Source organism: Paraburkholderia bengalensis (genome assembly GCF_037126505.1).
GTDB lineage: Bacteria > Pseudomonadota > Gammaproteobacteria > Burkholderiales > Burkholderiaceae > Paraburkholderia > Paraburkholderia bengalensis.
Window position 1 is genome coordinate 1 of the sequence record NZ_JACFYJ010000034.1, and the last position, 57,671, is coordinate 57,671.

The 57,671-nt window shown below is 62.9% G+C and carries 48 protein-coding genes (1 of these 48 running past the window's edge); 18 read left to right on the top strand and 30 right to left on the bottom strand.

What is annotated here, in order from left to right; all coding sequences use genetic code 11:
- Together H3V53_RS20400 and H3V53_RS20405 are read right to left on the bottom strand one after the other, a co-directional pair.
- The coding region (locus H3V53_RS20400) for a FimL-related protein (RefSeq protein WP_336599504.1) at positions 1-1,188 on the bottom strand (1,188 nt) is incomplete at its 3' end.
- Positions 1,189-1,613: 425 nt separating this feature from the next.
- Complete coding sequence (locus tag H3V53_RS20405; protein WP_054919325.1) at positions 1,614-1,784, bottom strand: rubredoxin; 171 nt, start codon at positions 1,782-1,784, stop codon at positions 1,614-1,616.
- Between the two features lie 266 nt (positions 1,785-2,050).
- Between H3V53_RS20405 and H3V53_RS20410 the strand changes: the two genes are divergently transcribed.
- Complete coding sequence (locus tag H3V53_RS20410; protein ID WP_054919323.1) at positions 2,051-2,911, top strand: bifunctional hydroxymethylpyrimidine kinase/phosphomethylpyrimidine kinase; 861 nt, start codon at positions 2,051-2,053, stop codon at positions 2,909-2,911.
- A gap of 185 nt (positions 2,912-3,096) precedes the next feature.
- On the opposite strand, the gene groL is transcribed toward H3V53_RS20410, so the two are convergent.
- Positions 3,097-4,737 carry a chaperonin GroEL gene (groL, locus tag H3V53_RS20415; protein ID WP_054919321.1) on the bottom strand — a complete coding sequence of 547 codons (1,641 nt, stop codon included), beginning with the start codon at positions 4,735-4,737 and terminating at the stop codon, positions 3,097-3,099.
- Positions 4,738-4,783: 46 nt separating this feature from the next.
- Complete coding sequence (groES, locus tag H3V53_RS20420) at positions 4,784-5,074, bottom strand: co-chaperone GroES (RefSeq protein ID WP_054919320.1); 291 nt, start codon at positions 5,072-5,074, stop codon at positions 4,784-4,786.
- Between the two features lie 411 nt (positions 5,075-5,485).
- Between groES and H3V53_RS20425 the strand changes: the two genes are divergently transcribed.
- Positions 5,486-6,295 (top strand): GAF domain-containing protein, encoded by an 810-nt coding sequence (locus H3V53_RS20425; protein ID WP_336599505.1) that lies wholly within the window; start codon positions 5,486-5,488, stop codon positions 6,293-6,295.
- A 238-nt stretch (positions 6,296-6,533) separates the two neighbouring features.
- Entirely contained in the window at positions 6,534-6,743 is a 210-nt protein-coding gene (locus H3V53_RS20430; protein ID WP_336599506.1) for a hypothetical protein, read from the top strand.
- A 46-nt stretch (positions 6,744-6,789) separates the two neighbouring features.
- Here H3V53_RS20430 and H3V53_RS20435 read toward each other — a convergent pair whose 3' ends face one another.
- A complete protein-coding gene (locus H3V53_RS20435; protein WP_336599507.1) occupies positions 6,790-7,824 on the bottom strand; it encodes a hypothetical protein in 1,035 nt (344 codons plus the stop codon).
- A 98-nt stretch (positions 7,825-7,922) separates the two neighbouring features.
- Between H3V53_RS20435 and H3V53_RS20440 the strand changes: the two genes are divergently transcribed.
- Positions 7,923-8,231: a hypothetical protein gene (locus tag H3V53_RS20440; protein ID WP_336599508.1), complete on the top strand. Its 309-nt coding sequence runs from the start codon at positions 7,923-7,925 to the stop codon at positions 8,229-8,231.
- 224 nt (positions 8,232-8,455) lie between these two features.
- Here the strand turns inward: H3V53_RS20440 and H3V53_RS20445 are convergent, their stop codons facing one another.
- The 4 genes from H3V53_RS20445 to H3V53_RS20460 all read right to left on the bottom strand — a co-directional run bounded on the left by H3V53_RS20445 (position 8,456) and on the right by H3V53_RS20460 (position 12,453).
- Positions 8,456-8,776 (bottom strand): H-NS histone family protein, encoded by a 321-nt coding sequence (locus H3V53_RS20445; RefSeq protein WP_336599509.1) that lies wholly within the window; start codon positions 8,774-8,776, stop codon positions 8,456-8,458.
- A gap of 77 nt (positions 8,777-8,853) precedes the next feature.
- Positions 8,854-10,368, bottom strand: coding sequence for a mannose-1-phosphate guanylyltransferase/mannose-6-phosphate isomerase (locus H3V53_RS20450; RefSeq protein ID WP_419539524.1), 1,515 nt, complete (start codon positions 10,366-10,368; stop codon positions 8,854-8,856).
- A gap of 5 nt (positions 10,369-10,373) precedes the next feature.
- Positions 10,374-11,579 carry a glycosyltransferase gene (locus H3V53_RS20455; RefSeq protein ID WP_336599510.1) on the bottom strand — a complete coding sequence of 402 codons (1,206 nt, stop codon included), beginning with the start codon at positions 11,577-11,579 and terminating at the stop codon, positions 10,374-10,376.
- Positions 11,580-11,673: 94 nt separating this feature from the next.
- Positions 11,674-12,453 (bottom strand): Crp/Fnr family transcriptional regulator, encoded by a 780-nt coding sequence (locus H3V53_RS20460; RefSeq protein WP_336599511.1) that lies wholly within the window; start codon positions 12,451-12,453, stop codon positions 11,674-11,676.
- Between the two features lie 368 nt (positions 12,454-12,821).
- On the opposite strand from H3V53_RS20460, the gene H3V53_RS20465 reads away from it, so the two are divergent.
- Genes H3V53_RS20465 through H3V53_RS20485 form a run of 5 tightly spaced genes read left to right on the top strand, consistent with a single transcriptional unit; the run spans position 12,822 to position 17,628 of the window.
- Positions 12,822-13,991, top strand: coding sequence for a FecR family protein (locus H3V53_RS20465; protein ID WP_336599512.1), 1,170 nt, complete (start codon positions 12,822-12,824; stop codon positions 13,989-13,991).
- On the top strand, positions 13,979-15,847 hold the full coding sequence (locus H3V53_RS20470; RefSeq protein WP_336599513.1) for a CHASE2 domain-containing protein: 1,869 nt from the start codon (positions 13,979-13,981) through the stop codon (positions 15,845-15,847). The genes H3V53_RS20465 and H3V53_RS20470 overlap by 13 nt, the downstream gene beginning before the upstream one ends.
- 20 nt (positions 15,848-15,867) lie before the next feature.
- Positions 15,868-16,035 (top strand): hypothetical protein, encoded by a 168-nt coding sequence (locus H3V53_RS20475; protein WP_336599514.1) that lies wholly within the window; start codon positions 15,868-15,870, stop codon positions 16,033-16,035.
- A gap of 20 nt (positions 16,036-16,055) precedes the next feature.
- On the top strand, positions 16,056-17,339 hold the full coding sequence (locus H3V53_RS20480) for a tetratricopeptide repeat protein (protein ID WP_336599515.1): 1,284 nt from the start codon (positions 16,056-16,058) through the stop codon (positions 17,337-17,339).
- A 55-nt stretch (positions 17,340-17,394) separates the two neighbouring features.
- Positions 17,395-17,628: a hypothetical protein gene (locus H3V53_RS20485; protein WP_336599516.1), complete on the top strand. Its 234-nt coding sequence runs from the start codon at positions 17,395-17,397 to the stop codon at positions 17,626-17,628.
- A gap of 62 nt (positions 17,629-17,690) precedes the next feature.
- Here the strand turns inward: H3V53_RS20485 and H3V53_RS20490 are convergent, their stop codons facing one another.
- From H3V53_RS20490 to H3V53_RS20515, 6 genes are all read right to left on the bottom strand, one after another.
- Positions 17,691-20,120: a glycosyltransferase family 4 protein gene (locus tag H3V53_RS20490; RefSeq protein ID WP_336599517.1), complete on the bottom strand. Its 2,430-nt coding sequence runs from the start codon at positions 20,118-20,120 to the stop codon at positions 17,691-17,693.
- 12 nt (positions 20,121-20,132) lie between these two features.
- Positions 20,133-21,161: a glycosyltransferase family 4 protein gene (locus H3V53_RS20495; RefSeq protein ID WP_336599518.1), complete on the bottom strand. Its 1,029-nt coding sequence runs from the start codon at positions 21,159-21,161 to the stop codon at positions 20,133-20,135.
- Positions 21,158-22,270: a class I SAM-dependent methyltransferase gene (locus tag H3V53_RS20500; protein ID WP_336599519.1), complete on the bottom strand. Its 1,113-nt coding sequence runs from the start codon at positions 22,268-22,270 to the stop codon at positions 21,158-21,160. Before H3V53_RS20500 ends, H3V53_RS20495 begins: the two co-directional genes overlap by 4 nt.
- Before the next feature lie 179 nt (positions 22,271-22,449).
- On the bottom strand, positions 22,450-23,700 hold the full coding sequence (locus H3V53_RS20505) for an ABC transporter ATP-binding protein (protein WP_336599520.1): 1,251 nt from the start codon (positions 23,698-23,700) through the stop codon (positions 22,450-22,452).
- Positions 23,697-24,479 carry an ABC transporter permease gene (locus tag H3V53_RS20510; RefSeq protein ID WP_336599521.1) on the bottom strand — a complete coding sequence of 261 codons (783 nt, stop codon included), beginning with the start codon at positions 24,477-24,479 and terminating at the stop codon, positions 23,697-23,699. The genes H3V53_RS20505 and H3V53_RS20510 overlap by 4 nt, the downstream gene beginning before the upstream one ends.
- 43 nt (positions 24,480-24,522) lie before the next feature.
- The gene (locus tag H3V53_RS20515) at positions 24,523-25,728 is read right to left on the bottom strand and encodes a glycosyltransferase family 4 protein (protein WP_336599522.1); all 1,206 of its coding nucleotides are present in this window, start codon (positions 25,726-25,728) and stop codon (positions 24,523-24,525) included.
- Between the two features lie 288 nt (positions 25,729-26,016).
- Between H3V53_RS20515 and H3V53_RS20520 the strand changes: the two genes are divergently transcribed.
- The 3 genes from H3V53_RS20520 to H3V53_RS20530 are packed head-to-tail and all read left to right on the top strand — an operon-like array spanning position 26,017 to position 30,678.
- Positions 26,017-27,753 carry a type I secretion system permease/ATPase gene (locus tag H3V53_RS20520; protein ID WP_419539525.1) on the top strand — a complete coding sequence of 579 codons (1,737 nt, stop codon included), beginning with the start codon at positions 26,017-26,019 and terminating at the stop codon, positions 27,751-27,753.
- A gap of 14 nt (positions 27,754-27,767) precedes the next feature.
- Positions 27,768-29,132, top strand: a complete 1,365-nt coding sequence (locus H3V53_RS20525) for an HlyD family type I secretion periplasmic adaptor subunit (protein ID WP_336599524.1) — start codon at positions 27,768-27,770, stop codon at positions 29,130-29,132.
- A 4-nt stretch (positions 29,133-29,136) separates the two neighbouring features.
- Complete coding sequence (locus H3V53_RS20530) at positions 29,137-30,678, top strand: TolC family outer membrane protein (RefSeq protein ID WP_336599525.1); 1,542 nt, start codon at positions 29,137-29,139, stop codon at positions 30,676-30,678.
- A gap of 80 nt (positions 30,679-30,758) precedes the next feature.
- On the opposite strand, the gene H3V53_RS20535 is transcribed toward H3V53_RS20530, so the two are convergent.
- The 4 genes from H3V53_RS20535 to H3V53_RS20550 form a co-directional block, all read right to left on the bottom strand.
- Positions 30,759-31,148, bottom strand: coding sequence for a hypothetical protein (locus H3V53_RS20535; RefSeq protein WP_336599526.1), 390 nt, complete (start codon positions 31,146-31,148; stop codon positions 30,759-30,761).
- A 146-nt stretch (positions 31,149-31,294) separates the two neighbouring features.
- The gene (locus tag H3V53_RS20540; RefSeq protein ID WP_336599527.1) at positions 31,295-32,377 is read right to left on the bottom strand and encodes an acyltransferase family protein; all 1,083 of its coding nucleotides are present in this window, start codon (positions 32,375-32,377) and stop codon (positions 31,295-31,297) included.
- Between the two features lie 433 nt (positions 32,378-32,810).
- Entirely contained in the window at positions 32,811-33,080 is a 270-nt protein-coding gene (locus H3V53_RS20545; protein WP_336599528.1) for a hypothetical protein, read from the bottom strand.
- 162 nt (positions 33,081-33,242) lie between these two features.
- Entirely contained in the window at positions 33,243-36,728 is a 3,486-nt protein-coding gene (locus H3V53_RS20550) for a beta strand repeat-containing protein (RefSeq protein ID WP_336599529.1), read from the bottom strand.
- 1,033 nt (positions 36,729-37,761) lie between these two features.
- Here H3V53_RS20550 and H3V53_RS20555 point away from each other — a divergent pair.
- Entirely contained in the window at positions 37,762-38,439 is a 678-nt protein-coding gene (locus H3V53_RS20555; RefSeq protein ID WP_336599530.1) for a Crp/Fnr family transcriptional regulator, read from the top strand.
- 282 nt (positions 38,440-38,721) lie between these two features.
- Here H3V53_RS20555 and H3V53_RS20560 read toward each other — a convergent pair whose 3' ends face one another.
- The 6 genes from H3V53_RS20560 to xylA form a co-directional block, all read right to left on the bottom strand.
- Positions 38,722-40,119, bottom strand: coding sequence for an MFS transporter (locus tag H3V53_RS20560; RefSeq protein WP_336599531.1), 1,398 nt, complete (start codon positions 40,117-40,119; stop codon positions 38,722-38,724).
- A gap of 50 nt (positions 40,120-40,169) precedes the next feature.
- Positions 40,170-40,934: a type IV pili methyl-accepting chemotaxis transducer N-terminal domain-containing protein gene (locus H3V53_RS20565; protein ID WP_336599532.1), complete on the bottom strand. Its 765-nt coding sequence runs from the start codon at positions 40,932-40,934 to the stop codon at positions 40,170-40,172.
- Positions 40,935-41,373: 439 nt separating this feature from the next.
- A complete protein-coding gene (locus H3V53_RS20570) occupies positions 41,374-42,570 on the bottom strand; it encodes an ABC transporter permease subunit (protein ID WP_054919307.1) in 1,197 nt (398 codons plus the stop codon).
- Positions 42,567-44,144 carry a D-xylose ABC transporter ATP-binding protein gene (xylG, locus tag H3V53_RS20575; protein WP_336599533.1) on the bottom strand — a complete coding sequence of 526 codons (1,578 nt, stop codon included), beginning with the start codon at positions 44,142-44,144 and terminating at the stop codon, positions 42,567-42,569. Before xylG ends, H3V53_RS20570 begins: the two co-directional genes overlap by 4 nt.
- Positions 44,145-44,219: 75 nt before the next feature.
- Entirely contained in the window at positions 44,220-45,248 is a 1,029-nt protein-coding gene (xylF, locus tag H3V53_RS20580; RefSeq protein WP_336599534.1) for a D-xylose ABC transporter substrate-binding protein, read from the bottom strand.
- 227 nt (positions 45,249-45,475) lie between these two features.
- Positions 45,476-46,801, bottom strand: a complete 1,326-nt coding sequence (gene xylA / locus H3V53_RS20585) for a xylose isomerase (RefSeq protein WP_336599535.1) — start codon at positions 46,799-46,801, stop codon at positions 45,476-45,478.
- A 1,025-nt stretch (positions 46,802-47,826) separates the two neighbouring features.
- On the opposite strand from xylA, the gene H3V53_RS20590 reads away from it, so the two are divergent.
- The 3 genes from H3V53_RS20590 to H3V53_RS20600 all read left to right on the top strand — a co-directional run bounded on the left by H3V53_RS20590 (position 47,827) and on the right by H3V53_RS20600 (position 51,166).
- Complete coding sequence (locus H3V53_RS20590; RefSeq protein WP_336599536.1) at positions 47,827-49,035, top strand: XylR family transcriptional regulator; 1,209 nt, start codon at positions 47,827-47,829, stop codon at positions 49,033-49,035.
- Between the two features lie 35 nt (positions 49,036-49,070).
- Entirely contained in the window at positions 49,071-50,162 is a 1,092-nt protein-coding gene (locus tag H3V53_RS20595) for an aldose epimerase family protein (protein ID WP_336599537.1), read from the top strand.
- 326 nt (positions 50,163-50,488) lie between these two features.
- Positions 50,489-51,166 (top strand): PepSY-associated TM helix domain-containing protein, encoded by a 678-nt coding sequence (locus H3V53_RS20600; protein WP_419539526.1) that lies wholly within the window; start codon positions 50,489-50,491, stop codon positions 51,164-51,166.
- Between the two features lie 128 nt (positions 51,167-51,294).
- Here H3V53_RS20600 and H3V53_RS20605 read toward each other — a convergent pair whose 3' ends face one another.
- Positions 51,295-52,068: an SDR family oxidoreductase gene (locus H3V53_RS20605; protein WP_336599538.1), complete on the bottom strand. Its 774-nt coding sequence runs from the start codon at positions 52,066-52,068 to the stop codon at positions 51,295-51,297.
- Between the two features lie 155 nt (positions 52,069-52,223).
- Between H3V53_RS20605 and H3V53_RS20610 the strand changes: the two genes are divergently transcribed.
- Together H3V53_RS20610 and H3V53_RS20615 are read left to right on the top strand one after the other, a co-directional pair.
- Positions 52,224-52,814, top strand: coding sequence for a helix-turn-helix domain-containing protein (locus H3V53_RS20610; protein ID WP_336599539.1), 591 nt, complete (start codon positions 52,224-52,226; stop codon positions 52,812-52,814).
- A 241-nt stretch (positions 52,815-53,055) separates the two neighbouring features.
- Positions 53,056-53,367: a hypothetical protein gene (locus H3V53_RS20615; protein WP_336599540.1), complete on the top strand. Its 312-nt coding sequence runs from the start codon at positions 53,056-53,058 to the stop codon at positions 53,365-53,367.
- 118 nt (positions 53,368-53,485) lie between these two features.
- Here H3V53_RS20615 and H3V53_RS20620 read toward each other — a convergent pair whose 3' ends face one another.
- The 4 genes from H3V53_RS20620 to H3V53_RS20635 form a co-directional block, all read right to left on the bottom strand.
- Positions 53,486-54,337, bottom strand: coding sequence for a carbohydrate ABC transporter permease (locus H3V53_RS20620; protein ID WP_336599541.1), 852 nt, complete (start codon positions 54,335-54,337; stop codon positions 53,486-53,488).
- 10 nt (positions 54,338-54,347) lie between these two features.
- Complete coding sequence (locus tag H3V53_RS20625) at positions 54,348-55,304, bottom strand: carbohydrate ABC transporter permease (protein ID WP_336599542.1); 957 nt, start codon at positions 55,302-55,304, stop codon at positions 54,348-54,350.
- Positions 55,305-55,367: 63 nt separating this feature from the next.
- On the bottom strand, positions 55,368-56,636 hold the full coding sequence (locus H3V53_RS20630; RefSeq protein WP_054919291.1) for an ABC transporter substrate-binding protein: 1,269 nt from the start codon (positions 56,634-56,636) through the stop codon (positions 55,368-55,370).
- Positions 56,637-56,714: 78 nt separating this feature from the next.
- Positions 56,715-57,671, bottom strand: the final stretch of a protein-coding gene (locus tag H3V53_RS20635; RefSeq protein ID WP_336599543.1) for a beta-galactosidase. It continues 1,026 nt past the right edge of the window; only the last 957 of its 1,983 coding nucleotides appear in the window; its start codon lies off the right edge, out of view — the gene reads right to left on this strand; its stop codon occupies positions 56,715-56,717.

Below are 57,671 nucleotides of genomic sequence, written 5' to 3' on the forward strand. Positions count from 1 at the left end.
GCGAGCCAGCCCATCTGGTCCGAGCCCGAGCGCCGACGCGGCCGCGCCCAGCCGGTACGCAGCGTCGCCCGCCTGTAGCGCGGCGCTGGGGTCCGCCTTCTGCGGATTGCCGGCGGCACGCGCGTGATCGGTGAGCGCGGCGATCGCGGCGTCGGCGGTCTGGAGAAAATCTTCGTATGCGTTGGCGTTGACCGTCAGCACGCCCAGTTCGCGCGTCATCCCGACGTGCGCCGCGAGCGTCTCCGCCTGATGCGCGCCCGCTTCCCACAACATCTCCGATGCCTGTGTACCCGCGATATGCCAGTCGGCCGTCAGGCCGTAATCGCGCAACAGTTCGACGTGGTCGGTGTCCTCGGCGGCGGCGCCGAACAGCGCATAGTCGCGCCACAACAGCGCGAGCGTCGAGCGCACCAGCGAGCGCGGCGCAAGGGGAATGCCGCGTTCCTCGTCCGCCAGCGCGATGTTGCAGCGCGCATAGAAGCGGCGCGTGTCGACATCTTCTACAGCGCGCCCGCCCGAGCGCAACGCGCGCGCGCACGCCGACGCAAGCCGCCAGAAATCGTAAGGATCAGGGCCCGTCAGTTCGGCGAGGCAGTTGTCGAGATCGTCGACGGCAGCGTGGACGACGGCCGCCACCGCGCTCGTGCTTACGTCGCCCTTCGAGCGCAGCACGGGCAGCAGCGCCTGCTCGTAGCGGGCGCGCAGTTGCGCGAGTCGCGCGGCGTTTTGCGAGCGCAGTGACACAGGCGGAATCGGCCGACCGGCGAGCGCGACGTCTTCGAACGTCACGCTGTAGCCCGGCGTATGTTGCGCGATATGTGTGCTGAGCGCGCGATAGTGCGAGAAAAGCGCGGTCGAACAGCCGAGTTCTCGCAAATTGCGCCGTTCGAGCGACGCGCGGAACGCGCGCAGTGCCGCGCCGAACGTGGCGCGCGCGGGCGCCTCTTCGGCAAGCCCGCTGGCGGCCATCGGCGACACGAGCAGGAGCGCGTCGGTGAAACGCTGCGCGGAGATCCAGCCCGCTTCGCGTAGTGCGCGCCCCGCCGTCAACAGTTGCGCCGTCATGTCACGACGCTGCTCGAACGCGTCGAGTGCGTCCGCGATGGCCTGCTCCGCGGGACGCACGGCGCCGCCACGGGGGTTCGGTAAAGCGTCGAGCGTATCGGGCGATGCGGATCGAAGAGTCATGGGCAGGCTGCGGAAACGCCGGCATTCACGCGGCACATGACGGCGCCGCCCAAACCGCCGATTGGCGAAAGTAAGCAACTGCAGAGCCAGCGACCGCGCAAAAGAAGCGGTGCGGCTCTCTCAGACAACGTCAGGCAATTCCGGAAACGTCATTGCAACAGCGGAGACTGCGCCCGGATCACAACTACTCGCGACGGACGCTCCGCACGACGGCGCACGTGCCCCGCATTCGTCAGTTGCGTCGCATGCGAAAAGCATCTGCCGCTCCTGCCACGCCATGAACCGCGGGAAAAGCTCGGTGACAAGCAATCTTGCGACAAGCTGTCAGCGCGGACGTTCCGTTCCGCGCGAATTCGATTCATTACGGATCGACTGCGTTCGCGCGGCGGGCGTGCCATGCTCGCCACCCAAACCGGATGGATCGATCAGATCTCCACCATCTCGAAGTCTTCCTTGCGCGCGCCGCACTCGGGACAGGTCCAATTGATGGGAACATCTTCCCAGCGCGTGCCCGGCGCGATTCCTTCATCTGGCAAACCGGCTTGTTCGTCGTAGATCCAGCCGCAGATCAGGCACATCCAGCTCTTGTATTCCATTCTTGAGTCGCGTCGAAAAGTCCGTGGAAACGGGAGCCATGATGGTACCGTGTTGCCGCCCCCATGCCTAGCGGATGAGGGGTCCGAGCGCCGTCGGCACATCCGGCTGGCAGCGTTATGTGTGGCGCGGCCCGCCGACAGATGCGAAATAATGCCTCAGCCGCGCATAAGGCCGCATAATTGAGCCGTTTGCCGGGCCGCACGGCGCGTGCAACGAGCGCAAGCCCGGCTCATCGATATTTTTGCTCACCGATCCATACGATTTCATGGCCAGCGACACCCCTCCGATCGTTCTCACCTTCGGCCTGTCCGACCCGACGGGCGGCGCCGGCCTGCAAGCCGACCTGATGACGCTTGCCAGCATGGGCTGCCACGGTGTGTCCGTGCTGACCGGCTATACGGTGCGCGACTCGGCGAGCTGCGACGAAGTGACCGGGCTCGATCCCGAAGTCGTCGCAACCCAGGCGCGGATGCTGCTGGAAGACATGCCCATTGCCGCCTTCAAGGTCGGGGCCGCGACGCGCGCCGAAGTGGTCAGCGCGATTGCCGAAGTCGTCGCCGATTACGACGACATTCCGCTCATCCTCGCACCCGACTTCACGCTCGACGACGAACACGTGCTCGCCGCCGACGAACTGCGCGAAGCCATTGCGGACCTGCTCGCGCCGCAAACCACATTGCTCGTCGCCGACACGGCTGCGCTGCTCGCGCTCGCGCAGCCAGACGGCGACGCCGAGGCGCCGACGCTCGACGCCGCAATCTCGCATCTGCTGTCGCAAGGCTGCGAATACATCCTGTCGACGGAGACGGGCACGCACAGGCTCGTCAACACGCTGTTCAGCGAGGACGGCCAGGTGCGGCAGGACATGTGGGACCGCGGGCAGCAGCGGATCATGGGCATCACGGACACGCTTGGCGCCGCGATTGCCGCGCTGCTCGCCAATGGCCAGGAACCCGCCGAAGCGGTGCGCGAAGCGCAGGAGTATCTGTTCCAGGCCACCCAGGCGGCGTTCCGGCCGGGCATGGGCGCTTATCTTCCCGACCGGTTCTTCTGGGCGAGAAGCAGCGAGGACGAAGTGCCTATCGCGGGCGGATCGGATACGTCGCCGGGCGAAGCGCGGCACTGAAATGAAACGAAGCCGTGACATGCGGCTTCCGTCTAAATCAAGATTCAATTGAAGATTGCGCGGCGCGAATGCCGCGCAATTTTTTTCACGATTTCCGCGCGCATAAAAAAACCCGCATTGCGGGTTTTTCTTTTGGGAAGCACGCCTTTCGACGCGCCTCCCGCATGCCATCCAGTTGCCTGGAATTACATGTCCATGCCCATGCCGCCCATGCCGCCGGGCATGCCGCCAGGCATCGGTGCATCTTCCTTCGGCAGTTCGCAGACGGCGGCGTCCGTCGTCAGCAGCAGGCCAGCAACGGAAGCTGCGTTCTGCAGTGCCGTGCGCGTCACCTTCGTCGGGTCGACAACACCGGCTTCCACCAGGTCGCCGTACTCGCCCGTTGCTGCGTTATAGCCGTAGTTGCCCGTGCCGCCAGCAACTGCTGCCACCACGACGCTGGCTTCTTCGCCGCCGTTCGTGACGATCTGGCGCAGCGGCTCTTCCATTGCGCGCAGAACGATCTTGATACCTGCGTCCTGGTCAGCGTTGTCGCCCTTCACGCCAGCGATTGCGCTGCGTGCACGGATCAGTGCAACACCGCCGCCAGCCACGATGCCTTCTTCCACAGCTGCGCGCGTTGCGTGCAGTGCGTCTTCGACACGTGCCTTCTTTTCCTTCATTTCGACTTCGGTCGCTGCGCCGACCTTGATCACTGCCACGCCGCCGGCCAGCTTGGCCACGCGCTCTTGCAGCTTTTCACGGTCGTAGTCCGACGTCGCTTCTTCGATCTGCGTGCGCACTTGCTTGACGCGCGCTTCGATGTTCGCTGCTTCGCCAGCGCCGTCGATGATCGTCGTGTTTTCCTTGCCCACTTCGATGCGCTTCGCTTGACCCAGCTCTTGCAGCGTCGCCTTTTCGAGCGTCAGGCCCGTTTCTTCAGCGATGACCTGGCCACCCGTCAGGATAGCGATGTCTTCGAGCATGGCCTTGCGACGGTCGCCGAAGCCCGGAGCCTTGACAGCAACCGTCTTCAGGATGCCGCGGATGTTGTTGACGACCAGCGTAGCCAGCGCTTCGCCTTCGACGTCTTCAGCGATGATCAGCAGCGGACGGCCAGCCTTCGCGACTTGCTCGAGAACCGGCAGCAGATCACGGATGTTCGAGACCTTCTTGTCGTGCAGCAGCACGAACGGGTTCTCCAGAACGGCGACTTGCTTGTCCGGGTTGTTGATGAAGTACGGCGACAGGTAGCCGCGGTCGAACTGCATACCTTCGACGACGTCGAGTTCGTCTTGCAGCGACTTGCCGTCTTCAACGGTGATGACGCCTTCCTTGCCGACCTTGTCCATCGCTTCAGCGATGCGATCGCCGATCGACGTGTCGCTGTTCGCCGAGATCGCGCCGACTTGCGCGATTTCCTTGTTCGTCGTGCAGGGCTTGCTGATCTTGCGCAGCTCTTCGATTGCTGCTGCGACGGCCTTGTCGATGCCGCGCTTCAGGTCCATCGGGTTCATGCCCGATGCGACGTACTTCATGCCTTCGCGAACGATCGACTGCGCCAGAACCGTTGCCGTCGTCGTGCCGTCGCCGGCGTTGTCGCTGGTCTTGGAAGCGACTTCCTTGACCATTTGCGCACCCATGTTCTGGAGCTTGTCCTTCAGCTCGATTTCCTTCGCCACCGAGACACCATCCTTGGTGACCGTCGGGCCGCCGAAGCTGCGCTCGAGCACCACGTTGCGGCCCTTCGGACCCAGCGTGACCTTCACTGCGTTGGCGAGAATGTTCACGCCTTCGACCATCTTGGCACGGGCGGAATCGCCGAATACGACGTCTTTAGCTGCCATCTTCTAACTCCTTGAATTCTTGAGAATGATGAACCGGAACAAGTACTTACTTGTTGACAACGGCCATGATGTCTTCTTCGCGCATCACCAGCAGTTCGCTGCCGTCGACCTTGACGGTCTGGCCAGCGTACTTGCCGAACAGGACACGGTCGCCGACCTTCACGTCGAGCGCGATCGGGTTGCCCTTGTCGTCACGCTTGCCCGGGCCGACGGCCAGCACTTCGCCTTGATCCGGCTTTTCTGCTGCTGCGTCGGGGATCACGATGCCCGATGCGGTCTTGGTTTCCTGATCCAGACGCTTGACGATCACGCGATCATGCAAAGGACGAAGGTTCATGGATAGATCCTCTCTTGAATGGGACTGAGAACAACGCTGAGGTAATACCAGCTGGCGGGGGCCAACCGGCGATGTTGTTAGCACTCTCGTGCAGTGAGTGCTAATTATATGGACGGGCAATTACAAATTCAAGGAGGTATGGGCGAATTATCTAAATTGGCGTAACCCTATGTTTTTTCTATGAAAACACTGTCTGGCGAGGTCCAGAAGGCGCCCGCTCATGCACGCTGGGGTCGTCCCGAAAGGCACTGCCGGTCGAAACGGGGCGCAATGTGGTGGCACGAACTTAAGGCCTGCCGTTTTGTTGGTTAAATCGGTCAGGTCCATCGTCATCGATCGCAGGCAGCCGTGTTGGGCGGCCTTGCGCATGCCACGCGAGCGCGCGTCCGATTCAAATCCTGGGGAAGAGCGATGCATAACTCGGATAGCGTGAAAATCTGTGAGCCGCTTGGCGACATAGGATACGCGAGCAGCCCGGACGAACTCCTGTCTGAACTGTCCTCCATCGTCGCGAAGACACTGGATGCGCGCCATTGCGCGATCCATTTGCTGAACCAACGACAGGCCGCCGAAACCGGTCTCAACCAGCGCGTCGGCTTCGGCGACACCGGCGGCTCCGACGTGTTGAATGTTCGTGAAAGCGCCGCTCGTGGTCCATTCGCCATGGTCCTCGAACCTGCGACTGTTGCCGTTGATGCGACCACGATCGAAGCAGTTGCCAGGCCACACCCTGGCGACAGCATCTGCGCTCCGCTGCTCCTGCGGGGAAAGACCATCGGGATCGTCCACGCGCATCAGCCGCTGCACAAGTCGTGCTTTAGCGCCGATGATCTGCGGTTGCTGGAAAACCTCACCTTACTGGTCGTGAAGGCACTTCACGCCAATCAGATCCAGCAGTTGATGAAATCCCGCTTCACGCAGGCGGCGTTGACCCGGTCGTCGGAAAAGACCGTGCGGGAAATCATCGCGGGATCGGCGCAGAACACGAATCAGATCGCCAAGATCCTCGCGAAATCGTTCTACCGCGAAATGACCAATGCCGGTTTCGATTTCAACCAGATCATTCACGCCGCGTCGGAAATCATCTCCGAGCTGAGCAACAGCGTGCGCAAGCACAGGAATTCGCATAGTCGCCGGGTTCAGACCGCCAAGGCATCCGACGAAGGATCGTTCTCGCGCGAGGTCGAACTGGCGAACGAGATCCTGGATAGAACCGGTTGATCGCTTGCACTGCGTAGGCCAAGTCTTGTCGCGCGGCGCTTCAGTACGCCAATCGAGTTCAGGAAAACGATCGCTCATTTCTCCACGAGCGCATCCGCCGTTCATTCATGCCGAGACGCATTGCGCACTGTTCTGTGCGACGGCGTACAGCCCCTCTGGTAGCGCGCGCCTAGACTGCCCGAAGCATCGCCGGTGAGTGAAACAACGCAGAACATCGTGAAGCTTCCTGGGTGAAATCATGACCAACTCCATCCATGCCGTACGTCGATTTCAGTCTCTTTCGGACTACGTGAAAGAAGCCAGGCAAAAGCCGCCTTCGAATCCGCGCATCGAGAAAGCCGTTCTCATGCCGATCGAAGCGTCCAGTCATGTGGTCATTTCCCAGGAAGGTAGCCGTCGGCTCGCGGCAGAACAACGCGAGGAACAGCAATGGGATTGGGAAATCTAGCGAGCGCTGCGTACATCCCGCGTAGAACGCGCCTCGTGCGGGTTCTTTACTGTTGAACGCCGGGCGCATTGGCATCGCCGCCATCGCCAGTAGAGACAGACGCAGGGGGATACGGATCGACTGTGGCTTGCGTGCGAGGAGTCTCGGCATCTGCGCTTGAGCGAGTCGCGCTGTCGCTAGGTGTGCCGGGTGGCAACGGCGGCAGTGTCGGCAATATCGCCACATTCTTCGCGACACGCTGCTGCGTCTGCGGCTGCCCGCGCCGTGAGGGCGCGGCCGCGCGCGCGGGTTCGCTGTCCGAAGCCGGCCTCCAGCCATTGGAAACGATTGCGTGCTCGAGCAGAACCTGCGCCTCCTTGCTGCTTGTGTCGACGGCCAGCGCCTGATTCGCCTGCTTCACCACGCAAGTCCAGAGCCCATCCTTTGCGCAGATGGCCGCGACGCGCAATGCAGCATCGCGCTCGTTCTCGCGATCCGCGATGTCGCTTTGCATCCGCAACGCGTCGGCATCGCGAGGCGCAACGGCCAGCACCTCAGCGACGGCCGCCTTCGCCGCCGTCAGATTCTTCTGCCCGAGACTGGCGCGTGCGGTGCCCAATGCGGCAGACACGTCATTGCCATTTTGCGTCGAGGTGGGGCCTGCACCCGTCATCGCAGCGGGATTGTTCGTGCGCGCAGATGCGTCCACGCCTAAGGACACCGTGTTGGACGGCAACGCGCTGTTCGTGCCGCTCATGCCCGATTTCACCGGTTCGACAAAGTCATCGTTCCGGTGGCCGGCGCCAAAGCGCTGAACGCCGAACCAGGCGAGCGCGACGATCAACACGAGCGCGATCGCACCGCCCGTCACGATGCGACGCGTCGATCTTCGCCAGAACGGCCGTTGCATGTCGGGCAGCGTTTCCGGGAAATCGGACCAGCGGATTTCGGGCGCAGAAGTGTCGTCGTGACCGATATCGGCGACCGGCGACGGCGGCTTCCTGACTGCCCGTAGCTGGGTTTCCGCGCGCCTCGGCTGCGCGCCCGCGAGCGGCTGACTGATGCCGCAATACGGGCAGAACGCGACATGCTGATACAGCATGCCGCCGCAACGCGTGCACGGTGCGGGGAACCGCTGGACGGATCTCATATCAGCAGACATGCCAAAAACCCTAAGCTGTTGTGCGCGATGCCATCCACATGCTGAAGATCGAAGTTGATGCAAACGGCCGGGTCGGCGGAACTTACGATCCCAATCCGCTGATGAGCGGGTCGCCCAGTTCTTTCGTCGTGGGCGCGCAGGGTGTGCAATGTCTGATTTTTCGCACGCATCGCGCTTGCGTGTTTGTTGCCTGTCGCACACATGTACCGCGTTTCGTCGGCGGATCGGTGCAGTTTGGCTTTGCGGGCGAGCTGGGATGCGGGATGAGTGTGAACACGCGTGCTGAAATGGTGATGCACGTCTCCAGCAGGCAGGCGGAATTACGTTTCGCGCGAGGTAAAGCCTGAAACTTCCCGCGTGCTTCGGGGGCGCGCGACGGCGCCCTTCGATTTATTGACCTTTAGCTAGAGGCGGCCGGCATGGCAGCCTGTCGGCCGCGCCATCATCCGCTGACCAGCGCCTTCGCTACGACGTAGACGTTGCAATCGTCGGCGTACCTATCGAAACGCAGCCCGCGCCGCCATCGACAGACGCGATGTTGCGAGCTATCGGCAACGATAACGCCCGCCTGTCAGATCAAAAAGCGGGCACGGTCGGCATGATCCCGTATCCATCTCGGGGCTTTGCCGCGTCCTGACCACTCTTCTCCGCTCACCGGATCGCGGTATTTCGGCATCACTCGCGCGCGAGCGCGCTGGACGCCCTGCTTCGCGCGCTGGCCGATGTCATCCAGCGTAATGCCATATTCCACCATCCTCTGCAGGATATCGTCTATCGCAGCGGCGGTCTCTGCCTTACGCGACTTCTCGATTTCCACTTCCAGCTGCGCCATCCGCGCGACCAGATCCCGATACGAATCCATTAAATCACCTGAATGAATGATTGTTGACACGCAATTCCAGACACATGGCGGCAACTGTTCATGAATTCACGCTTCGCCGTGCCTCATAGCGCGAACGCCCGTATCCGTCACTGGCGCCCATACCGATCGTCGAAGCGCACGATGTCGTCTTCCCCGAGATAAGAGCCGCATTGCACCTCGATCATTTCGAGCGGCACGCGACCCGGATTCTCGAGCCGGTGCTTCACGCCGATGGGCACATAAGTCGACTGGTTCTCCTCCAGCACGAACGTTTCCTCGCCGCGTGTGACGCGTGCCGTACCGCTCACCACGATCCAGTGTTCCGAGCGGTGGTAGTGCAGCTGGAGCGACAATGTCGCGCCCGGCATCACCACGATGCGCTTGACCTGATAACGCGCACCCTTGTCGATCGAATCGTAGTAGCCCCAGGGACGCTGCACCTTGCGATGATGCGCGGCTTCCGTCCGTTCTCGCTTGCGAATGCCGCCGACGATCGCCTTGACCTCCTGAGCATGCCGGCGATCGGCGACGAGAACAGCATCGGCCGTCTCCACGACGATGAGGTCCGTTGTTCCGACGCACGCAATCAGCCGGTCTTCCGAGTGTGCGTAGGTTCTGGACGCATTCGCGAGCAGCACGTCGCCTCGCGTAACGTTGCCTGCGTCGTCTTTTGGAAGAATGTCCCACACGGCATCCCATGCGCCGACATCGTTCCATCCTGCTTCGAGCGGCACAACGGCTCCGTCGATTCCGCAATCGGCAAGGCGCTCCATGACGGCGTAATCAATCGAATCACTCGGACATGTCGCGAGGCGCTCTGCATCCGGACGCAACGCGTCGCCTTCCCTCGTCGCCCGCATCCAGGCCATGTGACACGAGTGCGCGATATCGCGGTGCGCCTTATCGATCGCATTGAGCCAGACCGATGCGCGCACGACGAAAATACCCGCATTCCACCAGTACTTGCCGGACGCGACAAACGCTTCCGCCGTCTCGCAAGTGGGCTTTTCGACAAAGCGCGCCAGTGCGCGCGCGCCATGTCCCGCCGCGCTATCGAGAGCCGCGCCCGTTTCGATATAGCCGTATCCCGTTTCCGCGCGAGTGGGAACGACACCCAGCGTGACGACCTTCCCTTCCTGCGCGAGGATTGCGGCGCCCCGCACGGCGCGCTCGAAGGCAGGCACATCGTCGATTGCGTGATCGGCGGGTGTGACGACGAGCACCGGGTCCGCGCCGTCAGCCGTCGCGTACAGCGCGGCAAGCGTGAGCGCAGGCGCCGTGTTGCGCGCGACAGGCTCGACGATCGTCTGCCATTCCCGCGCGCTCGCTTCGAGATGTCTCGCCACCTGAAATCGATGTTCATCGGCGCACACCACCACGCCGCGTTTCGCTTGCGGGGTCGCGATTCCGTCCAGACGCGACACGGACATTTCGAGCAACGATCGCTCGCCGATCAGCGCGAGCAATTGCTTCGGATACGCTTCGCGCGACAGCGGCCACAGCCGCGTCCCGGACCCGCCCGCGAGCACGACGGGCAGGATCTGCGGTGCTCTGGCTGCGGCGGCATCGGACATGCCGGAAATCACATCGCGAATGGATTCCGGAACTGACGGATGGTTCATGTTGATTATTGCCTCTCGGTTGCCACGTCGGAGAGTTCCTCGTAGCGTTTTGACAGTTGTCCCTGGCGCGGGGCCGAAGCGGGTGCGTTCGCGCCGTGCTCCGCCATCACCGCTTCATAAATTCGCCGATAGTTTTGGGCCGTGCGATGCGCGCTGAACCGGTCCTCGAATCGCAATGCGGCGCGACGCCCCATCTGTTCGACGGCACGATCGTCCTGCCACAGGCGCCGCATCGCGTTCGCAAGCGCGTCGGGGTCGTTCGGCGGAACAACCATGCCTGTTTCCTCGTGAAGATTCACGTAGCTCGTCCCTGTGCCGATCTCGCACGAGATCATCGGCTTGCCGAGCATCGCGCTTTCGAGCAGCGACATCCCAAATGCTTCCGCACGGTTCGGCGATGGAAACACCATCGCCCGGCTGAGTGCGATCAAGGCAATCTTGTCGGCCTCCGATATCACGCCCGTGAAGTGCGCGTTGGTGACGCCGCCCATAACGGCGAGCGAGCGGATTTCAGCACCCAGCGGGCCATCGCCGACGAACACGACGGGATAGCCCGTGCGCTTCATCGCTTCGATCAGCACGGGCAGGCCCTTGTAATAGCGGAACACGCCGACGAACAGGAAGAACGGCGTGCCGATCCGCTCGCGCCAGGCCTGCATCAGTGCATCGTCGGGCGCCGGGTAATAGGCACGTCCAAGACCGAGCGGCACGACTTCGACCTTGCCGGGATACTCGCGCAGCACCTCGCTCGTCGCCACGTAATTGGGCGACGTCGCGACGATCCTGTCGACGCTCGCGAGAAAGCGCCGCATCAGTGGCCGGTACAGTGCGAGCAGAACCTTCTGCCTCTGGATGTCGGCGTGATACGTGACGACGGACGGGCGGTCGACGCGCCGCGCCAGATGCGCGATGTCAGCCATCGGCCATGGGAAGTGATAGTGGACGACATCTGCCTGCGCCGCGAGCCGGTCGAATGTCTGCAATGCGCGCCATGAGAGTTCTACCGAAGCGAACGTCATCCGGTTGAACACCCGCTCCACCACGTGCCCTTCCAGTTGAACGATGCGCTGGGCGTCGCGGTTTCGTGTGAGCGAGAAAACCCGGTTCTCGACGCCGATGTCCGCACCCGCGCGACACAGGTGATAGATCGACTGCTCCGCGCCTCCGATGGTGTCGGGCAGATAGGTTCGGTAGAAATGTAAAACACGCATGATTTCAGTTGCCGACAGATCGCCAGATCGACCGGCCCGGGCGTAGTGTGCTTAAAAATCGGCGTGAGCCGTCCATCAAACGTGCCTCGTCACTTCACGCCGACCGCCGTTCGGGCGATGCGCCCGCTTCCAGCGTGTCCTTGCGCAGCTGCAGTTCTGCCTCGCCACGCGCCAGCTTGCGGAGCAGATCCACGTTGCGCACGATCAGCCTGCGATAGTCGCGATCGACCACGCGTCCGTCGACGAGCGAGCGGATCGCACGCGACACCGTTTCACGGCTGACATTGGCCATGATTGCGATCGCCTGCTGGTTGGGCAGATTCTCGATCGTCAGCATGTCGCCCGTGGATTTCTTCATCGATGCTTCGAGCACGGAGTAGACGCGTGAATAGGCGCGCGTAAGGCCGAGCATCGAACGGTAGTTCGACGCCTGACGAATCGTCCTGCACAGCCGCTGCAAAAGCGCCTCGACGACGGCGGGATTGCGATAAAACAGCGCCTGCGCCTGCGGCTTCGGCAGGAAGCCGACCACCGACTCCGTCGTAGCGATGATCGATGCCGAGCGCGGTCCGCCATCGATTATCGATAGCTCTCCGAAATAATCTCCGGGCTCGACGAAGTTGAGCCCGACTTCACGCCCGTCTTCCGACAGCGCAATCACCTGCAGCCGCCCTGACATCAGCAGCAGCAGCGCGGACCCCGAATCGCCCTTGTGAACGACGAAATCTCGCTTGCTATAGCGGCGATAGCGAATGTGCCGGCTGGTCTCCTCGATCACCTCGTCGGACACGCCGCGAAGCAATTTTTGCCGCCTGAGAAGATCGATAGCCTTGAACGTACCGCCGTCGGTTTTATTGGAATCTACGATCGACATTAATTATGTGTGCGCCTGGTCTCTGACACATCGCCACGATAGTGGTAAGGAACGGCAACATCTGTGACAGCCATCACATTCATGAGCGCATCTGCGCGAGTTTGTGACGGCCATCACACTTTGGCGCCGTGACATCGCTAAGATCGAAAGCGGACCCATCGTGCTGACCGGCACGGTACAGAACACAAGAAAAAATGCGCGTACGCTTTGATCTGAGAGTAGTGGCTCTTGCGTTGTCGGTTGCATGCACAACCGCGCTCGCGCAGAGGAACGAAAAGATAGATGGCATCGTTGGCCATGCAGTCGCTGTCGTGGGGAACGCGCGAATACTCAGCGCGCAGCACAGTGCCCCCATCGCACGGGACGGGATGATCGCCGAGGGCGACACGATTGAAACGGGCGCAGACGGTTATGTCTATATCGCGACTGTCGATCACGGCTTCATCAGCGTGCGTCCCGATTCATCGCTGACATTCGAGCACTTTCAATACGACGGGTCTGCACCAAAGCAGTCGGTGATCAAACTGGTGCTGCACAAGGGCACCATGCGCGAGATTTCCGGTGCAGGTGCTCAGGCTGCACGCGATCACTACCGGCTCAATACGCCCGTCGCGGCACTCGGCGTCCGCGGCACGGACTTTTCCGTCTTCACCTCGAGCGACATCACGCGTGCCGACGTGCGCAGCGGCGGCATCGTGATGACGCCGCTCGGCGGCAGTTGCCTGTCGTCCGGCAACGGGCCCTGCGAAGGACCCGCCGCTGCACAGCTGTTCGCGGAACAGCGCAATTCGATGCTGCAGGTCGATCGCGGCAGTGCACATCCTTTGCTGGTCGAAAACCGCCTCGCAGTGGTTACGCCGCAAGGCGCGGCCACGCAGAAAAACGAGGACAACGCGGCGCATTCCGTCACAGGGCAAGCGCAGGGCGATGTTGGCATCGCACCGCTTGAACTCCAGTTCATGAACAAGATCCCTGGACCGCAGGCTCCCGCTGGGCCGCCCGCACCCGCCACGCCACCGCCGGCGCCGTCCAGGCCCGAAGCCCAGCAGATCTTCTGGGGCCGTTTCGCCGCGCTCGCAGCTCAGCCCGCCGACACGTCGCTCGATGCCCTGCTGAAAGAGGGCAGCGACCAGGTCGGTATCAACACGCTGTTCGCGATGACGCGCACGCCGCAGACCGACATGGTGATGCCCGTGCAAGGCGTATTCGGATTCAGCCTGCAGTCATCCGCTGCGTATGTTCTGAATGCATCGACGGGCGCGGCCGTGCCCGGCTCCATCTCCAACGCGAGCCTCACTATCGACTTCGGCAAACGCGCCTTCACCACGCAGTTCGATCTGAGCGCGAACGACGCCACGCATTCGATCGCGGGGCGCGGCGCGGTGCTCGACGACGGCAAGCTCAGAAGCGACTATGCGTCGCCCGCGGCCATCAGCGGCGCGCTCGCGGGCAAAACGGCCACTCAGGCGGGCTATCTGTTCATGCAGCACATCGATTCAAAGACGACGGCGATGGGAGCGACACAGTGGGCGCGCTAGCACGCCCTTCGAAACTGGAGTGCGTTCGCCTCAAGATTCTCGCCCTGACCACCTTGCTCTCGGCTCTGCTGGCCACCGGCTGGCAACCCCAGCCGTATGCGCGCCTCGCGTTCGCACTCGACGACTGGCGTCAGGCACATACGCAGGTCCAGCAACCCGACGCGCGCGTCACGCTGGTCGACATCGACGAGCATTCGCTCGAGATCGTCGGGCCGTGGCCCTGGCCTCGCGCGCTCATCGCCCGTCTCGCGCAGACGCTTTTCGATCGCTATCAGACGAAGGCCGTCGGCCTCGACATCCTGTTTCCCGAAGCATCGACTCCGCAAGACGACGCGGCGCTGCTGGCCGTCGCGCGGCGCTATCCGCTCGTGTTCGCGCAGGCCTTCGACCTGTCGCGCGACGAGGATGCGCCGCGTGCCGGACGGGTGAGCGCGCCGCGCAATCCCGTTGCCGTTTCGTGGACGCCGCCGCTCGCCACCGGCTATGTCGCCAACTTCTTCGCGGACCCTTCCGTGTGCGCGGGACACGTGACGCCGCTCGCGGACTTCGACGGCGTCGTACGCGCCATTCCGCCCGTCGTCCGTTACGCGGGCGAACTGTATCCGATGTTCGGGTGGCAGATGCTGCATTGCGCGCAAGGCGCTGCATCGCGCGGTCCGTCGATCGCATCGCTGCCCGTCGATTCGCGCGGCGCGTTGCGCATTCCGTTCCGGCACGGCAGCCATGCATTCGACGTCGTGCCCGCGCTGCAGCTGCTGACGGGAACCGCGCCCGCGGATCTGCTGCGCGGCCGCTACGTGATCGTCGGATCATCGGCGCTCGGCCTGACCGACCATATCGCTACACCCGTCGATGCCTGGCTTCCCGCCGCAGTCGTGCATGCGGAAATCCTCACGTGGCTACTCGACGCACAGGAAAGCGGCACTTTCCCGGCAGCTTCCGCACTGCTTCCGCTCGCCTGGACGGCCGTCACCATCGTGCTGTTCGCGTTGCTGTTTCGGCGCTCGCGCGCGCCGGCCGCCTTGCTCGCGCTCGTCGTCACGACGGCCGCGTGGCTCGCCATCGCGCTGAGCACGTCGCTTGTCGCGGTGCATCTGCTCGCGCTGCCGCTCGTTCCCGCCGCGGCGTTCATCGCGATTCAGGCACCCGTCGAGTGGATTTCGTCACAGGCGACCATCCACTCGTTCGAGCAGCGCTTCAGCCGTTATCTGCCGCCGACCGTGCTGCGTGAAATCGTTCGGCGGCACGGGCTGACTGCGTTCAAGCCCGAACGCCGGCACATTTCGGTGCTGTTCGTCGATATCGAAGGCTATACCCGGCTCGCCGAACAGATGACCCCCGAGCAACTGGTCGCGATGACCGAGCTGGTCCTGACCCGCTTGACGCGTTGCGTGCACGATACGCAAGGCACGTTGGACAAATACATAGGCGACGCAATCATGGCCTTCTGGGGCGCGCCGCTCGAACAAAGCGATCACGCCGACCGCGCGATGGATTGCGCATTGGCGATGCTCAAAGAGCTGGAAGCACTGAACTTCGCGAACGATCCGCTTCTCATCGACCAGATGGTGCGCGCGCGCATCGGCATCAACACGGGCAGCGCCGTCGTCGGCGAACTCGGCTCCACGACACGCCAGTCCTACACGGCAATCGGCGACGCGATCAACGTGGCCTCCCGTCTGCAGGACTACGCGAAGATTGCGGGCACCGATCTGCTCGTTGGCGAGGAAACCGCCAAAGCCGTGACCCGCCACAAGCTGCATCCTTATGCGCAAACGACGTTGCGCGGACGGGCCACCCCCGAAATGCTGTACGTGCTCGCCGAGCACGCCGCGCGCCTCGCGCCGCACGGTTGAGAGAGCGCGTATCCACACTTATGGTCCGCCCTCGCTCCAGCTTCTTCGTGCGGTTGCGCCGCGGCGTCTGCGTTGCAGGCGCGCTCGCGCTGCTGTCCGCCTCCGTGCACGCGCAAGTAGCGGACGCGTCGCTCGAAATGCTGTACGTGCTCGCCGAGCACGGTGCACGCCTCGCGCCGCACGGTTGAGAGAGCGCGTATCCACACTTATGGTCCGCCCTCGCTCCAGCTTCTTCGCGCGGTTGCGCCGCGGCGTCTGCGTTGCAGGCGCGCTCGCGCTGCTGTCCGCCTCCGTGCACGCGCAAGTAGCGGACGCGTCGCTCGACCAGGTCATCAACGACGATCTGCGCGCGCAGGCGCAAGCCGCCATCGACAACGGCGACCGCGTGACGGCAGTCGGCCTGCTGAACGAACTGGTACGCCGCGATCCGCGCGAAGCGGGTGCGCTGCTGGACGTCGCGCTGCTCTATTGCCAGCTCGGCGAACGGGACCTGACGCGACGAACACTGGCGCGCATCGAAGAGCAATTCGCCGTGCCCGCGCCTATCCGCAAGCTCATCGTGTTCTATCGCGATTCGCCTTGTGTGCCGAACGTCAAGCATCCGCAAGCGGCGGCGTCGCTCGGGGTGGGTGTCACGTCGAACGCGAACTTCGGGCCGTCCGATCCGCTCGTGAACTTCGCGCCCGGTTCGCCGATCGATTCTCTGCTGCTGGCTCCGTCCAGCCTCGCGCACGGTGACCAGTATGTTGAATCGTCGCTGCAAGGCGGTGTGCCGATTCCGGGCGTGCAGAATGCGAGCCTCATTGCGGGCCTCATGAGCCGCCAGTACCGCCGCGAGCATGCATACGATCAGCGCGTCGCCACACTCGGAGTCGCCCATCAGACGGGACTCCGTAACGGGCAGCTTGGCAATGAATTCGTCGTGGACGCGCTGTGGCTTGGCACGCACCTGTATCAGCGCGACGTCGTGTGGCATGCCAGCTACTGGTCGCCGGCTACCGTGCTCACTGGGCTGATCGCCCGCGCGGGGCTTGATCTGACCATCGACGACATGGTCTACCCAGGCAACTCGACCTACAACTCGCTACGCGCCGAACCGCGTGCGGCGCTCAATGCCAGGATCGGCGCACGCACGACGCTGCTGTTCCTGTTCGGACCGTCGTGGGACCATCCGCACAATGGCCGGCCGGGCGGCAGCCGTCACGGTTATTCGACCTACTTCGAGCTCGACTATGACATGCTGCGCGGCGGGCGCCTCGAAGCGATCTATCAGCAACGCACGCAAGCAGATGCATCGCCGTACGACACCGTCTTCTTCGGAAACGAATCCCGTCAACAGACACTGCGCTCCTTCTCGCTTCGCTACGTGTATCCAGTGTCGCAAGCGTGGTCGGCGTATGCGCAAGTGTCGGCGCAACGCGTCACGGACTCGATTCCGATCTTCTCGTATTCGGTGCGCAGCGCGTCGGTCGGACTGTCATGGAAATACTGATTTCAATCGTCATCCAATGCGCTAAACTGCGGCTTCGACCGTTACAGGCTCTGTCATGTCCTCCAAAATCTCCCCGGTAGATCCGCCTGCAAAACTCACGGCCCATGAGAGTCCGCTGTGTCACGAGGCACTGGGTTTTCTCGACCAATCGTATGACCTGGTCGATGGTCTGTTGCGCGAAGTCGCCCAACGGGAACAATCGCAGCATGTTACCCATGCCGATGCCGTCGAGATTGCGCTGGTCGGGCAGCCAGATGGACTCGCATCCATCGGCCACCTGTTTTTGTAGGGTGTCGGGTCGTACGGCCGCCCGAGACCGTTGCTGGCGTGGCAATCGCCACACCAGCGCGCTCATTTGACGAGACTCGTCAATCTGTCCGAGTAGGCTCGGGCAATCATCGGCCAGTCGGCCTTCTCTTTGACAGCCGAGCGCGCCTCACGGATCATCGCGTCGCGCGACGCTTCGTCGAGCCGCAGCATGTCGACAAGGCCTTCGGCAAACGTGCTTTCGCCCGCCTCGACATAGTCGCGCCCCGCGCAAAAGCCCACGCCGCGCGCACCGAAGGCGGTACTGACGATCGGCAAGCCGGCTGCCGCGTACTCGATCAGCTTCAGATTCGTACCGGAACCCGACACCACAGGGTTTAGGCCCATATCCGCCACTTCCAGCCAGCACAGCTTTTCCGCATCGCTGACGACGCCCGCCAATCCGATATTGCCCGGACGGTTCCAGCGCGAAACCATCTCGCACACCGACCCGAGCAGCAGAAACTGCACATGCGGCAATTGAGCAGCCGCTTCGAAAATGACGCGCGCTGCATCGGCGTTCGGACCATGAGCGCTACCCATGAACAACGCCAGCGGCCCGCTTACGCCGAGTTTGGCGCGGCTTTGCGCAGCCGTCGCGTATTGCCGGAAAGGCATCGCATCCACGTCGACCCCGTTCGGTACCACAATCAGATTCGCAGCGTCCTCGCGCTCATAGAGCGATTGCAAACGCTCACCGTCCTGTGGAGAACATGCGGTGACGAGCGCGGCTTCACGAACCGCCTGCCGTTCGAGCGCCGCAATGCGATCGACGGCCCACTGATGGCGTCCATAGATGTCGCGCTTCAGATCGGCCTCCACGTTATGAGCCTCGTAGACGAACGCAGCGGACGAAACCTCGCGCAGCGCGGGCAGCGCATAGGGATGCGAGCACACCATCACGTCCGCCACGCGAGCCAATCGGTCGATCGCCTCCAGCCACTGCGGCGCGCTTCGCGGATGCATCGCTGCCGTCAGGTCCGTCACCGACGCACCAAGCGATGCGCCCAGTTCGCCTTCGAGTTTGACGAAGCCGCGCGATTTAGGCACCAGTTCTTCGCTGAAACCCTCCTTCAACTGGAGGACCTGGCGCGTTGAATCAGATGCCGCAAGGTTGACGAAGCGCACATCGAAATCATCGGCTACGTGTGAGTACAGTCCATGCAGGCGAAGTTTGCCGCCGCTCACGACGGGCGCAATCGGATAGGTATTGAGCACGCCAAGCACGGGCTTGGCGCGGCGCGACACGACTGCCGGCGCTGCAGGGCCGTTGCCTTGGGCCAACGCCTTCCCGGGCGTAGCTGTCGCCGCCTGCGCCCCTTCGAGCAACGCTGTGCACAACGCGTCCCAGTTCAGTTTCGCTGCATGCTCCTGCGCCGCCAGTCCCATCTCCCTTGCACGTGGCAAGTCGTTGCACAGCAGACGCATCGCATCGGAGAGCGCCCGCGCGTGCGGCTCGACGATCAAACCGCTACGGCCATGTTCGATCAGTTCCTTCGGACCGCCGGAGTCGGTCGTAGCGATGACCGGCTTCGCAGCCAGCATGGCCTCGAGCGTGATCAACCCATAGTCCTCGTCGCGCGGCACGAACGGCACGCAGACGGCGCGGGCATATTCCTGCGCCAGCACCGCATCGGGCACGCGCCCGAGAAAGTGGATGCCTGGATGCTGGCCCGCCGCGGCGCGCAGCCGCGCCTCATCGGGCCCACTGCCGGCAATGTGCAGCGGCAACTCGACGCGACTCGCCTTGTACGCTTCGATGATGATGTCGATCCGCTTCGCAGGATCGAGCCGGCTCGCACTGAAAATCGTCTGCTGCGGACCTGCGGCAAGCCCTTGCAGATTGGTCGGATGATGATGAACGGCGACATCGACGCCCACGGGGAAGTATCCGTCACGCTTTGCGACGACCTGCGAAATGGCCGCGTAGTGCACGATCCTGTCGGGCCGCATCGCGACGGCGTCGAGCAGCCGGATAGCCGCGCGCGTGACGGGGCCGGGAAACGCCCAGCAATCCGCACCGGGTGCACGCGCGAATGCGTTGTCGAGCGCGCTCAGCAGTTCATCGAACTCGACATCCTGCGCGCGATAATCGACGAGCGCCCGCACGATGCGCGCGGGCATGCCGAGCGACAGCAGCACATCGGGATCGAACGTAGTCGGCATCCGTTGCGGGTAGCAGTCGTACAAACCGCGCAGCGTGTGCTGCAGATAGACCACGTGGTTGCGATGGCGGATCGCCCACGCCGGGTACTTCGTGCTGATCACCAGGTCGAAGTGATCCAGATCGAGCGACGAAAAATGGCGATAGCTCGATAGAAGCTCACCCATGTTCCGCTCCGGGCTCGGCACCTTCAGCAGGTCGGCCTGCACGCCCCGTCGCGCATTGAACGCATTGACGAGGCCCCACCACAGATTCTCGGCACCGCCGATGACGAAAGGCACCGGACTCGGTGCAACGATTGCAATTTTCATGATTCGATACGCTCAGGCGGCGGCCAGGGTCTGGACCACCCGCTCCCAGGAAATGTCCGCTGCGTGCCAGGCCTCGCGCGCCCGCGCGCCGGCGTCGGCCGTTTCTTCCGGATGTGCGGCGATCCAGTCGAGGCGCGCAGCGATCGCCTCGGCATCGGGTGCCTCGATCCAGCCGTTATCGCCGTGGCGCACGAACTCGAGCGGGCCGCCCGCATCCACGCAGGTCAAGATGGGCTTGGACGACAGCATCGCTTCGAGCGTGATGTAGCCGTAGTCTTCATCGAAAGCCGGGAACACGACTGCCCGCGCGCGCGCGTAAAAGGCGCGCTTCTCTTCTTCGGTAATGTGGCCTATGAGCGCGACACGATCGCCCACGCCAAGGCGTTCGATCAACGCGGCGTATGCCTGGCGCTGCCCGCCGTCGCCCGCCAGCACGATCTTCAACGACGATCGCATATGCCGGGCCGCTTCAATCACTAGGTGCTGACGCTTGAGAGTTTCGAGCCGGCTCGGAAAAAACACATACGGCAACGCGTCGTCGCACCTGAAGTGCTCCGTATGCGCGGGCGGATGATAGAGCGGTCGCGCGTCGATGCCGTTGAACTGCTGCAGGCGCTGCGCCACCCGGCGCGAATTCGCGAACACGGCCTGCGCGCGCGTCAGTGCCGCGTTGTCGAACGCGATGATCTGCTTTCGCAAAGCGTCGAATTCCGCTGTCGAACGCTGTGGATCGTACAACTCATAGGCAGCGCGATGCTGGTGCATGACCCATGCGCGGTGATCGGGATGGGCCGCGCCATAGCCGGGAAACTGCAGGCTGATCACGCGGTCGATCGATACGCCGTTGGGCTGCACGAGATCGAGGGACGACGCATGCGCCATGGCGCGAACGATGTCGGCCTCGGGTGAGAAGCGAAATGGCAACTTGAGCAGTTCCACCTCGTGCCCTGCCCGCCGCAGCGCGCTCACGACGCCGTCGATGTGATACGTTGCGCCGCCGTGAATGAATGGCACCAGATTCGCCGTCACGAGTATCTTCAAACCAGCGCTCCCGCCGGGCGTGCCTTGCGTCCCGTCACGGCGAAGTCCTGCGGCCCGCAAAGATGCCCGTTCACGCGCTCGGTCAGCGGATCGTTGCCGGGCACCTTGGCTTCTTCCGGATACGGGCTGCTGCGGATGATGTCGATGTCGTCGAAGCCGTGGTACTGGAGCAGGAACGTGATCGCGGACGGCGTGACGGGATTGCGATGGGTGAAGTCGTGATAGAAGGTGTGGCTACCGACCAGCACGTTTTCCGGGTTCGGCGTTTCGAACAGCACCGAGCCGCCGTCCACCAGCACGCGGTTGCATTCCGCGACGAGTGCATAGAGGTAATCGAACGGCAGGTGTTCGATGATGTGAAAGCCCGTGACCGCGCCGACCGACTTCGCAGGCAGCGTGCGCAGATAGCCGAGCGCATCCATGCATTGGACGTCGAAGCCTCGCGATTTGCACAGGTCGACCATCACCGGGTTCGCGTCGACACCGACCGCGTCGAAACGCTTTGCGCAAACAAACGCAAGCCACTCGCCTCGCCCGCAGCCAATGTCGACGATCGCATGCTGCAAGCCTCGCCGTCCTGGCACGCGCGTACCGAGCCAGTCGTTGTACACGCCGAGCTTGGCCGTGATGCTTTCCTGCGTGCCGCGATTGGCGTCTTCGAATGCGAGGTAGTAGCGATCGATCGCCTCCTGCGAAACGAGTGCCCATTCCGGCGCGCTTCGCCTCGCGGCTTCGACGACGAGCTTCATGTCTTCCTCGCACTCCGCAAGGCGCGCCTCCATGGCTTCGAGCGCGCGCCGGTATTCCAGCGGCAGGGCGCGCTTCAACGCGCGCCGCTCGATGCACGCGATTGCCGCGCGCGAGATGAAGCCGAGGCGCATCCGGCGCAGCGCGCGATCGAGCGCGGTGAGCGCCATGGCCGGTTTCAGCCCGACCATGTTGACGGCGCGGTTGCGACCCTCGCCCGACAGCCGCAGCTTCGCCGCGATGCTCAGACGGCTCACGCCACCGGCCAACTGCTTCCGGTAATTGTGCCGTCCCGAATCGTCCGCTTCACGGCCAAGCAGGCAGCGGTACGCTTCGTCGATGAAGGCATCGTCGTCTCCCACCAGGAATCGCTCGATGCCGACGCCAGTCGCCACCGATTTCTGGCCGCGTTCGCGTGATGTTCGGCCGTCCGGTAGGTCCGAGGGCCGTGAAACAGGTTGCATGAAAGCGTCTTGCGCCGGCGCGCGCGTCGCCGCTTCTGCCTTGACGCGTTCAATAAGAGCGGAGAGTGCCGCATTGGTCATGATTGTGTGGTTGCGAATTCGGCGGAATCCACCGTGAGTTGCTGAAATTCGACGGGCACATAGCACAGCCCCGAAAACGGCGTGTGTGTGAAGCCCGCGATCTCGAACGTGGCCGCTGCGTCCCACCAGTGCTGGCAATCGTGGACGTGCGTGTCATCGGTATGCAGGGCGACCGTCAAGGTGTACTTGCCGGGCGCGAAGTTGAGCGGCAAAGTGAAGCGGCACTCGCCGTGTTCGCCTTGCTGGAATACAGCTTGTTTGCCGAGCAGCGATGTGTTCGTGCCGAACACATCCTGGCCGAAGCGGTCTCGAATCAGGATACCGACCGACAGATTCGCGTCCTGCGACGATTCGCAGGACAGCGTGATCGTCACCTGCTCGCCCGAACCGAACCGGTCCCCAACGCCGAAGCGGTTTGCGATCGTGACTTGCCGGATTCGCGTGCGCATCGCACCGTACGATCCCTGTTCTGCATTGCGCGCATTCGTCGTCTCGTCGCCGATGCCCGCTATCAGGCGGTAGTAGTTCTGCCCGGCCTCGTCCGGTGCGCCATCGAAGATCACCTTGCCGTCCGACAGCAGCAGCGCGCGGTTGCACAGCAGCTTCACCGAGTTGATGTCATGCGATACGTACAGGATGGAGCCGCCGCGATCGCGGAAGGCACGGATTCGCTTCAGGCACTTTTGCTGGAAGCGCGCGTCGCCGACGGCCAGCGCTTCGTCGACGATGAAGCACACGGGGTCCGCGTGAATCGCGATCGCAAAGCCCAGCCGCATCACCATGCCCGACGAGTACGTGCGCACGGGAGCGTCGATGAATTCACCGAGCTCCGAGAACGCGATGATGTCGTCGAGGCGCGCGGCGATCTCGTCGCCCGCCATGCCGATCAGGCGCGCGTTGACCGCGATGTTGTCCCGGCCTGACAGCTTCGCATCGAAACCCGTGCCCAGTTCGAGCAGGCCGGTGATGCGGCCGTTACGCCGGATCATGCCCGCGTCCGCTTCGAGCACGCCGCTGATGAGCTTCAGCAGCGTCGACTTTCCCGCGCCGTTCTGCCCGAGCACACCGATCGCCTCACCGCGCGCGAGGGAGAACGACACGTCGTCGAGCGCGACGTGGCGGCGATAGCGCGCCTTGCCCGTCAGTCCCTGCAGCAGACGGTCTACCGGGCGTTTGTAGATGTTGAACTGCTTGCGCAGATTGTCGACCACCAACACGGGTGCGTGGCCCGATGCGTGACTGATCACAGCAAGTCCCTCACTTCAGCGCCCAACCGGCCAACCAGCGCGCGGCCCGCGACCAAGCTCACTGCGCAGGTCGCCGCGAGCGCCGCAATCTCCTTGAACGGCGGCCAGCGATGCCACACCACGATGTCGTGCACGGCATCGACAGCCCAGAACACGGGATTCAAATGCATCGCATGCTGCGCCCACAGTGGCAGGATATCGGCGAGGTACACGACGGGTGTCAGCCAGAATCCGAACTGCAATGCGATGGTCAACACGTTTTTCACATCGGGAATGAACACGTCGATCGTACCTAGCATGATGCCGATGCCATAAGCAAACGCGCTCACCAGCAGAACGACGGCAGGCAGCAGAAACCACCGGCTGCTGAGCGGATGACCGACCACAAGCAGGAAGACGGCGAAGAACGTCATCGCGATTGCGTAGACGGCCCACTCCGCCACGACGATGTGAAGCGGCATGATCCAGAGATCCACGCCGATCTTGCGGATCAGATGCGCCTTGCCGCTATACACCGATGCAAGCCGGCTCACGATATTGGCGAAGAGATTCCACATCAGCAGACCGCTGATCAGATACACCGTGTACAGATAAGGGTCCGTGTCGGCGCCGAGCCGCGCCCGCATGAAGTGCGAAAACACCGTGCTGAACAACACGATGAACGCGAGCGGCTGCAATAACAGCCACGCAGCGCCAAGCGCGTTCTCGCGATGACGGTCGACAAGCTCCTGTCGTGCCAGCAGCCAGACGTGGTCGACGCTGGTTCTGAAGCTAACCATGATGGGCATTCCGGTTGAGGGATAAGCGAGTAGGGTCGCGGGACTAGACGACTACCTGTCTGTACACGTCGAGCGTCTCTTCCGCGGAACGCTGCCAGCTGAACCCCGCCGCGCGCTTTCTGCCACGCGCGACCAGCAGCGCGCGCAGCGCCGCGTCGTCGATCAGCATCTGCATCGCTTCCGTAAAGCCCGCGATGTCGTCCGCATCGCGGAAGAGTCCCGCGTCGCCTGCCACTTCGACGAGCGCGTGCGCGTTGGAGCAGATCACGGGCACACCCGCCGCCATCGCCTCGATGACGGGCAACCCGAATCCTTCGTATAACGACGGATAGACGAGCGCCAGCGCGCCCGCCGTCAGCATCGGCAGCGCCTCGTCCGGCACGTAGCCGAGCTTGCGCACGGTGCCGTCGTTCAACGACGTTGCCAGCGCTGCGTGCAGCGACTCGGTCAGCCACCCTTCGCCGCCAATCAACACGAGGGGAAAGCGGCGCCGCACGGGCATCGGCAAGCACGCGTGCGCATCGAGTGCGGCATGCAGATTCTTGCGCGGCTCCAGCGTGCCCACGGCCGCGAAGTACTGTCCGTGCACGAGCTCGTAGCGCGACATCACTTCGAGCGTTTGCGCCGCCGTGTAGGGCATAAAGCGTTCCGACACGCCGTTGTGAACAACGCGCAGCTTCTCCGGCTGCGCGCCGAAGCACGCGATCAGCTCGTCGCGCACGAACTCTGAAACGACGATCACGCGATCCGCACGTTCGAGCGCCGCCGGAAAGTTGTTGCGCAGGAGCGCAAGCCGCGCTGCCGGATGATGTTGCGGATAACGCACCCACGACGCATCGTGTGCGGTGATCACCGTTGGCCCGTCGAAGCGGAACGGAATGAAGTTCGGATCGTGATAGACCTGCGGCGCCGCATTGCGCCCCACGCCGCGGTCGAAGCGAAACTGTTCGACATGCGGCATGTATCGGTAGGCCGCGGGCACGTATCGGCGCGCAAATCGTTTCACCATGCCGGCCATCCGCGTGCGCAACGACGCAGAGCCGTGCGATGCCGCCGCCGAAGGGCCGCTACCCGACGCAATCGATGACGACCAGTGCGTGCCGTAAAAGAACCGCACCTCATGGCCGCGCTGCACGAATTCCTGCGCGAGATGAAATGCGTATTGCCCTATCCCCGTAAGCGGTGTGAGCAGTGCCCGGCCACCCAATGCGACTCTCAGCGGCGCCCCCGAAATCTGTTTCTCGACCATTCGTGATTTATTTATCGATGTGCACAGCGTATAGCGACGTAAGTATCGTCGTTGTGCGCGCATTGATATGTGACGGCCATCACATATTCGACACCCCTGTATTCGTGTGACAGCGATCACATTCTTGCGCTTGCCGTTACCGCAGAATGGCGCCTCGCGGGTGGACACTATTGCGACTTCACCTTGAAAAAGGCGGCGAACCACCAGTCGCGCGAGAAAGAGACCATACCCGTACGACGCGGGCGTCAGGAAATGACAACGAATTTAAAACTTCCAACGAATGAGATCGTGCAGGCGCTGTTGGGCTACAAGCGCGTGTTCCGCACGATAGGCATCTTCAGCATGTTCATCAACCTGTTGATGCTGGTGCCGTCGCTGTACATGCTGCAGGTGTATGACCGGGTGATACCGAGCCGCAACGGCGTGACTCTCGCCATGCTCACGCTGATGATGCTCGGTATGTACGGGCTGTCGGCTGCGCTCGAGTATGTGCGCAGCTTCATCGTGATCCGTGTCGGCGCGAAGCTCGACATGCAATTGAACTCACGTGTTTATACGGCAAGCTTCGAATCCAACCTCAAGCGGCAAGGTGTGAATGCGGGCCAGTCACTCAACGACCTCACGACGATCCGCCAGTTCGTGACGGGCAATGCGTTGTTCGCGTTCTTCGATGCGCCGTGGTTCCCTGTCTATCTGATCGTGATCTTCGCGTTCAACTTGTGGCTCGGTCTGTTCGCGGTTGCAGGTTCGGCCATTCTCGTGGTGCTGGCCGTGGTCAACGAGCGCGTATCGCGACAACCTCTCGCCGATGCAACCCAGCTGTCGATCCGCTCGACAGCGCTCGCGACGAGCAATCTGCGCAATGCTCAGGTTATCGAAGCAATGGGCATGCTGCCCGATCTGCTGTCGCGCTGGTCGGTGCTCAACACCGGCTTTCTCGCACGCCAGGCCGAAGCGAGCGAAAAGGCCGCGCTGGTCGGCAACGTCACCAAGTTCGTGCGCCTGTCGCTGCAGTCTCTCGTGCTCGGTCTCGGCGCATTGCTCGCGATTCGCGGCCAGGTGACCTCGGGCATGATGATCGCGGGTTCGATCCTGATGGGCCGCGCGCTCAGCCCGCTGGAGATGGTGATTTCCGTGTGGCGCCAGTGGAACGGCGCAAAGGGCGCCTACAACCGGCTGGCCGAACTGCTAGACGCCAATCCGGCGCGACGCATCGGCATGACGCTGCCGGCGCCGTCAGGCAATCTGACGCTCGAAGGCGTGAGCGCCGCTCCGCCGGGTATTCGCGTGCCCGTGCTGCAGAACCTCAATTTCGCCATCGAGGCAGGCGATGTGGTCGGCGTGATCGGTCCGAGCGCCTCTGGGAAGTCGACGCTCGCCCGCTTGCTCGTCGGCGTGTGGCCCGCCGCGCTCGGCACGGTGCGTCTCGATGGTGCGGACATCTATCAGTGGAACAAGGACCAACTCGGACCGCACATCGGCTATCTGCCGCAGGATATCGAACTGTTCGGCGGCACGATCGCCGAGAACATTGCACGCTTTGGGCAGATCGATTCCGCGAAGGTCATCGAGGCCGCGCGCCTCGCAGGTGTCCACGACATGATCTTGCGGTTGCCGCAAGGCTACGACACGCCCGTCGGTGACGGTGGCTCGGGCCTCTCGGGGGGCCAGAAACAGCGCATCGGTCTCGCTCGCGCGCTGTATGGCGACCCCGCGCTGATCGTGCTCGACGAGCCGAACTCGAACCTCGACGAAACGGGCGAAGCCGCGCTCAAGCATGCGATCGACCTGTTGCGCCAGGCCGGCAAGACCGTCATTCTGATCACGCACCGCACCAGCATCATCGCGGCAACCACGAAGCTGCTGCTGCTGGTCGAAGGGCAATTGCGTCTCTACGGCCCGACGGCGCATGTGATGGCCACGTTATCGAAAGCACCCGCGCAGCAGGCCGCTCCTGCCGCCGCAGCGCCGCAGCCCACGCAAGCCCAGCCCTCCTCCGTCGAGACCGCCGACTCCACGGCCTGACCTCGAGAATCATCATGTTCAATCCAGCAAGCAAAAAAGCGGGCGCACCCGCGCTTGAAGTACTCGGCACGTCGTTGCCGCCAGAAATCCAGACCGACGAGCTGCGCTACGTCAAGGTCGGCTGGACCATCGTTCTCGTCGGTGTCGTCGGCTCCCTGCTGTGGGCCGCGTTCGCGCCGCTCAGCAAGGGCGTTCCTGTTCAGGGCACGGTCGTCGTCACCGGCAACCGCAAGCAGATCCAGCACCCGACGGGCGGAATCGTCGAAGATATCCTCGTGCACGACGGCGACGTGGTCAAAGCCGGCCAGGTGCTCGTGCGGATGAACGCCGTGCAGGCCCGCGCGCAGCAGGCGACCATCAAAACGCAATATCTGAGCGAACTGGCTGTGCGCGCGCGCCTGGAAGCCGAGGCGACGGGCGCAAGAACAATCGTCTTTCCCGACGAACTTCTCAAGGCGGCTGCCGCGCACAATCCGCAGGTCGAGGGCGACATGCGGCTGCAGCAGGAACTGCTGAACTCGCGCCGCGCGGCATTGCAGTCGTCGATTGGCGCGCTGCGCCAGACGATGTCGGGCTACGGCGCGCAGCTCGTCGGTTCGAAAGATGCGAGCGAGCAGAAGCAGGCAGAACAAAAAGTGCTGAGCGACCAGCTCGCCAACGTGCGGCAGCTTGCCAGCGAAGGTTACGTGCCGCGCACCAAGCTGCAGGATCTCGAACGCGAGGACGCGCGCATCCAGAGCCAGATCGCCACGCAATACGGCAACTCGGCCCAGCTGGCGAGCCAGATTGCCGAAGCGCGGCTGCGCATCGCGCAGCAGCAGGAAGACTACATGAAGGAAGTCCGCACGCAGCTCACCGACGTCGAGCGGGACACGAGCGCACTGCGCAGCAAGCTAAGCGCGATCGATTTCGAAGTGGACAATACCGAGCTTCGCGCACCCGTCGACGGCACGGTGATCGGCGTCAATGTCTTCACGAACGGCGGCGTGATCGCGGCGGGCGCGAAACTGATGGAAGTCGTGCCCAGCGGCGAACCGCTCGAAGTGGAGGCAGAACTGCCCGTCAACCTGGTGGACAAGGTGCACGACGCGATGCCCGTGGACATGATGTTCACTGCCTTCAACCAGAACACCACGCCGCGCATCCCCGGAACCGTATCGTTCGTCTCGGCCGACCGGCTCGTGAACGAGCGCAACGGCACGCCGTTCTACCGCCTGCGCGTCAAAGTCTCCGCGCAAGGCATGAAAGAACTGGCGCACTACGACGTGAAGCCCGGCATGCCCGTCGAGGTTTTCGTCAAGGCAGGCGAGCGCTCGATGCTCAGTTATCTGCTCAAGCCGATCGTCGATCGCGCTAATACGGCGCTGACGGAGGATTGACGCAGTGAAGTCGATTGCAAAGAATGCGCGGCGCACGCCGCGATGTGTCAACGCGCGCTTGCGCCGTCTTTCCGTGGCTATCTGCGTCGCGCTGGCGTTCGGCGCAGCCGCGCCCGCGCATGCATTCGGCCTTGCCGAAGCGTACGATGCGGCGCTCACGCACGACCCGGTCTACGCGGCTGCCATCAAGGAGCGCGATGCAGGCGAAGCGAACCGGGCGATTGGCCTCTCTTATCTGTTGCCGAACGTGTCGGCCAATTACGCGAATTACCGCGACTGGACACGAACGACCCAGCTCGGGCAACTCTACCCAGGGGAGCCACAGACCACCGACCAGCAATATCGGGCCTACTCGACGGGAATTTCGCTGCGCCAGCCGCTCTTCAGCTATGAAGGCATCGCACGCTACCGCTATGGCAAGGCGCTGGCGCTGGCCTCCGACGCGACGTTTGCCGGTCATGGCGAAGAACTGCTCGTACGCGTGCTGACGGCGTACACCGACACGGCTTACGCGCTCGATCAGCTGGCGCTCGCGCTGGCGCAACAGAAGGCGTTCGACGAACAGCTCGCCAGCAACGAAGCGCTCTTTCGCAATGGTGAAGGAACGCGCACGGACATTCTCGAAACGCGGGCAAAGGCCGAACTCGCGCGTGCCGATGTGGTGGACGCACGCGACAACGTCGACAACATGGCGCATACGCTCGAAGCGCTCACTGGACTGAGCGTGGACAAGGACGCCAGCAACCTGGACACGCTGACCGAGAAATACAAGCCCGACGTTGCGCCTGCGGGCGACTTCGATCAATGGCACGACATCGCGCTCGACAGCAACGCAGACCTGATCGCGGAGCGGCATACGGTCGAAGCGGCGCGTCAGCAGGTCGAAGTGGCGAGAGCCGGGTTCTATCCCCGCGTCGACATCGTGGCGAGCATGGGGCGCAACCAGTCCGACTCCGTGAACACGATCGGAACACGCTATACGACGAAGTCCGTTGGCGTCGAGATAACGATTCCGCTCTATTCGGGCGGCCTCGTTTCGGCGAGTTCCCATCAAGCCAAGGCCAACTACGAGCGTGAGCAGTTCATCCTGCAGGACAAGACCGACAAGGTGCTGCTCGACGTACGCAAGCAGTACAACGTGTGCGTGAGCAGTCAGACGCGCATCGATGCGCTCGAGCAGGCAGTGGAATCCGCTACGCTGCTCATCACGGCCACCCGCAAGAGTGTGCAGGCTGGCGTGCGGACCAATCTCGACGTGCTGACGGCTGAACAGCAGCTGTATCAGTCCAGACGCGATCTGGCGAAGGCGCGCTATCAGTATCTGCTCGCGACGCTGCAACTGAGAAAGGCAGCGGGCATCCTAACAGCGAACGATCTGTACGACGTTTCGAAATGGTTCGTGCCCGCCAACGGCAATGTCGGCGTCTCAAGCGCAGCGCAGCAGAACGCGAAACGTACGGGTTACGTTATGTCGGAGCGCCTGCACCTGAACCCGCATCCCGCACCCGCGCTCGCGAACGCCGCCTGGCTGGGCCAGACGCGTTGATAGGTGCTCGACTGCCGTGTGTTCGCGGCAGGCCCGTTGCGCCGGTCGGCGCGGTAAAGCCCTGACGCATCGCCTGCGGGTTAGTTGCCCACGAGCCCGTAGGCACCCAGTGCAAAATGATCGAGCGTCGTGTAGGTGTCGTCGGCGGGCGATGCCGATGATGCCGCGCCCGCCTGCAACTCGGCCCTGGCGGCCACGAGCGCCGCCGTGCCGTCCAGGTTGTCGCTGGTAGCTTCTTTTGCCAGCGACTCGTTCAGCTCGCGAATGAACTGGCCCGCGCGCTCGCGAGTGAGCAGACAGCGGTACGTTCGTTGAGTCGTCGATACATCGTCCGTCTGTTTGACGGTGAGCGCGACATTGACCCAGCCTTCCGTGGCGGCCGGTTCGACGGTCCACTCGGCTGCCCAATGATTGGGGACGAGTGTGCCCCCGCGCTGATTTTTACCCTTCTTCCTCGATGTGACAGCCATGACGTTCTTCCGTGAAATGAGGCGGATCGGAGTGGTTATGCCACATCTCGAACGACCGGCGCCTGCACGGAAATTTATCGCAAGGTCACATCTCAAGTTGTGCGTACGCGCACACTTTGACGAGTTACATCGTTTTTATATGACGGCTAGTGGTAGCGGCTACGCATCAGCAGCCACGGTCTTTCGATCGTCGTGTAGCTGAGGCGCGCGACCAGCAGGCACAACGGAAGGAGTACCACGATCGCCGCGCACATGCCGATCCGCCAATTGACTGCTTCGAAGGCGACGCCCGCGCATTTCGCGAACAGGTACAGCACGATGCCGTGCCACAGGTACAGCGAATAGCTCGATTCGCCGATCATCCGCAGGAACCTGTCCAAGGCTCCTTCCACGGCGCCGCGCCAGCTGGTGTAGGCGACGATCACCCCACTCCACATCAGCGCCTCGACCAGCCCCCAGACGGCCCATATGGGCTGCTTGGGCTGAGGCAGCTGATAACTGGCATGGCGCGCGAGAAGGCCGAGCAATGCGACGACCAGCGCCGCCGCGACCACGCACCAGATGCCGTGCAGTCGCTGCTCTCGCAGCATGGGAACCCGCCGCGCCACCAGCGCCGCCGCCATGCCGACCAGAAACTGGTCGAAGCGGCCAAGCAGCGTCGAGTAGTACATATGGGTGGATTGGGCACTGAAGAAATACGCGCCGCAGCGCAGCAGCAGCCACAACAGGATCAGTCTCGCCAGCCAGCCGATGCCGTATTGAAGGGCAAAGCGCGCGAGAAACGGAAACAGCATGTAGAACGAAAACTCGATAGATATCGTCCAGGCCGCGCCCGTCATGAACGAGTTCGAAGTCGGCGCATTGCCCAGGTTTGACGTCAGCAGATAGAGAAGATCCGCGGGCCGGAACTCGTCGCGGCCGATCGAAGTCGCAACGACGAACATCACCACAAAGAGAGGAAATATCCGCAACAGGCGGTTCTTCATGAATGCGCCCCAACGGATGGCCGGGGCCGCCTGCGCGATGCGCGTGAAGAGAAAGCCGGACAGCACGAAGAACAGGCCGACGCCACTATGGCCTTCTGTGAGCCAGCCGGCCAGGAATGCGTGCGGATAAGGCTGCCAGTGCCCGTAGAGCACGTGGAACGTGTGATAGAGGAAAACGAGCAGTGCCGCGCCGGCTCTCAGATGATCGAGGCGGGCGTCGTACGGGATATTGACTGAGCGCATGGAGGACTTCGAGTATCGCGCCGTCCAGTCAACAATGCAGTGCGCGCATTCGGTGCGACGGCTAAAGACCCGAAGTGTAGGTGTGAAAGTGCGATTTCGATGTGACGGCCGTCACACCGTCACCGACGAACGCGCGCTATCGACCGTGCGCCATGCAGGCTCCTGCCGGGCCGGTCAGCGTAATCTTTGCAGATCCGACTCGAGTACGGCTGCGCTCAGGTCCCTGATGAGCCGCCTCGCCTGCTCTGGAAGCAGCGAAAAGTGATAGACGGCCCTGGAGTCTGCACGGCAACCAGCGGCGATATGCAACGCGATGCTGTGCGCCGTGGACTCCGTATGCCAAGAGTCGGCTGGAATGGGCGAGGTGGCGATCATGTTCATCGCCATGGCAGCGGAAGTATCGGGCTCTGTCATCAGATCATCGTGCCGCGCGTCAGGCTCCCGACAGCGAATAGTCCCATCCGCCGCCCTCTGCGGCGCGCGCGACGGACGCGTTGCGCTCGAGCTCCAGTTCACGCAGCGCCGCGTTCAGCCCCGCGACCAGTTCCCTCGCCTGCTCGTGCGTAAGATAGATGGTCTCCATCTTCTGTTCGGCGTTCGACCGGTCGGAGAACGCGCGGCCGGACAGGCGGACGGCACCTCCCTCGCTTGCCGGGTCGACGGCGATTTTCCAGCGGCCTGTGGGTATCAGTATTTCAGGCATGCACTCCCCCGAATGCGGGTCTTGTTGGGCGCAGCATGTGATGGATGTTCTTGTCGCTGCACGAAAAAAGCCAGGCTTGCGGCCTGGCTTTCGGGCGGACAACGATGTTCCGTTGTCCGCTATTCGCTGCAATTTTCGCTTTCGCGAAAATTGCCTGGGTGATTAGCCCAGCGTGATCACGCCGTTTGCGTCGATGTGGCTTGCCGCTGCGCCAGCGTAGCCAACCAGCACGATGGCTGCCGTGCCGTGACCAGCCGTTGCATCCGCCCACTGGACCATCGAGTCAGCGCCCGTAGCCGAAGCCGTGAACGTATGAGCCGTAGCGTCGTACGTACCGCGAACGATGTCGGCGCTTGCCGAGCCTGCTGCCACCGCGTGCGCGAACGTGCCAGCCAGATCGGTCGACACTGCACCTGCTGCTGCGCCCAGGTCGATCGTGTCGCCTGCGTGCAGACCCTTGACGATGTCCAGGCCCGAGACTGTGCCGCTAGCCGTGATCGCAGCACCCGTGTCGTTCGTGCCAACGCCGCTCAGCGCAGCGTACTTCAGGCCGTCGACGATGCCAGCACCGTGTGCGCCGAACGTGATGGTGTCTGCACCGAGGCCGCCAGTGATCAGGTTGCCGCCCGTGCCGACGGTGATCTTGTCGTTGCCCGAACCACCCGAGATAACGTTCCAGCCGTTGCCTGCCGTGATCGTGTTCACGCCTGCCGAACCGAGAACGTCGATGACGTTGTCGCCGTTGCCGACCGTGATCGTGTTAGCACCAGCACCACCGTGGATCTGGTTGTTGCCGTTGCCCGACGAGACCGTGTCGTCGCCAGCACCGCCCGTCAGCGTGTCTCCGCCGTCGCCGCCGACCAGAACGCTCTTCAGATCGTTCGAGGTCAGCACGTTAGCTGCCGTCGCGCTACCGATGATCTTCAGACCGTTGCCCGTTGCGGCCGAAGCGTCAACCGTCACCGTGCCCGTCACTGCGTGAGCGTCGATCACCGAGTTCACGTTCAGTGCCACAGCGCCCGTCGTGATGCTGACAGCGCCTGCACCCGACACGTTGACGTTCGTCAGTGCCGTTGCGCCCGTCAACGAACCGACCGTCAGGTTGTCGACTGCGTTCAGGTTCAGCGTTTCAACGCCAGCCACTTGCAGACCGCCGAGCGAGATCGTGCTCGTCGTTGCCAGGCCGTCGTCCGCCGTGATGCTGACGGTATCGAGCTGGCCGACTTGCGTTGCGCCTGCCACGTTGATGATCGCCGACGTCGTGGTCTGATCGACCGTGATGTGCGCGGCTTGAGCTGCCGTCAGGCCGTCCACTTCAACGCTCGCGCCATGCAGCACTACCGACGTGAATGCCGAGTTCGTGAACGTGCTCAGATCAGCGGTCACGCCGTTATTGATCTGTGCAATTTCGAAGTTCTTGAACAGGGCAGCACCCGTCGTTGCGAATGCAGCGTCGTCCGTCAGGATCAGCTTGTCCGCTGCGCCCGCGCCGCCGTCGACTGCCTTCGTTTGCAGTGCTGCACCAGCCGTGACGATGTCCGCGCCCGCGCCGCCCGTGTAGGTCTGGCCTGCGCCGATCGCGATCGTGTTGGTGCCGCTCGACTGGCTTGCGTTGATGACAGCAGCTGCGTCGAACGTGGTCGCGCCGAAGTTCACACCAGCTGCGCCCGACACGTTCACTGCTGTTGCCAGGCTTGCATGCAGGCCCGTCAGCACGTTGGTCGCGGAACCGTTGCTGACGATGTTGACCGTCGTAGCATTGTCGTCGGTGTAGGTACCAGCCGTGATGCCGCTCAGGGTGAAGGTTTCAGCGTGGTTCAGTGCCGCGTTGTTCACCGTCACGTTTGCCGACATGCCCGTAGCCGACACGTTAGCAACTGCCTGGCCTTGGATGTTCGTGAGACCGGCGTTGTCCAGCGTGACCGACGTCAGCGTGTTGTGCAGCGTCGAGTTGTCGACGATGTTGTTCGATGACGTGTAGTTGCCCGTCACGGTTGCCGAAGCAAGGTTCGTGTTGTTGGTAGCCGTCACGCTGACTGCCGAGACGTTACCTGCTGCCGTTGTATCAGCTGCCGACACCTTGTTAGCAGCAGCCAGAGCAGCTGCGGCGTTGGCGTCGTTCACTGCGTCTGCGGCGATCGCTGCGTTGCTAGCGGCCGTCGCTGCAGTTGCCAGCGGCGTCACGACAGCTTGCGCTGCCTTCACCGCGTCTGCCAGCGTGCCCGTTGCCAGTGCGTTGATGAATGCTGCGTCGATTGCAACCTTGTCAGCTGCCGTGATGAAGCCAGCGTGGAAAGCAGCCGTCGTTGCTGCCTGGATCGACAGCGGCGTCGATGCGTCTGCCGACGAGTTCGTCGCTGCGGCGATTGCCGTGGACAGAGCGCCGACACCGGCCGCCTTGGCCATTGCAGCCAACTTTGCCTTGCCCGATGCGTCCGTGTCGAGGCCCGCTGCGCTGTCTGCCGCGATCGCAGCCGTGAGTGCTGCCGCGTGAGCGACCTGATCAGCTTGCGACACAGCGCCTGCTGCCGTTGCATTGACGCTCGTGCCGCCGACGAATTGGATCGCGCCGTTCGAAGCCGTAGCCGTTTCGGTGCCTGCTGCGTTGATCTGGATCTGACCGCCGGCTGCCGAGTTCGTCACCGTCACGTTGCCAGCTGCAGCCGTCGTGCCGCCGACGACAACGTTGCCAACCTTGCTGTTGTTGATCGTGACGTTGTTGCCGCCATCGACTGCGACGCCAGCCATGCCGTTCGCCACGTTGATGTCGGTGGTCGCTGCTGCAACGACGCCGGAAATAGCGGCAGCCGAAGCCACGTTCAGGGTCTTCACACCGCTCCAGCCCGATACATCAGCGTTGGTGATGGCAGCCGTCGAGGTCAGGTTGACCGTTTCGACGTTCGTCACCGTTGCACCTGCTGCGCCGCTCAGATCGCCCGTCGCCGAAACCAGGTTCAGCGTGTCGTTGCCCGCACCGCCGTCGATCTTATCGAGCGACGTGAACGTGTCGTGACCATCCGTCGTCAGTGCTGCGTTGATCACGTCATTGCCTGCCGTGCCGACGATCGTGTCGATGCCGTTGGTCAGGTTGAACGTCTGCGAAACCGCGCCGGTGCCGATGCTGCCGATCGTCGACGACATGCTCGCAGCGGCAGTTGCTTCCGATGCCGAATCAACCACGGGCATCAGTGCTGCGCGTGCGTTGTTCGAAGCAGCGTCGCCCGTGTATGCAATTTGAGCAGCCGTCGATTGACCGACAGCCGACGTGAATGCGTTCGCGTACGCGAACTTCGCGGCGAGCGCCGATGCGTCCGTGCCCGTTGCGCCGTTGAAAATGTTCAGAGCAACCGAAGCCAGCGAGTACGTGCCGTTGTTGATGCCTTGCACGTAGAAATTCAGGCCCGGCGTATCAGCGTCATGATGAAACAGCGTTTGATAGATCGCGTTGACCTGAGCTGCCGTGTTCGACCCACCATAGAGATGCGTCGATTCAACCGAGTTGCCGAACGCGTTGATGATGACGTCCAGGTTGCCGCCCGCCTTGTCCAGTTGCGTCGCCCAGTAGTCCTGGCCTGCCGGGTCAGCCGGACGACCATAGTAGGCGATATAAGCCTTCTGAATCTGATCGTAGTATTGTGCTGCAGCCATTGATAGCTCCGAAATTATTTATACACGTGTTTGCGTCTTGAAGTGATTGGTCCCCGCGCTGACCCAACCCCCAAGGTCCGGCGTGTCCTTCAACGTCAAACGCCGACGCATTTTCAGGTGACTTACGCTGGCGTATTGTGATCGCGCTCACAAAACGCGAAATCGTGTGATCAACCGTCAACAGTCCGTGAGACAGGCAGTGGGAAATGGCATGCAATGGCCGCAATAATCACGCGCGATGGCGCACAAGATCGCGTGCTGCAGCGAGAGTTCAAGCGCGCCGAGCCTGGTGCGTTTTTCTGATAACCGCGAGGAATACTGGGCGCTGGCGTCGCGTGGGCGGACCGCCTCGTGCATGCGACGCGAGCAGTTTGGAATTCGATTGACACCTCGCCGCGGTGAGCGTGCATCCGCTTCTATTCGTGCTGCCACGCTTCCGTTACCGCAAAGCGCGGCAAGTCTATCGTCGACGGGCATTTCAACATGTGACGGCGATCACAATGCGCCAGACGCTTGAGCCACGGATGGCGACCCGTCGCAGATATCGTGCGGGCGTCAAATACGCCGGGGTCCAAAAGGCCCCCTCATAGTCTGTTTTCCTTATAAAACGCCTTCCGTTTTAAATCGATCGGTTAACGGTTAAAATTCGACACTACTTATTAAAAAGTCGGCTGCATAAATCAGTTTTCCATACAAACCCGCGGTACCGAAAATCTTCCCGATATTCCGGCGCGTAAGAGGGCCACATAGCATAAATCCTGACTCTTTGGTGAAGTTTTTCGTTATGGCAGCCACCTTCTAAAATCTCCACGACTGAAATAGTGTTGCACCTGCGCCGACAGAGTAGAATTTTCTACCGACACGCACCCGAATAAAGCAATTTCTACCGAATGAGTGCTCGATTCGTCGACGTGGCGCAAAAACTATCAGACGCAGCACCTGTTGCAAGAAACGCAAAAGATTCAACATGGATCCTTCTTTCTCATAAAATTTGCCCCGCATCAGAGGTAAAGAAATAACGAAAGAAGAAACAATGAATCAATTACTGAGAGAACAGGCGCTGTTTTCATGCGCCACCGACGAAGAGATTAAATCTGCCGCGCCATTAGTCCGCGTCACGCGCTTCAAACCCGGTGAATATGTGGCATTTGCTGGCGACACGAACTCACCGATATTCATGTTGCTGAAAGGCGAGTTGCGCTCCTTCGTCACGGGCGAAGATGGACGGGAAATTCCGATGCTCACTTATAGCGCGGGACAGACCTTCGGGGTGGCCACCATCATCCAGCGCGCCGCATTGCCGTGGAATATGGCCGCTGTCACCGCCTGCACGGTTGCCACGCTGAGCCGGGCGCACGCAGTGACGCTGCTGCGTTCGCCGGCCATCGCCCTTTCCGCCAGCCGCCTGATGTCGGCTGATCTGTTCAATATGGTCCAGCGCTACACCATGAAAGGACTGTCCCGCGCTGGCGCAAGAATCTCAGCGTTGATCGCGTCGTCCATCCGTGATCACAAGCCGGAAGAGTGGCCGGCTGTCGAGATGCCGGATCAGGCGACCGTGGCGGCACTTGCCAAAGTCAGCCGCGAAACGGTATCGCGAGTTCTGAAATCCCTCGAGGCCAAGGGCGTCATCGTGCGAATTGGGCGGCGCTTGCGCATTCGTGACATGGCGATGTTGCAACGCATAGCGGCAGGTCTCGAACCCGTCTAAATGCGGCCTGTGCGGTCGTACCGATGGCTGTGTGCGCGAGGCGGTTTCGCCGCGTCGCAAGCGCTCGCCGATATCGCTACCTAGCCGGCTCACGCGGTATTGACGCGCGGAAAGAGCGTCGGGCCGAAGCCCGACGAAAGCGTCCGGTCTTGATCGGGGTGACAGACCGGGACCGCGCATCGCAACGATCGCCGACGCGGCGCATCTTCGCTGTGAGCGCGGTCACCGCTCGCTCTCGATTCGCACATTGCTCGCATCGGCGTGGCCGGTGCGACACGCGCATCAAACCCCGCTATCCACACTCACGCCCGCACGAATCGGCTCGACCACCATATGGCTTTCCTTCGGCAGCGCCCACTCGAGCCAGCGCGCGCGATGCAGCACCACCAATCCGAAGGCCAGCGCCGACAGCACGCCGAAGGTCGCAAAGCCCATTTGATAGCTGCCTGTGCCTTCCTTCGCGATCCCCATGATGACGGGCAGATAAAATCCGCCGATACCGCCCGCAGCCCCCACGATCCCCGACATCAGCCCCGTCTTGCCCTTCCAGCGCTGCGGCACCAGTTGGAACGTCGCGCCGTTGCCGAGACCGAAGCACACATACATCGCGATCAGCAACGCAATACCCGCCGACACAGGCGGCATCCACGCAGCAAACAGGAAATCGCACAGCGAAATCGCCGCCAGCAGAATCACCAGCGCGCGCACACCCGAAATACGATCGGCGACCAGCCCGCCGATGGGACGCACCAATGCACCGATGCACGCCAAGAGCGACATGAACAGCCCCGCTTCGAGACGCGGCATCTGATACAGCGAAATCAGCAGCGTCGTCACATAGGAAGACATCCCGACAAAGCCGCCGAACGTGATGCTATAGACCAGCATCACGACCCAGGTATCGCCTTCGACGAGCACACTGCGATAGTGCTTCGGCAGCACGGCAATCGCGAGCAGCGCGCCCAGCACGGGCAGCAGCAGCACGCCCGTCTTGCCTGCGCCGAACACGCCAGCATGCACGGCAACCACGAGCGCGACGAGACCCGCCAGCGTCACGATGAAGCTGCGCAACGCCTGCACACCGCTGCCCGATTTCTGCCCGAGATCCTTCGCCCAGAAAAACAGCGCGACAGCGGCCAGCCCCAGCAGTGGCAGCGCAGCGCCCGCCGCCTTCGCCCAGCCAAAATGATCCGCCAGCGCGGGGAACATGAAGCCGTCCAGCACCGCACCGATGTTGCCCGCAGCGGCGAGCCCCAGCACGAGGCCCTGCACTTTCGGCGGATAGTTGCTGCCCGCCATCGGCAGCGCGACGGCGAAGCTCGCACCGCCAACGCCGAGAAACACGCCGAGAATCAGCAGCAGCGTGTACGACGGCGCGCCCGGCATCAGCAGCAGCACGACGGAAGGAATCGCCGACAGCGCGACGCCCATTAGTGCGACGCGCCGTCCGTCGCACGCCTGATAGAGATTGCCGAGCGTGACGCGCAGGATCGCCGCGCCGAGCACGGGAACGGCGACGAGGAAGCCCAGTTCCGCGGGCGACATCGCGATGCTCTTGTTGATGAACGGCGCGAGCGGCCCGAACATGACCCACACGGTGAAGCCGGTATCGAAGTAAAGGAAGCACGCGAGCAGCGCGCGCCAGTTACCGCTCGCAAGCGAATTCAGCAGGTTTTTCATGGGTCTCTCTCATGGAACGAAGGCTGGACTGGTACGGAAAGCGAAAGGCATTAAGGCAAAGCGCGATGCGTGGTGCGTTCGTCGATGCGTGCGCGCGCGGACGTCCGTCCAACGCCGCGCGGCGCATCGTCGGCGTCCTTGTCGACGACTCTATAAATGAGCGTGTCCATCTCCTTGATGATGTCGGCGAGCACCGTCGTGATGACGGCGAACTCGCGGCCATACGAACCCGCGCGCGCCGCTGATATGCGCGCGTTCAGCGCGACGATGTTCGCCTGCATCGAAATGCTCGACAGTTGCTCGGCGATAGCGGCCTGACGGCGCTGCGCGGCCGCCTCGATGCCGCGCATCTCGTTCTGATACGCAAGCGTGATGTCCTGCAGCAGTTCGAGCAGCGGCGTGGCCTGCGCGACCAGTGCATCGACGTGCTCATCGACGTGCGCATCGGCGTGCGCTCGCGCCGCGTCGCCGTTCGCTTCGACTGATTCGACCTGCGCGGCCGTCTCGTCCGTCAGCGCGATGAAGTGCCTCACGCGCTCGTCCGCCTTGCGCGCGCCGTAATAGAGCTGCTGCAACGCATCCGAAAACACGCCGGGCAGATGGTCGTTGCCCTTCACGAGCACCGCGTGCGTCGACGCGAACATTGCGAGACATTCGCGCGCGACGGCGAGTGCCTCGCTGTGTCCACGCGACGCGAGCAGCACGTGCAATACGATGCGCTGCGACAGCATCCGTTGACGGCCCGACAGGTTGATCAGCTCTCCGATCGTCTGGGCCGACACCTCAAGGCGTTGCGTGGTGATCTGCTCGTTCATCGCTTGCGCAAAAAAAAAGCGCCCCGAAGCGCACGCGCGTCGCTCGATCGAACGGATCGAGCACTTCTCGCTCGTTGCACTTCGGGACGCCGTTGCCCCATGAGTCCGCCCGCGATATACGGGCGACTGTGAAAAACCTGAATTCGTTGAAGCCGCCGTTGGCCTCGCGGCGGATAACGCAATAGCTATGCCATCGGCCGGTCTTTGGCCGCAAAGGCGACGGGAAACGAAGCCTCAGAGCGAGCGACTGTCACGCGCAATCGCACGCCGGGCGGGCGCTTCCGGTGTACTTGTATTTTTCGGGGGAAGGCAGCGGACCGCATCGGCGCGCCAACAAAAAGCGCCCTTTTCCGGGCGCTGTCACGCGCCTCAATGAAGCGCGCCGATGCCATGCCGTGGTGCAGCGCACCACGGCCGTGCGTTTGCCGTGCTCGACACGCTAGCGCCGCTCGGACCCGGAGATCACGTCGATCCATACGGCGAGCACGAGAATGCCGCCCTTCACGATCATCTGCCAGTACGAGTCGACATCGAGCATCGACATGCCGTTGTCGAGGCTCGCCATCACGAGCGCGCCGATCAGCGCGCCATAGACGGTGCCCGAGCCGCCGCGCATCGACGTGCCGCCGATGAAGCACGCCGCGATCGCATCGAGTTCGCCCATCGATCCCGCCGAAGGCGAACCCGCCGCGAGCCGCGCCGTGTTGATCAGCCCGCCGAACGCGCACATCAGCCCCATCAGCGCGAAGATTGCGAGCTTCACGCGGTTCGTGTTGACGCCCGACAGCCGCGTCGCTTCGAGATTCGAGCCGACGGCATAAATGCGCCGTCCGAATACCGTTTGCGTCGCGATGTACGTGAAGATGCCGAGCAGCGCGAGCAACAGCAGAACCGGCACGGGAATGCCGCCATAGCGGTTGAGGGTCGCGACGAACGCGAGCAGGATCAACCCCGCCGCGACGATCTTAACAACGTCCTGCCACAGCGGCACGACGCTCAGCTTGTAGTGCTGGCGCTTTTGCCGCTGCCGCACCGTGAGCGCGGCGAGCAGCACGAACAGCACGAGCGCGAGCGTGTCGCCGGCAATGCGCGGCAAGTAGCCCTGACCGATGAACACGAAGTTGTCGGAGACAGGCGCGATCGTCGATCCCCCCGTGACGCCGAGCAGCACGCCGCGATACGCCAGCATTCCGCCCAGCCCGACGATGAACGACGGCACGCGCAGATACGTCGACCACCAGCCGTTGAATAGCCCGACGGCGACCCCTAGCAGCATCACGACAGGCAGCGTCGCCGCGAGCGGCCAGTGATAGGTGACGTCGAGTATCGCCGCGACGCCGCCTAGCAGGCCGAGCAGCGAACCGACGGACAAATCGATTTCGCCCGAGATGATGACGAACACCATCCCGCACGCGAGCATCCCTGTGATCGACATCTGCCGCAGCAGATTCGACAGATTGCGCGGCGTGACGAACGCGCCCTCTGTGAGGAACGAAAAGAACACCCAGATGACGGCCACGGCAAGCAGCAGCGCCAGCAGCTTGTAGCGCGCGAACAGCAGCTTGATGCGCTGCCCTGACGCGAGCGATGCGCCGTGTTTTGCGTGGCTTTCGGAAGATGTGAGATCAGGAGTCATGCGACGCTCGCCAGTTGAGTGGGGTCGTTGCCTTTGCTGTCCGCGCCCTGCGCGTTCGAACCGATCGCGGCCGCGAGGATGTGTTCCTGCGTGAGACCGTCGTTGACGAAATCGCCGCGCAGCTCGCCTTCGCCGATCACGAGCACGCGGTCGCTCACGCCGAGCACTTCCGGCAATTCCGACGACACCATGATGATCGACACGCCGCGCTTCGCGAGCGCGAACATCAGCTTGTAGATTTCGAACTTGGCGCCGACATCGACGCCGCGCGTCGGCTCGTCGAGGATCAGCACGGAAGGATCGGTGAGCAGCATGCGCGTGAGCACCGCTTTCTGCTGGTTGCCGCCCGACAGACTCGCGATCGACAGCATCGGCGATGCGGCGCGCACGGACAGGCGCTTCATCTCCGCGTTGATCGTGTCGAGCTCGGAAGCCGTATCGATACGCCCGCCTTTCGCAAAGCGCTGCAGCACCGCGAGCGTGATGTTGTGGCCGACGCCCAGTTGCGGCACGATGCCGTGACGCTTGCGGTCCTCGGGCACCATCGCGATACCGGCCGCGATCGCATCCGACGGCGAGCGGATTTTCAGGTGCCGGCCGTGCATCCACACATCGGCGTGGCTCACGCCGGGATACGCGCCGAAGATCGCCTGCATCAGTTCCGTTCGTCCCGCGCCGACCAGCCCCGCCACGCCGAGTATTTCGCCCTTGCGCAGCGCAAACGACACATCGTCGACGCGTTTGCGGCTCGTATTGGTCACGTCATGGCATGTCACATTGCGCGCTTCGAAAATCACATCGCCGATGTCGTGCGGCTCGCGCGGAAAGAGATTCGTGATCTCGCGTCCGACCATCATCGCGATGATGCCGTCGGTGGTGAGCTGCTTCATCGGCTGCGTGCCGACGTGCTTGCCGTCGCGGATCACGGTGATCGTGTCGCAGACGGCCTCGACTTCGTCGAGCTTGTGCGAGATGTACACGCACGCGACACCGCGCTTTTTCAGATCGCGCACGATGTCGAGCAGAATCTTCGTTTCCGCCGCCGTCAGCGACGAAGAAGGCTCGTCGAGAATCAGCAGCCTTGCCTGCTTGTTGAGTGCCTTGGCGATCTCGATCAGTTGCTGATGTCCGCCGCCATAGTTCATCACCGGCTGCGCGACGTTGATGCCCGTGATGTTCAGTTCGCGCAGCAGTGCGTCGGCGCGCTGATACATGGCCGCGTAATTCATCCGGCCGCCGGGCAGCGTGATCTCGTTGCCGAGAAAGATGTTCTCGGCCACCGACAGCTGCGGCACCAGCATCAGTTCCTGATGAATGATGACGATGCCCGCGTGCTCCGTGTCGCGCACGTTCTGCGCGACGAGCGGCTTGCCGTCCCAGAGGATCTCGCCCGACCACTCGCCGTGCGGATAGACGGCGGAGACAATCTTCATCAGCGTCGACTTGCCTGCGCCGTTTTCGCCGCACAGTCCGACGCATTCGCCGGGCGCGACGACGAGATCGATGCCGTCGAGCGCCTTCACTCCGGCAAACGATTTGGCGATGCCGCGCATCTCCAGAAGCGCTTGTGCCATACGTAATGTCCTGGATGGATGAAAGATGCGCGGGCGCGTCCCGTCACGAAGACGAAGAAGCGCCCGTGCCCGCGATCAGTTGCCAGCCAGTTGCGCCTGCGTATAGAAGCCGTCCTTGATGACGACATCGACATTGCTCTTCGTGAGCAGCGTCGGTTGCAGCAACACGGTGTCGACCTGCTTCTTGCCGTTGTCGTACTTCGCGTTGAACGCGGGCTTGTCGCCCTTCGCGAGATCGACGGCGAGCTTGGCCGCTTCGCCTGCGATCAGCTTGAGCGGCTTGTAGACCGTCATGGTCTGCGTGCCCGCGATCACGCGCTTGACGGCTGCAAGGTCCGCGTCCTGCCCGGACACGGGCACCTTGCCCGCCATCTTCTGCGCAGCCAGCGCCTGGATCGCACCGCCCGCCGTACCGTCGTTCGACGCGACAATCGCATCGATCTTGTTGTTGTTCGCGGTCAGCGCATCTTCCGTGATGCGCAGCGCCGTCGCCGCGCTCCACTCGGGCACCCACTGCTGGCCGACGATCTTCACGTCGCCGCGATCGATAGCGGGCTTGAGCACTTTCATCTGCCCTTCGCGCAGCATCTTCGCGTTGTTGTCGGTGGGCGCGCCGCCGAGCAGGAAGTAGTTGCCCTTCGGCTGCGCATTGAAGACGCCTTGCGCCTGCATCTCGCCGACCTTCTCGTTGTCGAACGAGATATAGGCATCGACGTCGGCATCGAGAATCAGCCGGTCATACGAGACCACCTTGATGCCCGCCTTGTGCGCTTCGGCCACCACATTGCCGAGCGTCTTCGAGTTGAACGGCACGATGACGATCACATCGACGCCGCGCGAGATCAGGTTCTCGATCTGCGAAATCTGCCGCGCTTCGCTCGCGTCGGCGGATTGCACGGAGACTTTTGCACCGAGCTTGGTTGCTGCCGCAACGAAATAATCGCGGTCGCGCGACCAGCGCTCGACGCGCAGATCGTCGATACAGAAGCCGATTTCAGGCTTGTCCTTGCTCGCGTGCGCGAGCGGCGCGAGCATCGTCAGACCCGCCGCCATCGCGGTGCAGACAAGGGAGCTCAATACGGAACGACGCATTGCAGATTTCATGTCTCACTCCAGTCAGGGTTGCGTGCAGTTTCGAATGCGAGAGAATCGAACCGCCGTCTTAACCTCAGGGTGCGCCGCGAATACGTGCTCGCGGGCGTCGGTTGAAAAGCTGCCCCATTTTTTTTTCGCACGACAGCGTGTGCCGTGCGCGCCGGTGGAGCAATTGCGACATCGACCGGCGCTGCCAACGTTTTCTTTTCGAGCCGTGTAAAAGGCTCAACGCACTGTCATTTCAGGGTTGAATAGATGGCCTGATTGACGACGTTCTCGAGTCGCTCCTGCTGACCGCTCACATGTTTGGGCGCGATGTTCCGCTGCAATGCATCGGTTGCCAGCGACTCCAGCGTGAAGCCGCCCGCGAGCACCTTGCGTCCGAAGTCCGTGTCCCAGCCCGCATAACGTTGCTGCCTGAATGCGCCGAGCAGATCGTACTCGATGAGATGCGCGGCGCGCTCCAGCGCGACGGCGATCACGTCGATGGCACCGATATGGCCATGCAGAAGGTCTTCGGCATCGATGCTCTGCCGGCGCACTTTCGCGTCGAAGTTCATGCCACCTGTTGTGAAGCCGCCATGCCGCAAGATTTCGTAGAACGCAAGCGTCAGTTCTTCGACACTATTTGGGAACTGATCCGTATCCCAGCCGTTTTGCGGATCGCCGCGATTCGCGTCGACGCTGCCGAAGATGCCGAGCGCGAACGCATTGGCGATTTCATGATGAAACGAATGGCCGGCAAGCGTCGCGTGATTCGCCTCGATGTTCACGCGAATGTCGTCCTGCAGGTCGAATTGCGTCAGGAAGCCGTGCACGGTCGCGACATCGTAGTCGTACTGATGCTTGGTCGGCTCCTGCGGTTTCGGTTCGATCAGCAGCGTGCCATTGAAGCCGATCTTGTGCTTGTGCTCGACGACCATGCTCATGAAGCGGCCAAGCTGCTCGCGCTCGCGCTTGAGATCGGTATTGAGCAGGGTCTCGTAGCCTTCGCGTCCGCCCCACAGCACGTAGTTCTCGCCGCCCAGACGCTGCGTCGCTTCGAGCGCCTGCTGGACCTGTGTTGCGGCGAAAGCGAACACATCAGGATTCGGATTGGTGGCCGCACCCGCCGCGTAACGCGGATTCGAGAACAGATTGGCCGTACCCCACAGCAGCCTGACGCCCGTTTCCTGCTGCTTGCGCGCGAGCACGTCCGTCATTGCCTTGACGTTGTTCACATAGCTTTTGATGCTGTCGCCTTCGGGCGCGACGTCGGTGTCATGGAACGTGTAGAACGGCGTGCCGAGCTTCGCGAACAGTTCGAATGCGTGATCCGCTTTCGCATGCGCCTTTTCAAGCGGATCGCCCGAGCGGTGCCAGGGCCGCTCGAACGTGCCCGGCCCGAACATGTCGGCGCCCGGCCAGACGAATGTGTGCCAGTAGCACACCGCGAGGCGCAGATGATCTTCCATCCGCTTGCCGAGCACCAGCTTGTCCTTGTCGTAGTGACGATAAGCGAACGGGTTATCCGTCTGCGGGCCTTCGTAGCGCACAGTGGGCAAATGTTCAAAGTACGACATGCGCGTCTCCTGTCATTGGATATCAGTGCATCGACCTTTGCCTGACGTGACGCCATGCTGCCGCTTGCGAAGGTGCGCGGCAATTGCGAAATCCGCCAGCCGTCGTGGTGATTCTTTATGGCGGTGGTTTTTGTTGACTGGCGGCGCCTAGAATGGGGGCTGGGTTTTGGGGTTGGTTTGGGTTGGTTTTGCCAGGGTTTTCACTGGCCTCTGCGTTGGCGCCTTCGCGGCGCGGGCGTTGCCGGCGTATGTTTGTCCTTACGCTGGCATCCGCGTTAGCGCCTCGCGGCGCAAGCGTTGCCCCTGTGCGGGGCGGCAGTTACTTTCTTTGCCGCCGCAAAGAAAGTAAGCAAAGAAAGCGGGCTAACACCGCCAATTCTTGACGCTTGCCCACGGGCCCTCAACGTCCCCATACTTCAAACGATAACGTGCTGGTCAGTATTGTTGCGAACGTCCTCGTACTACGCCTCACCCGCTTCATTCACCCGTACAACAGCGGGTCGCGTCGAAGGGTTACGGTCGTTTTGCGGCAAACTCTGTGTAGGCTGTCTCGGCGTATATGGCGCGCCCGACCGAAACCGTCGCGTAGCGACGGTTTCTTGCAGTACGAAGGCCGACACAGAGTTTGCCGCATGGGGGCCCTGGGCATTCGAAAGTGTGGGTGGATACGCGGCGGTGTGAAGTGGGTGAGGCGTGTTGCGAAGCGTTGGTTGCGGGCCTGATCTGGAACGCGAAGGGAAGAAGCACGGGGACGTTGAGAGCCCGTGGGCAAGTGTCAAGGATTGGCGGTGTGAGCGGCTTTCTTTTGCCTGCTTTTCTTTGCCGCTGCAAAGAAAAGTAGGTGCCGCCCCGCACAGGGGCAACGCTTGCGCCGCGAGGCGCTAACGCGGATGCCAGCGGAAAAGGCAACACACTATGGCAACGCCCGCGCCGCGAGGCGATAAAGCGGATGCCCGCGCAACGGGCAAACACACTACGGCAACGCCCGCGCCGCGAAGGCGCAAAAAACAACAGCAGGAGACTCCATGCACCGTACTCACCGCATTGCGTTGCTCTTCAACGCAAACAAGGTCTACGACCGAGAGATCATCACGGGTATCGGCCAGTACCTGCTGTCCACGCGCGTCGCGTGGGATCTGTTTCTCGAAGAAGACTTTCGTGCGCGGCTGAACGGCATCGAGCGCTTCGAAGGCGATGGCTTCATCGCCGATTTCGATGATCCCAACGTCCGCGAAGCACTTGCCGATTCGCATTTGCCCGTCGTAGCAGTCGGCGGATCGTATGAGGACGCGGCCAGGTATCCCCCCAATCTGCCGTACATCGCGACCGACAACATGCAGCTGGTCGCGCTCGCCTACAAGCATCTGATCGGCGCGGGCCTGCAGCGCTTCGCGCTCTACAGCCTGCCCGAATCGCCCACCAACCACTGGGCGCAGGAACGCGAACTTGCCTTCAACGCGCTGCTGAAAGCCGATGGTCTCGAAGGCGACGTGCATCGCGGGCTGCCAACCAGCGCGCCCGTCTGGCATCAGGCTAGCGAACAACTCACGCAATGGCTGCAAAGCCTGCCCAAGCCCGTCGGAATCATCGCCGTGACGGACGCGCGGGCGCGCCAGGTGTTGCAGGCCTGTCTGATCAGTGGGATTCCCGTGCCCGAGCAGGTCGCCATCATCGGCATCGACAACGATCCGCTGACGCGCTCGCTCACACGCATTCCGCTTTCGTCGGTGATCCAGGGCACGGAGGAAATGGGCCGCACGGCCGCGCACCTGCTGCATCAGATGCTCGGCGGCGCGCGTTTCGCGGGGCGCCGCATTCTCGTGCCGCCCGTCGGCATCAACGTGTGCGAATCGACCAAGCACGAGCCGCTCGCGAGTCCGTATGTGATGCGCGCGCGTCATTACATACGGCAGTACGCGTGCCAGGGCATCAAGACGGAACAGGTCGCCGATTATGTCGGCGTGTCGCGCTCGTCGCTCGAAGAATACTTCCGGCGCGAGCTCGGCTGCACCGTGCATCAGGAGATCCTCAAGCACAAGCTCGACGTCGCGAAGCAACTGCTCGCGCAGCAGGATCTGTCGAGCGCGGAAGTCGCCATCCGCTGCGGCTTCACGTCGTTGCAGTACATGTATGCCGTGTTTCGCCGCGAACTCGATTGCACGCCGCGCGAGTATCAGGAGCGACTGCAAGCCCAAACGGCATCGGACGCTGCGCGATCGGCGCAAATGCCGTAACCTGACTTCGTATCTGGTATCAAACCGCGAACGACATGAATTTCGCCGACATGCACAGCACCGACACCTCTTTTTCGCCCAGCGTCCAGGTCGATCGCTGGGGCACGTTGCCCGGGCTCGGCGACATTCGTCTGTTCACGCTGCGCAACGCGCACGGCATGCGCGCGACCATCAGCGATCTCGGCGCGACGCTCGTGTCGTGGCATGCGCCCGACCGCGCGGGCCGCGTCGCCGACGTGCTGCTCGGCCACGACACGCCCGCCGACTATCTCGCGAGCCGCTGGTATTTCGGCTCGACGGTGGGCCGCTGGGCGAACCGCATCGCGCAGGCGCGCTTCACGCTCGACGGCGTGACGTATCAGCTCGACCGCAACGACGGCGAGAACCTGCTGCACGGCGGCGCAAGCGGCTTTCACAAGGCGCTGTGGCACGCGCGCGAAGTGGATGGCGCGCTGGTGCTGTCGCACGAATCGCCCGAGGGCGACGCGGGCTTTCCGGGCGCGGTCACGGCGAGCGTGCGCTACGCGCTCGACGACGACGGCGCGCTCTCGATCGACTACGACGCCACATCCGATGCGCCCACGCCCATCAGCCTGACCAATCACGCGTACTTCAATCTGTCCGGCGACGCCCTCACCACGGCGCCCGAGATTCGCGGCCACGTGATCTCGATCGACGCCGACGCATTCTTTGCCGTCGACGACGCGATGATCCCCATCGAGCGAAGGGACGTGGCGGGCAGCGTGTTCGACTTTCGCACGGGTGCGCCCATCGGCGCGCGGCTCGACTGGCCGGATGCGCAGCTCGCGCGAGCGGGCGGCTTCGATCACTGCTACGTGCTGCGCGACGGCGCCACGCCCTTGCGCACGGCAGCCACACTCTATGATCCCGCGAGCGGACGCGAACTGACGGTATCGACGGACGCGAATGGGATGCAGTTCTACACGGGCAATTTTCTGGCGGGCGTCACGGGGCGCAACGGCAAGACGTACGGCAAGCACGCGGCGCTATGCCTCGAAACAGGCGCGTTCCCGAACCAGATCAACATGCCCGCTTTCGAAGATGTCGTCCTGCGGCCCGGCGCACGCTATCGCCATACGACCGTCTACCGGCTGGCCGTGCGCTGAGCCGGCGCGCACGCGCCTTCGGCACGCTTACGTAATCTGTCGAAATATTGACGGTGTTGTAAATCGCGCCTGCGGATTGCGGCCTTCCCGACGCCGTGAAATCATAGGCACCCTTGTCTGATCGCATAGCCAGCCCACTGCGACGCCCCATTCCAGGGCAAAGCGGCCAAGCCAGCCAACGCCATCGCATCCCCCGCGATGGTCACTCCGTCCCGCAGCACGACGCGCATCGTCAATGCCTTTCAGGGCTTGACGCGCGCGCATGCCGTTTGGCGTCGGTTGAGGTCAGTTGGTACCGCACGCTGTATTGCCCCCTGGAGCGACCTGTGAACACACCCGAATCCGTTGCGATCGATCCCGCCACGCGCGGCAATGGCACGCCGTCCGCGTCGCGCCGCGTCACATTCATCAAATGGCTGCGCAAGGTCCATAGCTGGATCGGCCTGTGGGGCGCGGCCCTCGGCCTGTTGATGGGTACGAGCGGCTTTCTGCTGAACCATCGCGGCGGTCCGCTGCGCGTATCGACGGGCGAGCCGCAGGTCGAATCGTTGCAGGTGAAGCTGCCGCAACCCGCGCCCGAATCGCCGCGCGATCTCGCCAGGTGGCTCAAACAGGAACTCAAGGTAGACGGCAAGCCGGGGCGCATGCAGAAAGAGCCCTCGCACCCCGTCGCGTGGGGCGATCGCAAGGCAGTGCAGCCGGAGCGTTGGCAGGTGTCGTTTGCGTCGCCGGGCGAAAGCACGCAGGTGGAATACTGGGTCGGCAACGATTATGTGAGCGTCAAACGCAGCGCCAACACCTTCCTCGCCACGCTCACGAATCTGCACAAAGGCGTGGGCCTGAGCGTCGGCTGGGTGCTGCTGATCGACACGTTCGCAGGCGGCGTGATCCTGCTGTCGCTGACGGGCGTGCTGCTGTGGACCCAGTTGAACCGGCGCAGAACGATCGGCGCCGTGCTGGTGCTCGGCTCGATCGTCGCGGCGATCGTGACGGGCATGGCCTGACAGGTCACGCGCAAGCTCGACACGCGCATCTCGACGAAAAGGGCGATGGCAGCAGCCGCATGGCTGCGGATCGCCCTTTATGTTTTGGCACGTGCTCTACCGAGCCTTACGGATAACCGCGCCCTCGCTTAGCGCCGGAAAGCCGGCGCCCCCATCGGCGCGCCCGTGTTGCCGCCGTCGACGACGATCTCCGCCGCCGTCATGCCCGACGCCGCGTCCGATGCGAGGAACACGGCTGCCTGCGCGACTTCTTCGGCTTCGGCAAAGCGGTCCATCGGGATCATCGGCTTGAGCGCCGTTTCCGTGGCGTCGAGAGAGGCGCCCTGGCGGTCGCCGCGCGTCCAGATCGACGTGCGCGTGCCGCCGGGAATGACCGTGTTCACGCGAATGCCGCGCGTCACCAGCTCCGACGCCAGCACGCGCGCCATGCCGGAAATCGCCGCCTTCGACGCCGAATAAGCCGACGAGCCCGGCGCGCCCAGCTGGCGCATCACCGAGCCGTTCAACACGATCGCGCCGCCCTCGCCCATCAGCGGCACGGCTGCCTGCACGGTCAGGAACACGGCTGTGACGTTGGTGCGCATGATCGATTCGAATTTTTCGATCGTCGTGCCGCCGACGGGCGTCGCGCCGCTCACGCCTGCGTTCGCGAACAGCACGTCGAGCTTGCCGAATTTGTCGGCGACGACCTTCATCACTTCGTCGATACCGGCCTGCTCATTGAGGTCCGCGCGGATCGCGAGCGCGTTCGGGCCGAGTTCGGCCACGGCTTCATCGAGCTTTTTCTGGTCGCGGCCCGTGATCGCCACGCGCGCGCCCTGCGCGATCAAGAGGCGCGCCGCCGCGAAACCGATGCCGCCGTTGCCACCCGTGACCAGCGCCGTCTTGTTTGCAAATGCCATGACTATCTCTCCGAAAAAATTGAGGGGTTTGAGGCGGACATCCGCCGGCAGCCGCTTTATAATTGCAACTGCAATCTTAAATTAATGATAGTGATCGCAATCAATACGTGTCAAGCGGTTTTTGACATCGCTTTTTTGCGAAAGGTGGATCAGCGATGAAAGTCAGCAAGGAAAAGGCGGCGCAAAACCGCACTGCTCTTGTCGAGACGGCCGCGCGCCTGTTCCGGGAACGCGGCATCGACGGCGTCGGTGTGGCCGAGATCGGCAAGGCGGCAGGACTCACGCACGGCGCGCTGTACGCGCATTTCCCGTCGAAGGAAGCGCTCGCGGCGGAAGCGCTCGCGCACGGGCTGCAGATCAGCCACGAACGCATGACGACGCCGCACGACGGCCATCTGCCGAGCCTGAGCGAACTGCTCGACAGCTACTTGTCGGAGGAAAAACGCGACGACGTGGCGAACGGCTGCGCGATGGCCGCGTCGGCGAGCGAAGTGGGCCGTCAGGACGAGACGATCAGCGCGCGCTACAGCGAAGGGTTCGAACTGATGGCCGCGGTGTTCGAGAAGCACCTCGCCGCGCACAAGGTGAAGGGCGATCACCGCCAGAAGGCCGTCGCCATTGCATCGGCGCTGATCGGCGCGATTGCGACATCGCGGGCCGTCCTGAAGGCTCAGCCGGAACTGGCAAACGAAATTTTGCGCGCGGCGCGGCGCGCGGCGGGCGAGATCGCGGGCGAGAAGTCCTGAGCGCCTGGCGCGCGCTGCATCTAAGCGCGTGCGCATGATCGTTGCGGCGCGTGCGGCGTTCAACCCGCTGCTGCGCGCGCGAACTGAAACAAAAGCGCGACGCGGCACGTTCGCCGCGATCGATCCTTCTGCCCGCGCCTTGAACTCCCGCACACGATAGCCAATAGTTAAAGCGGACTGCGGGCGCACGCACGTCGGCTCGATGTGGCACAGGCGCCCTTCTTCGAACAAGGAGTGCATCGTGCGCAAGACTCTCGTTTCCCTTCAACTCGCCGCAGCGGCTGCGCTGTCGTTGGGCGCGGTTTCATCGCAGGCACAAGGCCTTTCCGTCTACGACGACATGAATGCGCCGATGAACAGCACACGTCTGATGCCGAATGCGCCGCTCGCCAGCGAATACAAGACCCACGGCAACCAGCAGGCGGGCGAACTCAATCTGAATCCCGTCGATCCGCGCGCGCAACTCGCGAACGGCACACCGAACAATGCGCAATCGGGCGGGTACGGGTCGCCTCTCGCCGGCGTGCGCAGCGCCGTGCCAGCCGGGCAATAGCGCACTCGATAGCGCGCTCGAAAGCGCACTGCCTCCTTGATCGGCGCAAAGAAAAAAGCCCGCTTGCGCGGGCAACCTTCTACAAGGAGACAACGGTAAAACGTGCAATCAATCCGGCTCAGCCCTTCGTCGCGCCGAACGTCAGCCCCGCGACAAAGTGCTTCTGCATCGCGAAGAACATCGCCACCGATGGCAACGCCGCGAGAATCGAGCCCGCCGACACGAGATTCCACGCGGTCGTCCATTGCCCCTTGAGCGCCGCGACGCCCACGGTGATGGGCGCCGCGTCGTCGCCCTGCGTGAGACACAGCGCCCAGAAGTAATCGTTCCAGACGAACGTGAACACGAGAATGGCGAGCGCGGCCAGCGCGGGGCGGATCAGCGGCAAGACGATGCGAAAGAACACGGTCCACTCGCCCGCGCCTTCGATGCGCGCCGCTTCGACCAGTTCGAACGGCAACTGCTTGATGAAGTTGCGCAGGAAGAGCGCGCAGAAACCCGTCTGAAACGACACGTGAAAGAGAATCAGCGCGCTCAGCGTGTTGAAGATGCCAAGTTGCAGCGACAGGTCGCGCACGGGGATCATCAGGATCTGGATCGGCACGAAGTTGCCCGCGACGAAGGTCGCGAATAGCGCGGTGTTGCCGCGAAACCGGTAGATCGCGAGCGCGAAGCCCGCCATCGCCGCGAGCGCAATCGAGCCGATCACGGAAGGCACCGTGATCAGCACGCTGTTCCAGAAGTAATGCAGCACCGGCGATGTGGTGAGCGCTTCGCGGTAGTTGTCGATGAACGCGATGTGCTTGGGCCAGCCCCAGTAGTTGCCCTCGGCCAGTTCTTCCGTCGAGCGCACGGACGTGACGAGCACGGCGATCATCGGCAGCAGCCAGATCAGCAGCGCGATGGGCAGCGTGAGTTTGTAAAGGCGCCGGTTCAGCGGCTTCCATTTGGCGATGGGCATCGGATACATGGCCCGCTCCTTACTGTTCGCTGCGCAGCATGCGGCGCAGGTGATAGACGATGTACACGAGCATGATCGCGAACAGCACCACGGCAATCGACGCCGAATAGCCGATGCGGTAGTACTTGATCGCCTGGTCGTACATGTAATACGCGAGCACGGTCGAGCTTTCGAACGGCCCGCCGCCCGTCATCACCGAGATCAGATCGAAGCTGCGCAGCGCGCCGATCACGGTCACGACCACAGCCATGAACGTGACGGGCCGCAGTTGAGGCAGCACGACGTGCCACAGCATCGACCAGCCCTTCGCGCCTTCCATGCGCGCGGCTTCGAGCTGTTCGCTGTTGAGCGTGGTGAGACCCGTCAGATAGAGAATCATGCAGTAGGCGGTTTGCGGCCACAGCGCGGCGAAGATGATGCCGAAGGTCGCGTAGTGCGCATCGCCGAGCACGGGCACGCCGTGGCCGAGAATCAGCGCAAGCAAGCCGAAGGTCGGATCGTAGAACCACGAGAAAATCAGCCCCACCACCACGCCCGACAGCACAAACGGTGCGAAAAACAGTGACTTCACCACGCGCATGCCGCCTACCGCCTGGTTTAGATACAGTGCGACGGCGAGGCCCATCGGTGGCGCGAGCAGGAACAGCACGAGCCAGATCAGGTTGTTCTTCAGCGCCGTGTAGAACGTGGGCGCCTGGAACAGCTCGATGTAGTTCGCGAGACCGACGAATGCCTTGTCGGTCATGCCGTCCCAGTTGTAGAAGCTGAGCCAGATCGACGACAGGATCGGCCAGACCACATAGATCGCGACCATGACGCAGGCGGGCGCGAGAAAGAGCCATGCGGCCCGGCGCTGGCGTCGCGCGGCGGGCGAAGGTCCGCGTTTGCTGCGCGCGGCATGCGGCGCGGGCTTGGGCGCCGACTGCGGCGCAGGCGGCGTACCGTTGATGTCCTGACGGGTGACGGAATGCGACACGACCAATCTCCTGAGCTTGCTGCGCGCCGGACCTGAAACAGGCGCGGTCCGGCGCTCACATCATTACTTCTTGTAGATGCGTTTGCGCGTCTGTTCGAGCTGCGCAAGGATCGCGTCGAGCTTCGTCGGATCGGCGACGAACTGCTGCATGCCCTTCATGCCTTCGTCGGCCATTTCCTTCGTCATATCGCGATCGTAGAACTGCGCGATGCCGCCCTTCGTATTCGACAGAATCTGGAAGCCGATCCTCGAAATGGGATCTTCCGGTTCCGGCGACTTGCTGTTCGCCGACAACGAACCCAGACCCGTCGCGAGCTTCGCGCCCTGCTCCGGCGTTTCGACAAACGCGAGGAACGTGTGCGCATCGGCCTTGTTCTTCGCCTTGGCGGGAATGTGCAGCGATTCGACGGGACCGTCTTCCGCCGTCGGCACGTTCGGATCGATGATCGGGAACTGGAAGTAGCTCATGTTCGGCTTCACGTTCGGCGGGAAACCGCCCGTGATGAACGTGCCCATCAGCATCATCGCCGCCTTGCCCTGGAACAGGAACGGCTGCGCGGCGTCCAGATCGTACGACAGCGAGTTGTCGATGAAGTCATGATCGTCGAGCAACTGCTTCCACGTCGTGTAGACCTTCTTCACGCGCGGATCGGTGTACGGCACGTCGCCCGCCATCAGCTTCTGGTGAAACGCGTTGCCGTTGATGCGCAGGTCGAGATAGTCGAACCAGCCTGCGAGCGTCCACGCATCGCGTCCGCCCACGGCAAACGGCGTGATGCCCGCGGCCTTCAGCTTCTTGCACGCGTCCATCAGCTGGTCCCACGTTTTCGGCTCCGATGTGATGCCCGCCTTCTGGAACAGATCCTTGCGATAGAACAGGCCCCACGAGTAATACACGGTCGGCGCCGCGTACTGCTTGCCGTTGTACGTCGACGATTCTTTCGTCGAGGCGTACATGCTGTCCCAGTTGTTCTTCTTCCAGTCGCCGCTCAGGTCTTCGAACAGGCCGCGCCGCGCGTAGTACGCCATGCGCTCGCCGTTGTGCCAGTTGAGCACGTCGGGCGGCACCGTCGAGAGCCAGCCGGGCAATTGCACCTTGTACGCTTCTTCATCGATGAACGACGCTTTCACGTCGATATCCGGATGCGCCTTCTTGAAGTCGTCGAGCACCGATTGCCACACGGCGCGCTGGCTTGCGCCCTTGAACGCGATGTTCATCGTGAGCGTGCCCGCGTCGGCCGTCTGCATGAAACCGAACGATGACACGGCGGCCGCAACGGCCAACGTCATCGTGGCCATCACCTTGCGCGCGTTGAAGTGCTTTGCTGTCATTCTTTGTCTCCTGTCATTGTCTTGCGTGGTTCTTGCCGGATCACTTCCTCATTGCCTGATAACTGCGTTACTCCGTCCTTACTCCGTCCGATATGCGGCTACGCCTTGCGGCCCGACTTCATGCGTGCCGATCACGAAGCGCGCCGCATCGACGCCTTCGATCACATGCTTGCTGTTCGCGTAGTTGAACACGTAGGTCAGCTTGCCGCGCCGGCTCACGCGCACGCTGTCGCCAAGCGGCGTTGGCGTGAGCCCCGCTTCCGTCGCGATGCGCGCGAACAGCGAGGCCGTGAGGCCATCGTCGAACAGGCTCGCGAAGTAGTGCACCGAGCCGTGCTGCACATACGCAGGATGACCGTCGGCAAAACGCGCGCGCACGCCGAAGCTGCGCTCGTCGGCGGCATCGATCAGATCGCGCCAGTGACGCGCACAGCCTTCGCGCTGCGCGTCGCCCGTGCCGTTGATGAACACAGGCTCCGTCACGTTGGGCCGCATCGATTCGACGCGCCACACGCGAATCGGCAACAGCGACGTCAATGCGCCCGGCGGCAGGTTGGCGGGAATCTGCAAGTCAGGCGTCTTCGAGCCCGTGCGCGGACCGAGCACGATCTGCCCACCCGACGCCGCGAGCCGCACCGCGAAGTCGCCGGGCACGACGGGCAGCGGCGGCACGACGATCATGCGGTAGCCGTCGAGCGGCGCATCGGCGGAAATCACATCGACGTCGAAGCCGAGCGAACGCAGCGCCGAGTAGTACTCGAATGCAAAACGCGGATAGTGGAAATCCGCGCCTTGCGGATGAATTTCGAACAGCCACTTCGCCTCGTAGTCGTAGATCAGCGCGATCTTGCCGCGAACGTCGGCGTTCGCGTCATGGTTCGACGCGAGCACGTCGGCGATCTCATGCGCGACCTGCTCCGCTTCGCTGCCGCCGATATCGAGGCGATTGTCGGGCGTGTTCAGACCCGCGTGCATCTGCTCCTGGGCGAACGGCGCCTGACGCCATCTGAAGTACGACACGCAGCCCGCGCCGTG

Coding starts and splice junctions, on each gene's coding strand:
- H3V53_RS20555 (WP_336599530.1), top strand. CDS start 37,762: ATGAATCAATTACTGAGAGAACAGGCGCTGTTTTCATGCGCCACCGAC.
- H3V53_RS20595 (WP_336599537.1), top strand. CDS start 49,071: ATGAATTTCGCCGACATGCACAGCACCGACACCTCTTTTTCGCCCAGC.
- H3V53_RS20545 (WP_336599528.1), bottom strand. CDS start 33,080: ATGCCTGAAATACTGATACCCACAGGCCGCTGGAAAATCGCCGTCGAC.
- H3V53_RS20435 (WP_336599507.1), bottom strand. CDS start 7,824: ATGCTGTATCAGCATGTCGCGTTCTGCCCGTATTGCGGCATCAGTCAG.
- H3V53_RS20490 (WP_336599517.1), bottom strand. CDS start 20,120: ATGAAAATTGCAATCGTTGCACCGAGTCCGGTGCCTTTCGTCATCGGC.
- groL (WP_054919321.1), bottom strand. CDS start 4,737: ATGGCAGCTAAAGACGTCGTATTCGGCGATTCCGCCCGTGCCAAGATG.
- H3V53_RS20610 (WP_336599539.1), top strand. CDS start 52,224: ATGAAAGTCAGCAAGGAAAAGGCGGCGCAAAACCGCACTGCTCTTGTC.
- xylF (WP_336599534.1), bottom strand. CDS start 45,248: ATGAAATCTGCAATGCGTCGTTCCGTATTGAGCTCCCTTGTCTGCACC.
- H3V53_RS20535 (WP_336599526.1), bottom strand. CDS start 31,148: ATGGCTGTCACATCGAGGAAGAAGGGTAAAAATCAGCGCGGGGGCACA.
- H3V53_RS20460 (WP_336599511.1), bottom strand. CDS start 12,453: ATGTCGATCGTAGATTCCAATAAAACCGACGGCGGTACGTTCAAGGCT.
- H3V53_RS20525 (WP_336599524.1), top strand. CDS start 27,768: ATGTTCAATCCAGCAAGCAAAAAAGCGGGCGCACCCGCGCTTGAAGTA.
- H3V53_RS20570 (WP_054919307.1), bottom strand. CDS start 42,570: ATGACTCCTGATCTCACATCTTCCGAAAGCCACGCAAAACACGGCGCA.
- H3V53_RS20630 (WP_054919291.1), bottom strand. CDS start 56,636: ATGACAGCAAAGCACTTCAACGCGCGCAAGGTGATGGCCACGATGACG.
- H3V53_RS20430 (WP_336599506.1), top strand. CDS start 6,534: ATGACCAACTCCATCCATGCCGTACGTCGATTTCAGTCTCTTTCGGAC.
- H3V53_RS20455 (WP_336599510.1), bottom strand. CDS start 11,579: ATGCGTGTTTTACATTTCTACCGAACCTATCTGCCCGACACCATCGGA.
- H3V53_RS20550 (WP_336599529.1), bottom strand. CDS start 36,728: ATGGCTGCAGCACAATACTACGATCAGATTCAGAAGGCTTATATCGCC.
- H3V53_RS20405 (WP_054919325.1), bottom strand. CDS start 1,784: ATGGAATACAAGAGCTGGATGTGCCTGATCTGCGGCTGGATCTACGAC.
- H3V53_RS20425 (WP_336599505.1), top strand. CDS start 5,486: ATGCATAACTCGGATAGCGTGAAAATCTGTGAGCCGCTTGGCGACATA.
- H3V53_RS20475 (WP_336599514.1), top strand. CDS start 15,868: ATGGTCCGCCCTCGCTCCAGCTTCTTCGTGCGGTTGCGCCGCGGCGTC.
- H3V53_RS20450 (WP_419539524.1), bottom strand. CDS start 10,368: ATGAACCATCCGTCAGTTCCGGAATCCATTCGCGATGTGATTTCCGGC.
- H3V53_RS20540 (WP_336599527.1), bottom strand. CDS start 32,377: ATGCGCTCAGTCAATATCCCGTACGACGCCCGCCTCGATCATCTGAGA.
- H3V53_RS20440 (WP_336599508.1), top strand. CDS start 7,923: ATGCTGAAGATCGAAGTTGATGCAAACGGCCGGGTCGGCGGAACTTAC.
- H3V53_RS20485 (WP_336599516.1), top strand. CDS start 17,395: ATGTCCTCCAAAATCTCCCCGGTAGATCCGCCTGCAAAACTCACGGCC.
- H3V53_RS20560 (WP_336599531.1), bottom strand. CDS start 40,119: ATGAAAAACCTGCTGAATTCGCTTGCGAGCGGTAACTGGCGCGCGCTG.
- H3V53_RS20515 (WP_336599522.1), bottom strand. CDS start 25,728: ATGGTCGAGAAACAGATTTCGGGGGCGCCGCTGAGAGTCGCATTGGGT.
- H3V53_RS20590 (WP_336599536.1), top strand. CDS start 47,827: ATGCACCGTACTCACCGCATTGCGTTGCTCTTCAACGCAAACAAGGTC.
- H3V53_RS20620 (WP_336599541.1), bottom strand. CDS start 54,337: ATGTATCCGATGCCCATCGCCAAATGGAAGCCGCTGAACCGGCGCCTT.
- H3V53_RS20565 (WP_336599532.1), bottom strand. CDS start 40,934: ATGAACGAGCAGATCACCACGCAACGCCTTGAGGTGTCGGCCCAGACG.
- H3V53_RS20605 (WP_336599538.1), bottom strand. CDS start 52,068: ATGGCATTTGCAAACAAGACGGCGCTGGTCACGGGTGGCAACGGCGGC.
- H3V53_RS20410 (WP_054919323.1), top strand. CDS start 2,051: ATGGCCAGCGACACCCCTCCGATCGTTCTCACCTTCGGCCTGTCCGAC.
- H3V53_RS20480 (WP_336599515.1), top strand. CDS start 16,056: ATGGTCCGCCCTCGCTCCAGCTTCTTCGCGCGGTTGCGCCGCGGCGTC.
- groES (WP_054919320.1), bottom strand. CDS start 5,074: ATGAACCTTCGTCCTTTGCATGATCGCGTGATCGTCAAGCGTCTGGAT.
- H3V53_RS20510 (WP_336599521.1), bottom strand. CDS start 24,479: ATGGTTAGCTTCAGAACCAGCGTCGACCACGTCTGGCTGCTGGCACGA.
- xylG (WP_336599533.1), bottom strand. CDS start 44,144: ATGGCACAAGCGCTTCTGGAGATGCGCGGCATCGCCAAATCGTTTGCC.
- H3V53_RS20465 (WP_336599512.1), top strand. CDS start 12,822: ATGATCGCCGAGGGCGACACGATTGAAACGGGCGCAGACGGTTATGTC.
- xylA (WP_336599535.1), bottom strand. CDS start 46,801: ATGTCGTACTTTGAACATTTGCCCACTGTGCGCTACGAAGGCCCGCAG.